Raw genomic sequence first — 56,081 nt, forward strand, 5'->3', positions numbered from 1 at the left:
AGCCAAGGATCAACGGCGTCCAGACCGCCAAAGTGGTGACCAAGGACGACAATTCGAGCGAGGAAATCGACGTCGAGTCGCTCGGCGAAATCTATGTCCGCTTTTTCTGGGATCGCAAGAAGAAGCGGTCGTGCCGGTTGCGCGTGGCGCAGGTTTGGTCCGGCAAGCGCTGGGGCGGTCAGATCATTCCGCGTGTCGGACAGGAAGTCGTTGTCGAGTTCCTGGAAGGGGATCCGGACCGGCCCCTGGTGATTGGCACCGTGTACAATGACGAATACAAGCTGCCTTACGATCTGCCGTCGAAAAAGACGATTGGCGGCTTGAAATCGGACTCCACCAAAGGTGGCGGCGGCTTCAACGAGTGGAGCTTCGAGGACAAGAAGGGATCCGAGAAGATCACAGTGCATGCCGAGAAGGACCATGACGTGACGGTCCGCGACACCGAAACTCGGACCATCGGCGAAGCTGCATTTGGCGGTGACACCCGCAAGACAACGCTCAAGAACGGCAATGACAAGCTCGATATCGAATTGGGCGGTCAGCACATCACGCTGGCCATGGACCAGTCTGTCAATGCAGGCCTCAGCATCACGCTGACGGCGAATGCCAACATCACCCTGCAGGTGGGTCCCAGCCAGATTATCCTGACCCCGGGAGGCATCATCATTAACGCGCCGACGATCGCCATGACGGCGCAGGCCGCCATGGCACTATCCGCCGGCGGTCCGCTGGCCGCCCACGGCACTCCAACCCTTGTCGGCTGATGGTTATGGGTCAGGTTCGGTTCGGTACGGTTCAGGATCTGCTTCAAGCCTTTCCCATGGCGCGCCATGATATTGGCAAGGCCGACGCCGACAAGCCGTCGCTGGATTTCCTCCAGGAGGCCGCCGACGCGCGCAACTGGCACCAGGCCGTATCCTTCTGCGCCTACCTGCTCCCCCGGCGCGTGGCCGTCGCGTGGGGGTGCCGCTCGCTGCGACGGATGTTCGACCATTTCGACGCCAACGACAGCAGGTCGCTGAATTTCGCCGAGACCTGGGTCCACCAATCGGATGAGCAATCCCGGAACAAGGCGCTGGCCGTCGGCAATGCCAACGACCCCGAGCAGCCGGCAACATGGCTCGCGCTGGCGGCCGGCTGGTCTGGAGGAAGCGTGGTTCCCGCGGAATTTGCACCGGTTGAAGCCAAGCCCGATCAAGCAGCGCGGGCGGTGCGGGCTGCCCTGCTGATCGGCCTTTGCCGGCTTCCCCGTGACGCCCGGGACCGAATAATGACGACATGCCTGAAGGATGGTATTCAATTAGCACGCGGCGAACCGCGCCCTCCACGCTGACGAGACGATGCGATGGTGCTTCGCTTTAATATCGAGAACGAACCGAACCTTCCGGATGGCGGACCTGTATCATTTACGGTCACCGGCAGGCGTTCGGTCGATATTGGCCGGGACCGTCACCTCGACTGGACGCTGCCGGATCCGGCGCGGATGATTTCCGGAAAGCATTGCGAGGTGCACTTTCGCGACGGCGGCTATTGGCTGCACGACGTCTCGACGAACGGCACTTTTCTCAATGGCGCCGACCAGCGGCTGCGGGGGCCGCACCGCCTGCGCGACGGTGACCGGCTCACGATCGGCCATTACATCATCGCAGTTTCGCTCGAGGATGAAGCCGGCGGGCGCGCCCCAAACCAGGAGGCGCAGCACCACGAACCTCTCGTCCAGCAATATGCCGATTACGGGGAGCTCTGGACCGCCGATCGGGACGTGCCGCCGCCGATCGACCCGCAGCAGTTGAAGAAGCCGCGTGAGGCTGCGCGGCCCGTGAATCCGGAGTTTCTGGATTGGGCGGCCAGCGTCCCGGCGCCGGGTGTGGATCCTGTTCGACGTTCGTCGCCGATGTCTTCTTACCAGCCCTCCGGGCAGGATGACATGAGTTGGGCAGCCGGTCCGGTCGCCGTCCCGAGCCCCCAAGTCGAGCGTCCGCCCGCCGTGCCGACCCCGCGCCGGCCGTCCGTTTGGACCGATGATGAGCCAGCGGCTGCCCAGCCGCCGCAATCGCGGCCGCGCGCCGAGACGCCCCGCCCGCCGCAGGCGCCAGCGGAGGAACCCGTCACCGCCATGGCAACCGGCGGTGTCGAGTTCACGCGGATGGTCGCGCGCGCTGCCGGATTGCCGGACAATTTCTTTGCGCACCAGACCGATGCTGAGCTCGCCGAACAGCTTGGCATCATCTTGCGCATGACCGTGGATAATCTGATGGCGCTGCTGCAGGCGCGAACCCAGGCCAAGCAGCTGACACGCAGCACCAGTCAGACCACCGTCCAGGCCATCGAGAACAATCCGCTAAAGTTCTCGCCGACCTCGGAAGAGGCGTTGCGCATTCTTTTCGGACCGCGGACGCGCAGTTACCTCGACGCGCAACGCGCCTTGGCGCAGGCCTTCGGCGACCTCAAATCACATCAATTGAGGACGTATATGGCGATGCAGCACGCTGTCCACGAGCTGATCGCCGATATCGATCCCACGCTGATGGCGCGCGAACTCGAGCTTCAGCGCGGTGCAAACTCCTGGTTCGGAACGAACAAGAGCAAGCTCTGGGACGAATTCCTGACGCGCTGGAAGGCGCATCTCGGCCGCGACAGCAGCGCGCCAATCGAGATCTTTATGTTGCATTTCGCCGACTATTACGACCGTGCCGATAAGGCTGATTCAAAGTGAACTACCGGCGGCCGTGCGGTCGCCGACAATTTGTTAAGTGGATGCAGGAATGTCTTGGTACAGCAAGGTTTTCTGGTCGGAAGGTCTGTTTCTGCGACCGCATCATTTGCAGCAGAACGACCGCTACATCGAACATTTGCTGGAAAAGCGCGTTCGCTACACCACGCCGTACCCTTGGGGCTTCGCCCAGCTCGAGATTGACAAGGATCTTACCGAACAGAGCAAGTTCGCGGTGCGCAATGCGTCCGGCGTCATGCCGGACGGAACGCCGTTCGATATTCCCGCCGATAGCCCGATCCCGGAAGCGATCGAAGTGCCGGAAACGGCCGCGGGCCAGATCGTCTGGCTGATGATGCCGGTGGCGGCGCCAAATACCCGCGAGGTCGATGAGGACCGCACCGACAGCGCCAGTCGTTATGTTCGTACGTCGGAGACCTTCATCGACTCGACCTCGGCGCTGCGCATAGAGGAGGAGATCGACATCGCCTATCCGCGGTTGTCGTTCGAGCTGCGCAAGACCAGCAAGCCCGGATACATGGGCCTCGGCATCGCGCGCATTCTGGAAGTGCGCGACAAGAACATCCTGTTCGATGACAAGTTCGTGCCGCCGATGCTGGTCTGCGCCGCACACCCGGTCATCGACGGTTGGCTCAACCGCGTCATTGGCTGGGTCGAGACAAAGCTCGACGAGCTTGCGCGTTACGCGGTCGATCCGTCGTCTGGAGGCGGCTTACAAAGCGTCGACTATCTGGTGCTGCAAGTGCTGAACCGCACCATTCCCGTGCTGACTCATTTCCAGCGTTCCGGCAGCGTGCACCCCGAGCGGCTGTACGAGGAGCTGCTGAGGTTCGCGGGTGAACTTGCAACGTTTGCGACGGCGGAGCGCCGCGCGCGCAACTATCCGGCGTACGATCACGACGATCTCGAAAACGTGTTCACGCCCTTGGTGAGCGACATCCAGGACTTCTTGAGCGCACGGCTCGGCCGGCGGGCGATCCGTCTGGAGATCATCGAACGCGCTCAGAACGCCTTCGTATCGCCGATCCGGGATCGGGCGCTGTTCCGAACTGCGACCCTGGTGCTGGAGGTTGCCGCACGGCGGCCGCTCGTGGAGATCCAGAACGATTTCCCGCACCTGTTCAAGGTCGGGCCGAACACGAAGATGAACGAGATCGTGCACGCAAACCTGCCGGGTCTGACGTTGGTGCATTTGCCGACGCCGCCGCCGCACATCCGTGCCATCACCGATCACGTCTATTTCTATCTCGACCGCAAGTCGCCGTTGTGGCCTGAGTTCAGCACTGCGGCCTCGATTGGAATGCACTTTTCCGGCGACTGGCCGGAGCTCGAGCTTTACCTTTGGGCCATCCTGGAAGACAGGCCATGAGCGACAGGGACAAGCCGGTCAATCCTTTCGGTCGGGGCGAACGGACGATCATCCGTCCCAACCCCGGCGGGAAGTTGCCGCCGGCACCGACCCCTCAGCCTCCGGCGGGCGAGCTACCTGCGGCACGTCCGGCTTATTCGCCATCGCCCGTACCGTCTCGCGACACGCCAGCAGCGCCGCCGTCCTTTTCTCCCGTCCCGCAGGGCTCGGGTTACGCAGCCCCGCCGGTCAGCCATCCGACCGAGGAATGGATCTCGACGCCCGCGCAAAACCAGGCGCCGCAGCCTCTATTGCCGCCCGGACCGCCGCTGCGCGTCGACGATCTGGTCGCGCCAAATGCCAATCCGGTGATGCGCGCTGCGGGCCCGTTGCTCCAATTGCTTGGCCGCTTGCGGGTGGCGCTCATGCGTGCGTCATTCGCGAGCCTGATGGAGCAGGTCGCCGACGCCATCAAGTTCTTCGAAAAGGATATCCGTTCAGCGGGCATTTCCGAGTATCAGGCCAATACCGCGAAATATATCCTATGCGCCACGGCCGACGATATCGTGCAGCATATCCCGACCGAGGAACGCCACGTCTGGACGCAGTATTCGATGCTGAGCCGATTCTTCGGCGAACGGGTCGGTGGCGTCCGCTTCTTCGAGATCCTCGACCATTTGAAAGTTGATCCTTTGATCAACTATCCGGTGCTCGAGCTTCAGCACGCCTGCCTGGCGCTCGGCTTCCAGGGCATTCACCGTACATCGGCAGGCGGGCTTGCGAACCTGCAGCTGATCCAGCGTAACCTCTACGAGTTGCTGCGCCGGGTCCGGCCCAAAACGATGAGTGACCTGTCGCCCAACTGGCGCGGGCAGGCGCTGGCGGGTCGCCGGCAGCGTCTGCGTGTTCCAGTCTGGCTGGTCGCGGCCGTGGTTGCGGCGCTGCTGACCGGGTCCTATTTCGTCCTTCGGACGCTTTTGGCCGGCCGGGCGGAGAATGCTGCCGAGGTCGCGCTCGCGCTGCATCCGGACGGTCCGATCGAGCTCAAGCGCCGGATCGTTGCACCCCCGCCACCGCCGCCACCTCCGCCGCCACCGGACCGCATCACCCAGTTGCAGCGCATCCGAAACGCCCTGGCGAAGGAGAACACCGCCTGCGCCATGACGGCGGACCAGACCGCGAGCTTCATCGTGATCAGGGTCTGCGACCTCGCGTTGTTCGCCTCGGGTCAGGCCACCATCCTCGACGGCTTCAAGCCGGTCGCGCTCCGCGTCGCGGCAACACTCGACAAGGAGCCGGGACGGATCCGCGTCGTCGGCCATACCGACAGTTCGCCGATCCGTACGGTGCGCTTCCCGTCGAACTTCGAGTTGTCGGTCGAGCGCGCCAAGGCGGTTGCCGCCGCACTCAAGCCTGGCATGACCGATGGTTCGCGCGTCGACATCGAGGGCAAGGGAGCCGACGCGCCGATTGCCAGCAATACGACACCTGAGGGGCGCGCCAAGAACCGGCGCGTCGAGATCTTTATCGAGCGCAGTGAATAGGCAGATACCGCGGGCTCACGCGGTTTGCGACAGGTACGGTTAGATGCTTGCCAAGGACATTATCCGCATCATTCTCTACGGGGTTGGGCTCAGCTCGCTCGGCGCGGTGATCTATTTCGCCGGTCCCTTCATCGCGTTCGGCGATTGGCGGCCGCTGGAGAACCATATCGTCCGCCAGATCGCTATTCTGCTGCTGACCGCGGCCGTGGCAGCTGTCGTCGGCCTCAATCTGTTCAGGCGGCGCAAGAATGCCAAGGAGATTGCCGACGGTATCGCCGGTGCGGATCAGCCGGTCAGCGACGAGCCGGTGCTCAAGGAGCGCATGAAGGATGCGCTCGCGACGCTGAAGACCGCCAGTGGCAACAAGTCGGGCTATCTCTACGATATACCCTGGTACGTCATCATCGGCCCGCCCGGCGCCGGCAAGACCACGGCGCTGGTCAATTCCGGCCTCAAATTTCCGCTCGCGCGTGGCGCGACGCCGGCGGCGATCGCCGGGGTCGGCGGTACCCGCTATTGCGATTGGTGGTTTACCGACGAAGCGGTGCTGATCGACACGGCCGGCCGCTACACCACCCAGGATTCCAACAGCAAGGCCGACAAGGACAGCTGGCTGGCGTTCCTGGATATCCTGAAGAAGAGCCGGTCCCGCCAGCCGATCAATGGCGTTCTCGTCGCCATCAGCATCGAAGACGTCTTGACGCTACCGAAGCAGGAGCTCGCGCTCCACGCCGACGCCATCAGGATGCGCCTGCTCGAGCTGCACCAAAGGCTGAAGGTCAGCTTCCCGGTCTATGCGCTCTTTACCAAGGCCGATCTCGTTGCCGGCTTCACCGAATATTTCGCCTATCTCGGCGAGGCTGGCCGCCGTCAGGTCTGGGGTGCCACGTTCCAGACCGCCGACAAGACCCAAAATCTGGTGGGGCAGATCCCGGTCGAGTTCGACCGTCTGCTGGAGCGCCTGAGCGAGGAAACGCTCGATCGTCTGCAGGACGAGCCGACGCCGCAGCATCGTGTGCAATTGTTCGGTTTCCCAGCGCAGATGGCGCGGCTCAAACCCCAGATCCACGACTTCCTCAACCAGATCTTCGAGCCGACGCGCTATCACGTCAATGCGAACCTGCGCGGGTTCTACTTCACTTCGGGCACACAGCAAGGCACGCCGATCGACCAATTGATCGGATCGTTGGCGCGTACGTTCGGCGCGGAGGAGGTTGGTTCCGGATCCTATTCGGGCACGGGCAAGAGCTACTTCCTGGCAGACCTGATTTCCAAAGTCATCATCGGCGAGGCCGATTGGGTCTCGACCGACCGCGCCGCGGTACGCCGTGCACTGATCCTGAAAACCGCAGCGCTGTCGTTGATCGGACTGGTCTCGATCGGGCTGATCGCAGCCTGGCTGACGAGCTACAAGCGCAATTCCGATTTGATCGAGCAGAGCTTGCAGGCGGACGGGGAGTATGCGACCGCCGGAGCGCCACTTATCAAGGAGACGCTGATCGCCGATCGTGACCTCGACAAGGTGCTGCCGCTGCTCTACCGGCTGCGCAATGCACCGGCGGGCTACGGATCGCGCAACGAATCGGTGCCTCTGTCGGCCCGCTATGGGCTCAGTCAGCACGCCCGGCTGCTATCGCCCTCGAAAGCAGCCTATCATACGGCGCTCGAGCGCATGTTCCGGCCGCGCCTTCTCTATCGCCTGGAGGAGCAGCTCAACGCCCGCATCAACGAGCCGGCCTTCGTTTACGAGGCGCTGAAGGTCTACCTGATGCTTGGTGGCCTGCAGTCGCCGGACCGCGAGCTGATCCGCTCCTGGATGCAGCGTGACTGGGCCGACAACCTCTATCCCGGCGCGACCAATGCGGAAGGGCGGCGTCTGCTCGACGACAACCTCGTAGCGATGTTCGACCTCGAGACCGAACAGCCCCCGCTGGTGGAACTCGACGGCCGATTGATCAAGCAGGCCCAGAGCTCCCTCGCGCGCCTGAGCGTCTCGCAACGTGCCTACGAGTTCTTGAAATCGGAGGCGCGTGCGTCGACAGCTGGCGACTGGATCGCCAGCCGGCGCGGTGGTCCGGACATGGCCGTCGTGTTCGAATCCACGACCGCGCAGCCGCTTGATGCCGTGCGGGTGCCGGAGTTCTTCACGTATAACGGCTTCCATCAGAAGTTCGTGGCGCGGCTGCCTGGACTGTCGGAGCGGATGAAGCGGGAACGTTGGGTCTTGGGTGATGCCGGTCAGCAGTCGGCCATCGAGCAGCAATACGACAATTTGGCGAGCGATCTGCTCAGTATCTATTCCAACGATTTCGTGACGACCTGGCGCACGGCACTTGGGAGCCTGCGCCTGAAGAAGCTGCTCGCCGACAAGCCCAAATACGAGGTGCTGCGAGCGCTTTCCGCGCCGACCTCGCCGATGCGGCAGATCCTGGAATCGGTTCGCGACGAAACAATGCTGACAAAGGAACGCCCAAAGACGGCGGCGAACTCCGCGGCACCCGCGGCGGCGGTTGCCGTGCCACCGGCACCAGCACTGTTCACAAATGCGCAGGACGGTCCCCCTGGCGCGACGATCGAGGCACAGTTCAAACCCTACCACGCCGTGCTCGAAGGCGAGAGTACACGCCGGCCGATCGACTCGACCATCGCCAACCTGAACGACATCGCGCAGAGCCTCACGCTGATCATCGAGAATCCGCAACTGACCGCGCAGGCGACTGCCGCGCTTCAGACCCAGGTCGCGGCCCTTCGCAACAATGCCTCGCGGATGCCTCCGCCGTTCTCCGACATGCTGCGAGCGGCGGCTGCCGAGTTCGAAGGGAGCATCGCGGCCTCGACCGCGGGACAGATCCTGCAGACGCTGCGCGATCAGGTCACGCCGGCCTGCCAACAGACGGTGACCAACCGCTATCCGTTCGTCCGGGGCAGCACCCAAGAGGTTCCGCTCGCGGACTTCGCCAAGGTATTCAGCCCGAACGGGATCATGGATAAGTTCTTCGCCCAATACCTCGCCCCTTACGCCGATACGTCTCGGTCGGACTGGGTCTGGCGGAAGGAAAGTCCCGTCGGACGATCGTTTTCTCCGGATACGCTCAAGCAATTCCAGAATGCCGCCTATATCCGCGATGCGTTCTTCCAGACGGGTGGGGCCGTGCCGGCGGTATCGTTCGCAATTCGGCCGCCCGGTTCAGCCGGACCGGGCGTGACCGTCAAGACCGAGATCGGCGGTACCACGATTACGGGCCCGACCAGTCCCGGACCGGCGACGTCATCCTTGTTCGGCGGTCCGCAACCCCCGCCTGCGCCGCAACCACAGAGCAACGCGCCGACGACGGTCTTATGGCCCGGCCCGTCGCCGCGAACGGCAATTTCCGTGAGCAACGACACCGGCCCGCCCTCCGTCCTCGAGCGAACCGGTCCCTGGTCGTTGTTCCGGATGCTGGAAGCCGGTTCATTGGTGGCGAAGGCGGAAACTGCCAGCGCGACCTTCATCGTCGCCGGACGCGAGCTCAACTATCAGATCTCGACCGGATCGTTGCGCAATCCCCTGAACATGTCAGTGCTCCGCGAGTTTCGCTGCCCGACGGGAATATGACCATGCGCTGCGGTTTATTCGGCAAGATCGGTGCAAAACGCGACTTTATCGCAATCGCGACGCCGCGCAGCTTCCTTGAAGCCTGGGAGCCGTGGGTGCAGGCTGCGCTGTCCGCAAGTCGTCACCAGCTGGGCGCAGATTGGCGGCAGGCCTTCGTGACCGCACCGGTTTGGCGATTTTGGCTCGGTGCAACGATCTGCGGTACCACGGTCACAGGAGCGATCATGCCATCGCTCGACGGGGTCGGGCGGTACTATCCATTGACGCTACACGCAATGGCGCGCGAGGGCGGGGGCTTTGCACCACCGAACATCGACCCGCAGGATGAATGGTTTGGGCAAGCGGAGGCGTTCCTGCTTTCGACCTTGGATCAGACCGCGACTTTCGAGCAGATATCCGACGCCCTGGATCGTCTTGAGGTGCCGCGATTGCGGGAGACCGCCGCCGGCGGTCCATCGATCATTTTGTTTGGTACCACCGCAGTAGCAAGGGGGTCGGCGATCGATGCGTTCGCGGGAACGTTTGCCACACTTTGCACCGCCGCCCCCGAGGTCTACGCCGCCGCGAGCTTCTGGTGGACCGCAGGAGGCGAAGGGTTTCCGTCAATGGCGCTGAGTTGCCGCGGGTTGCCGGATCCGTTTCACTATTCGATGCTGTTGACCGGCGATCTCGCAGTTGCGGGACCGGCGGCGGGATGACGCGCGATGATACACGTCCCAACCTTATTCGACGTCGGTAGCGTCACTCACGCTGGACGGGTGCGGGAGCGTAACGAAGATTCATTCCTGGTGCGAACAGACGTCGGCTTGTGGGCTGTGGCCGACGGGATGGGCGGTCACGAGGCCGGCGATCTCGCCAGTCGCATCGTGGTGCAGTCGCTCGACGCGATCGGAACGCTCGAGTCCGCCGCAGACCTGCTGACGGAATGCGAGGTGCGGCTGTTCAGCGCAAACCAGCAGATCCTGGCGCTTAGCCGCGAGCGACAGGGAGCAACCGTCGGGACCACGGCAGCGGTCTTGCTCGTTCGCGACGGCTATTATGCCTGCATATGGGCGGGCGACAGCCGGGTCTATCTGATCAACCGCGGGATCATTAACCAGGTGTCGCATGATCATAGCGAACTCGAGGAACTGATCGCCGAAGGTGCGCTGTCGCGCGAAGACGTGAAGGATTGGCCGAGCAATGCCATTACGCGCGCCGTCGGCATCGCCGATGATCCGGAGTTTGAGGTGGTGACCGGCCCGGCCGTGGAGGAAGACATCTTCGTGATCTGCAGCGATGGCCTGACGAAGCACCTGCAGGACGATGAGATCCTGCACCATGCGGCGACGCGACGGGCACAGGCGGCCTGCGATGACATGCTCGCGCTGGCTCTTGATCGTGGCGGTCTCGACAACGTGACAATCGTGATTGTGCGGCTGCTGGCACCACAATCACAGGAGACAACAAGATCGCCGCTCGATTGGAAGCCGCAATTATGACCCCGAACGATCCGTTCCGATCGTCTTACAGAGGCGTGCCGACCGGCACCCGACTCAATGGCATCTACGAGATCGAAGCGATGATCGGCGCCGGCGGCATGGGTGAAGTCTATAAATGCCGCGAGATCCAGACCGGATCGCCTGTTGCGGTCAAAATGCTGCTGCCCGATATGGTCGAGAACGAAGCCGCTCTGGCGCTGTTCCGTCGAGAGGCCGCAGCGCTCCACAATCTGCCGCACGACGCGATCGTTCGCTACTTCCTGTTCACGGTGGAGCCCGTATTGCAGCGGCCGTATCTCGCGATGGAGTTCGTGAACGGCCGCTCGCTCTCGAACATGCTCGATGACGGCCCGTTGACCCTCGAAGCGCTGATCAAGCTGATGCAGCGCGTCGCATCAGGGCTGCATGCCGCCCATGAGCACGGCATCATCCATCGCGACGTTTCCCCGGACAACATCATTGTGCCGCTCGACGACGTCAGGCGGGCCAAGCTCATCGACTTCGGCATCGCCCGATCGACCCAGCTGGGGGACAAGACCATCATTGGCTCGGGCTTTGCCGGAAAGGACAATTACGCATCGCCGGAACAGGTCGGACTCTACGGCAACGAGGTCACCGCTAAATCCGATGTCTACAGCTTCGGGCTCGTCCTGTTCCACGCGCTGACCGGGCAAAAGCTCGACATGGGCGGCAGTCAATTTCAACTGGTGGAGAAGCGCCGGCGTGTGCCGGATCTCGGAGCGGTGGACATGCGCATCCGGCCTTTGCTGGAGCGGATGCTGCAGCCTGATCCGGCATTGCGTCCGAGCATGGCGGAGGTCGCTAACTGGGCGCCGGTTGGTTCGGCTGAGACACCAGTCGCGCCATTGTACGGGTTCGATCCGCTGCGGCGGCCGGAAGGAGGGGCGCCGGCGCCGCAGGACAGGCCGCCACCGACGGTGTGGAGGCGGGGTCGTCTCTGGTACGGCGCGGGAGTGGTAATGATGTTGCTCCTGTTCGGCGGAGGAGGATATGCCTTCTACAAGCTGATCTGGTCGGGTCCGGGCACTACGGTGTTGCCGCCACCTCCGAAACTTGCCGGGACGATGGCGCCGCCGAAGGCCGAGCCAGCTGTCCCGCAGGGGGGACGCCAGGAGCCGGTCAAGCTGCCGGTGCCGCCGACGGTGACGCCATCTCCAACACCCGATGGGGCCGGGCGAACCGATCGCATCCGCAAATATGTGGCGCAATATTCCGGCGGCGACTGCTTCTTCATCCTGCCGGTCGCCGTAAGCCAGAACGCCGCCGTCATCGAAGGCTTCGGCGCCTCGACCGTCCCGTTCGACGCTTTCGACAAGGCGTTCCGGCGTGAGCAGGGCTTCGAGGCCTCGGTCGGCGTCAGGCAGGTGACCCCAGCTCAATGTCCGGCCGTCAAGTTCTTGAGAGAGGTCGGGAGCGATCAGGCGCGAGCGCCGCGCATCAACCTGTCGGCGACAGAGCTCAAGGGCGGCGAAACCCTCAACGGCACCATTGAGAACTTCGCCAACCGCGTTGTGGAGCTGCTGATGGTGTCGGATCGTGGCGAGGTCCAGAGCCTGAGCTATCTTCTGAAACCGGGTATCGACTCGCTTTCGTTTGCGCTCCCGACACCACGTGGGAGCGGACCGCAGCTGCTGCTGGTCGTAGCGACCCCGCAGGTCCTGGATTCTTTGCGCCAGCCGAAGCCGATCGCTGCCGACACATTCTTCCTGCAGGCGCTCAGCGAATCTCAGCGGAACAAGGTAGCAATCATCGCAGCCGCACGGTACGTGCTGCTCACGAACTGATCGGCACGCTCAGAATGTTCCGATGATCAGGATCTTCAGATCGGCATCCGGCTTGAAGTCGCTTGATGTATATTCAAGCGTGCTGCCGGTGGATGCTTTGAGCCGCCCCGGACAGAAACTCACCAGGCGGTCGCTGCCGCCTGGATCGATCGTCAGCTTGAACGACCGGATCGGACCCGCCCAATTCGCGCCGGTTTTGAGCACGTAGGATATGCGCCGTTCCTGCAGGTTCTTGGTGTTGGCCTGGTTGCTGCCTGCGCGCTTGTCGAGCTCTGCAAGGAACGCGTCCTGAACGCAGTACTCTTTCCGGTAACGCTGGACTTCCTGACTGAGAGCGCTGCTGCGACGCAGGCCGGAGCGTAGGATGGTGTCCGGACTGGAGCCGACGCTCGGCCGATATTGGTGTTCAACGGTGACGGTGTTCGCGGCCGGAAATACCTGCTGACGTACCGCAGAGGTCTTGATAACCCAGCCGGGTGCATATTGCTGGCGACCGTTGTCACTCATCCCGGCAGGCAGCAGAAGTCCCTCGTTCACGAGCCGGGTTCGGGTCGCCTCGGGCAGGTCAGCCACCCGGATCTCGCGGCCGCCGATCGGAAGCAGCGGCAATTTGAGCTCGCGCAGCAAGGCGCTGACATCCTTGTTGCCGACCATGGCCCGCTGATCAATGGTCAGAGGCGTCGGGCTGCCGTCGACCTTGGTCGTGAAGTCGACGAAGTTGACCGGATCATTTGACGGCAGAGCAATGTTCTCGGCCTCCGAGAGGTCGATGTCGGGCAGCGGGAAGGCGACAGTCAATGTGATCGGCTTGGCGGTGACGTTGGCGAACTGGTACCGAACGGTGACGTTGTCGAGCGCGATACGAAGGTTCTCGCTCTCCATGGTCACGTTATTGGTGCGCACGAATTGGAGCCCGCCGATTGATAATTCCGCGGCTGAATCGTTGGCGCGGGCCGGCCACACCGTCGCAACCAAAAACACCAACGTCAAAGCCGGTATTCGGAAGGACGGTTGGGCAGGGGAGCCATTCACCATGGCTGTCTCCATGTGGCAGCGCAGCATATGTTGGTTGCGTCCGGTATGCCTCAATCGATCGGCTGATAGAGATCGCCCCACTCGGATTTCCAGACCCCGTCCGGGTCGCACACCACGACCGCGAGCTTCAGGTCGTTCGCCAGTCGGATCGCGCCACGAAAGGCATCCTGCGCCGGCAAAAGTGCGCTGGTCTGGTCGGTAGCCAGTCGTCCCCCGCTTGCGGCCGCCGGCAGCACGACTGATCCGGAAGCGCCGTCATTGTCGCGCTTCAGCACCAGTGTGATCGCGTCGGGCTGGACTTCATTCACTTGCTCAAATCTGTTCCGGGCCATGGTTTGCACCGCAAGCTGAAGAGGGTTAGGACAATCACCGTCCAGTGATGAATTGAACGAGATTGAGATTGCTCACCACTAATTGAAGCGCCGCGTTACCGGCATCTGGGATTAGTCGATCCGACGCGGCGATTGGTTCGGGATACATCGAGAACATGCTTCGTCTAAAGCGTTGGATCTGGGCCGTCATCGTTGGCGCTGGCATCTTCGGAAACCAGGCGCATGCCGACGATACCGTCGTACGCAGCTTTGGCGACGGTTCGGCTGCTTCTATGGTTGGCATTGTCCCGCCCAGCGAGGACGTGGAACTCGCAGGTCCGCAAGCGATCAGCGCCGACGGGCAGGGCAACCTGTTTGTGCTTGATCAGATTAACGGCCGTATTCTCCAGTTCGATCCCAAGCAGCCGAATTCTGATCCGGACATCCTGAAGATGCCGAAGGACGTTCAGCCGACGGACCTTGTCGTCCGCAACGACGACATCATGGTTTGGGACGGCGGCGTGCGGACGCTGAAGGCGGCGGCCGGACAATCCACGCGCGGACTCGGCGGCGACGTGATCCAGCTCGAGGAGGTCTCGAGCCGTGGGGCGGACGACCAGGTTGCCGTTTCCGCTTTCGCCCAGATGGGTTCGCAGGCGCCCGGCAGCGCGGCCGACTTGCTCGACCAGAACACCCGAGCAGCCATCATCAAGACGACGCGGCAGCCCGACCGGCAATATGTGGCGTCTCGAGGCAAGGGCTCCGTGATCGCCGATATCATTCCGGACAAGGGCAATGCGGGCGTACGAGTCGAGATCCAGACGATGGTCACTAACGAGACGATCGGCCAACTCGCCCTCCGGGTCCGCAACCAGCTCGGCGCGGTGGAATTCCTCGAGATAGACAACAGCGACCGCTTCTACGTGCTGGCGGAAGACATTCCGCCATCGGGAAAGAACGCCTCCACGTTCGTCGCACGCTACGCCGCGAATGGGCGTCTCGAGGGAATTTATGAGCTTCCTCTTGAAAATGCGCCGCTGACGAGGCGATTCGTCACGGTCTCTGGCGACGGTGACGTCTATTTCCTGCGGACCAAGCCCGACGGTATTGAGGTGGTTGGCGTCGGTTTCAGGCCTCTCAACAACGCTTCGATCATCGACGTGCGGCCGTCGCGAACGGCAGCTGCGCCAGCACCGCAATCCGGCGTCACATTCAACGCGTCGGCTGCGGTGAGGCCGTCCAATCGGCAGCAGGCGATCGAGACCGCGTTCGCATTCGAGGGCATCCAGTGGAAGCTGACGCAGGCGAACTACGGCAGCGATCCCGACAGCCAATGCAGCGGCTTCAGCCGTATTCGGCGGCCGTGGTATTTGCAGGGCAAGGTGAACCAGGAGGTGCGCGGCGTACCCTATTGCTGGGGCTGCCACGGTTCGCTCGCAAGCTTCCGGCAGCGGATCGAGAGCGGAACGCTGGCCGGCAATGTGTGCACTCGCAACGCACCGCGACCGGATGTGGCTGGCGTCGACTGTTCGGCATTCGTCAGCGCTGCGTGGGGGCTCTCCGTCCACTATACGACTGCCGCAATTCCTGCGATTGCAGCCCCCGTGACAAATCCATGGGACCTGAAGCCCGGCGATGCGCTGAACAAGCCTGGCTCGCACGTGATGCTGTTCCTGCGATTCACGCCCGATCGCAAGGCCGAGGTGATGGAATCCTCGACTGGCGGCTGCAACGGTCGCGTCTGCCGCAACGTCTATCCGTTGGCGAGCCTGCTCTCGCGCGGCTACGTTCCGGTCCGCTTCAAGGCCTTCGCGGATGATCAGGCGACGGTTTCCGCGAGCGCCTATCAAGAGACCGAACCGCAGGCGGGGCGCAAGACGGCAAGCAAAAGGCGCTGAACCGGCCATGCCGTTCGCGCTACAGAATGGGTAGGCAGGATGTCGAGGTGGCTTACGATGCGGATGCCCAGGCGACTTGATTGGAAGATCGGGCGGCTATGCGCAACCATCGGTCTGGCTGGGTTGATCGGGCTGACGGCCCCGCGCGCGCATGCGGCTGGCGGGTTGTCGATCAGCAATCCGGAGGGAGCGGCGGTGCGCGCTCTCGTCATCGGCATCGATGATTATCAGCACGTACGCAAGTTGAAGGGCGCGGTCGCCGACGCCACCGACATTGTCGCCAGCTTGAAGTCGATGGGGGTCGCCGACGTCGTCGAACTCGCGAATGCACAGGCCGACAGGGCAAGCGTTTTGCGCGAAATCAGTGCGCTGGTGGAGCGGACCGGGAGCAACGACCTCATCTTTCTGTCGATCGCCGGTCATGGCACCCAGGAACCGGAGCGCGTCAAGGGCTCGGAGCCGGACGGGATGGAAAACGTATTCCTGCTGCCGGGCTTCGAAACCACGCCGACCGGTTCTGTCGAGCGCATTCTGGGCAGCGAGTTCAACCATTTCATCCGGCAGTTCGAGTTGCGCGGAGCGAAGGTGATTTTCGTGGCTGATACCTGCCATGGCGGCGGTATGGTGCGCGATATCGATCCGCGTGCCGCTGAAATGAGCTTCCGGCAGGTGCCGCGCTATACATTGCTGGTCGACGAACTGAAGCCGGTCTCTGATAGCAACGATCCGAAGTCGGAGCTCGACCTTGACCGCACGGCGTTCCTGGCCGCGGTGGACCGCTATACGAAGGCGCCGGAAGTCCGCATTCCCGGCGTCGATGGCCTCCGCGGGGCTCTCAGCTATGCAGTCGCGCGTGCGGTCGAAGGTAGTGCGGACATCAATCACGATGGGAAGGTGACGCTCAAGGAGCTCTTCAGCAATGTTCGGCAGGTGGTCTATCAGCTATCGGACCAGCGCCAGAACATCGTGACGATATCATCGCCGGCTCAGACACCGGACACCGAAATTGCCTTCGGATTGACGCGCGGCGTCGTCTTGATTCAGGGGCCGGCCGCAAGGGCAGCCTCTGGTCCGGCCGGGACCGCCGCGCCCGTCGAGGCCCAGGCGCCGCCGCCGGCGGTCACGGCCAAGGCATCCACCGTTCCGACCCTTGCCGCGGTACCGACCAAGGACCTTCCGATCGGCGAAACGCCACCGCTTCGCCTCACTTCGCCGATCCGGCTCGCGGCGCTCGACGGCAAGACGAACTACTTTGCGAGCGTGACGACAAAGGATATTCCCGTCCAGGCCGTTCAGCCGACGGACAATCCGGACCTGATCTGGGATCCGGTGTCGCACGATGTGATCGCATGGGGCGACGTGGTTGCGTATGGGATGGACGTTGCCGGCCTATCAACCGTTGTGGACCGGACCGCGGCAATTCGCGAACTCAAGCGTATGGCGGTTCGGTCGCCGCAGATGATGCGCATATGGCCAGACGACCGCCAGCAGAAGGCTGGCCAAACCGTCGAGGTTGATCTGTCTGATGTGGCGTCGAGGGCGGTGTTGTTGTTCAATGTCTCCGGCGATGGCACCATCCAAATGTTGTATCCGGTGGGTTCTGATCCTGCATTGGCCCGATCGACGAGCTTGCGCCTGCCGCTGAGGGTCGGTGAACCCTTCGGTGCGGAACAGATCGTTGCGGTGACCTCGCAGCAACGCATGGTCGATCTTGAGACGGCCTTGATCCAGCTTAACCGGCGTCGCGCCTCGGGGCAGATGATCAAAAGCCTTGAACGCTACTTGCCCGCGGACGCCCGAATCGCTTCGATCGGCTTCTTCAGTGCTCCCTAGCGGGAGGGGCAGCCGGTGCCGTCATTGCATCTGATCCACCGCGAGCGACCGTGGTTCGCAATCCTTCTGCTGCCGTTATTGGCGGGTGGCGGAGCAGCGTGCGCAGCACCGTTGCCGTCGGCATCGCTTCCTGCCGGCACGCATGCATCTTGGCTTTGGCCCGTGCAGGCGGCGCGTAGCCAAGCCAATACTGCAAGCGTGTCGCTCCAGATCCTGCCAGGCCAGACCGTCAACCTCGGCGGCAAGGTCTCGTTCGGCGTCACCGCCAGGAAGCCTGGATATCTCATTTTGGTGGACATCGATGCGGAAGGACGCATGTCCCAGATCTTTCCGACTCCCGAACTCCTGGCGCAGTCGGACGGCCGCGATATCAATCTCGTCAAGCCCGGCGTCGAATTTGTCGTTCCGAGCCCGGCTGCACGGCAGCGAGGTTTTGAGTACGTCGTCGCACCGCCGGCCGGGTCTGCAGTGATGATCGCCATCCTGAGCGAGCGACGTGTCCAATTGCTCGATCTGCCGGACTTGCCGCGCAAGCTCAAAGATCAAGCCGAGGCCCTTAGCTATCTATCGGCCTGGACCAGTGAGCTGCGCGTGCCGGACAACGCCACCGGGAAGCTCGTGCCGAACAATTGGTCGTTCGACGTCAAATCCTATTCCATCAAGTGAATTCGTGCGGATAGGCCGCCAAGGTCAAAGCTTGCTGAGCCGGCTGAAGAAGCCGCCACGGGCGATCATGTAATGAATGTCGTTAGGGAAGGGAAACGCGCGGCGAACATTGGAAATCGCGTGTTGGAGGAACTCACCACTCGACGGCGCAGCCTTCTGATGCAGCCGTGGTTGGTCGGCGACCTGGGGTATCATGAACCGATCCACGTAAGCTTCGTCCAGATCGGCGACTCTGACCATCTGACCAAATGCCGGGAACAGATCGTAGTGACCTACGCTCACGCGGAGGTTCTTGAGGGCAGGGCGCTGAGGCTGCGCTTGATTGCCGTCGGGGGTCGCCAGCCCGCGTCCTATCAGATCCAACTTCACGGACTGCGGCAGCGTTGATGGACCATACACGATCTCGAGCGCAGAGCCGCTCTGTCCAGACAGCCATTGATACCAGAAGGTGGCATCGTCAGGCCGCGCCTTGGCTCCGTAGAGACAGTCAAATCCCCAACAGGCAGTCAGCTTCGCCTGATACCTTCCGAGGGTCCCGACCAGATTGCGCATGCCGTTACCACCGCCGGAGTGGCATGCGATGATGAGCTTGCCGATCTGGAGCTGAGGAATGGACGTCGACGAGCCTCCCAAGAACCTGGCCAGAGCTCCAAGGATTTCCTCGAGGTAGCGTTCGCCCCAGTTCGGCGCTGCCAGATCGTTGACGCTGTAATTTCCAGCAAAGGTCTCGCCGACGGCATATTCATAGCCCAAAAACGGCGCGATGAGCACGACGTCCTTGCCGGAATCCCGAACTTGTTCGCGGAGCCGCGCAGGATCGTTGCGAAACAGAAATTCATGGTCCTTGACGTAGAAGCCATGCAGCCAGATCACGATGTCGAGCTTGGTGGCAGCGGTTGCGTGCTTTGGCGGAAGATAGACCGCGGTCGGCTTCATGCCGGGCGCCAGCCGCTTCGTAAAGAGCGTCACCCCTGGAAACGACTGGGCATCCTTCTGTTCGAGCTCACACGCCACCACGAGGGTCGCTCCGCATCGGCCGCGTCGGGCACGGACCTGGCCGACCCGATGTTACAATTCCATTGTTCGCCATATCCTCGAAGCGGCTTCCGATGACGGCGTGGCGAACTCGCGCCTTGCTAATTGCAGACCTCGACATTCCCAGTGTTGTTGCCGGGGCCTCCCCCGCCGCGGTAGTCAAGGTGGCAGCCCCGACGGACCTGACGGCACAGATATTGGTCACACACGATCTGGCCGCTGCCGCCGCCGCCACTCGCCTTCGCAGTGGCTTGCCGCCGCGGAACGTCTGCCATGGGCTCCGATCTTTCGCGCGCCGAACGATCCGCACGTGACGAACCTTCGTCCGTGTTGCGCTTGGCAACCGGCTTCTTCCCGCGCCGCTTCTCGCATTCGTTGTCGTCGTTGAGGAACGAGCCCTCGGCACAAGTGATCCTGATGCACTGGTCGCCGCTAGCCCTGTAGCCATGATCACAGATCACGGGACAGACCCGTTCTGGCTTGACCTTGATCGCGTCAAGCGCGTCGAGACTTGCGAGCTTTACGTCGAATTTCGTTCCCGCGTGCCGGTTGAACAGCGCCAACGAGCGCTGTGAAGCCGCATTCCACTGGCCATCGACGGCGCCGGTGAAGCAGCCGACGCGACTCAATTCGCTCTGGACCGACTTGGCGATATCGGCTTTTGCGATATCGGTCTGGCGCGGCTCGGCGCTCAGCGCGGCGAGCTTGGGCGTCTTGTTGTCCTCGGCGGACTTAGCTGCTGCGGGGCTATCCGCAACCGTGCTCTCGACAGCCGGATTATTCTCGGAAAGCGCAGCGACGATTGTGGATTCCGGTGCGGTTCGTTTCCGCTCCGCCTCGGCAGCTTGCTCTTGCGCCGCTTGCTTCGCTTTCTCGGCGACGACGCGGGCCTCTTCCGCAGCCTTCAGGTCCGCAGCGGCCTTCTCCCGGTCGGCACGCTGGGCTCCCTGGGACATCAGGCGCGCTTGCTGCTCCTCGGCCTGCTGCGCCTTCGCTGTCGCCGCGACGCGTGCCTCTTCGGCCTCGAGCTGATTAAGCTGCAGCTTGGCCAGATTTGCATAATATCCATCCGGATGCTGGCTCAGGAATGCGTTCAGGGCGGGCTTATTGCGCAGCTGCAACGCCAATTCGTAGTCGCGGCGAGTTTCCGACTGGGGATTGGCAGCTTGGATCGGCTCCTCTGCCTTGGCAGCCGGAACAAGTGCAACGTCGTCGCCGCCCAGCGAACCGTAGACGTAGGGCTCCTGCCGGTTGCCGGTGGCCTGCAAGACGTCATCGCGGACGAAGCCGAAGGCCCTGCGCAAGTCGAGCCCCGGCTTTGCGATGTACTTCACGAGAGCTGTCGCGTACGGGCTATTCTTGCTGTTGCCGTCCAGTGCGGTAAGGCCGGCCTTGGCGGCAAACGCGATCAGCGTGTTGGAGACGGTGGGCTCGACCCTCGCCAGCCCGCGGCTGATCGACCGCGAGGCAACGGTACGTTTCATCGAGTCGGCAAACGGATTGTTGCGGCACGCGTCGACGATCACAACGCGCAGCTGCCTTGCAGGCTCGATCGCAAGCAGGACACGGTCAAGCGAGAACGCCTCGTCATAGATGTCCGTGTCGCGTTCGAGTCTGGCGTCTATCGGGATCAGATAGTTCGTTCCGTCAATCTCGATACCGTGGCCCGCATAGTACACCAGGGCAATGTCGGCGTCGCGGGCCTGATCGGCGAACTCTCTCAGGGCTCGCCGCATGTCGGTCGCGGCGAGATTGAGCCTCGAGTCAACCACGTCGAAACCTGCGGCCTTCAAGGTCGCAGTGATGGCCGCAGCGTCGTTGGCTGGATTCGGGAGCAGGGGGGCGTTCTGGTAGCCGGAATTGCCGACGACCAAGGCCACGCGCTTTGTTGCCCAAGCTGGTTGAGAGGCGAGGAACAGCGCAGCAGCAAGAAGGAGACAAACTTGGAGGTGTCTGTACAATCTCATGGCGAAACACCCAGCATCTGCCGAATAGGAGTAGCGTTGCTCAGATGGCCGCGTCGAACGTAGATAATGCTCACTGAACCAATCTGTAAGCTAGAGGCGGCCACCGATTTGCGTACAGTAACAATTTCGAGGCTGATCCATTCTCCATGTTGTCGCTGGTCGGAGTGAACGCGTTCAAGTTCGCATCTAAAGTTTTGGCAGGCGATGGCTCAGAAGCCAGGGGCATCCGCCGTCGCGACCGCCGAAATTTTATAAGTCATTGATACAATTGTTGATTTTTGTATCTGGCCTCGTCCCCGTGACAGGGCGTGCGCCGCGTTTGAAGCAACGTTTCAGTGAGCGGCACGTGAGGGCGGGAACCAGCCGCAGGCTCGGTACTGAAGGTCTCTCGGACCCTGCCAGCGATTGGGCGGCGCCCATGCGCCCACGAGGTTCCACCGTCACAGATGGAGAAAATCACCGCAGCTTGATGGTCAGATCGTTGTCCAGCATCATTTGCCGGAGAATAGCACCAAGGCAATGAGGTTCGAAGGCCTCCCCCGGTTGGAGCGAAGTCGGGTGGTCGTCGTTCGATCGAATGAGATCTGGACGCCTTGCCAGGTGGGGGAGGCTCTCCAGCGGAGCGCGAACTCCACCTTTCAGGCATGAATTCTAACATCAACCTTGGAGACTGTCGTGTCCATTCCACTGAAGGTTTACATCACGCCATTTGCCGAAAGGGGTGTTCCGGAGCCGGCAAAATGGGATTGCGATGCAGCCAAAAAAGCTCTGGATGTGGTCAACAAGATCTGGTCGAAGGCCAAGATTGCGTTCGTGATCAATGATTGCCTGATCGACAAGCCGCTCGATATGGCAAAGAGCGCCCGCAACAATGACAAGCAGGTGCTGGATGTCCTTAGCCTCCGCCGTACGAAGGACAATGCGGTTCATATCTTTCTCGTCAATCCGATTCCAAACCTTTCAGCCGGCGGCGGTTCTTACCTTGACAGCGATCCCGAGCCGGCAAGCTTCGTGCAGTGGTATGGCGACGATCATGCCAATGGACGTGCCTGGGCTCACGAGCTCGGCCATCTGATGAGCCTCGATCATGTCGAGATCGACTATTCCAACGAGAAGCAGGCGGCACAGCGCGTCAAGAATCTCATGACGGCGGGATTGAACGCCGGGTCCGACTTGACTGGCCCGCAGATCAATGCAGCCAAAGGCTCAGGGTTGGTCAAGCGATTTGGGGGATAGAACAAGGCGGTTCAATTGTTGAGAACGACCCGAAACTCCTGTTCGAGATATCCGTCGCTCCAGTCCGGAGCTGAGCGCGAAAGTCCAAGATCGCGATCGCTAGAGTGTGTAACTCTCGATTTGATGAACCCTCCCGACGACAACCGCTACTAGGAACGGGCGGGCCGTCCCGTTGATCACCGACGAGTTCCTGCCGTCCTATTGCGGGTAAGAGACATGTTTCACAAAACCGGTCCGGGCAAGGTTGACGTGGGCTTGGATTTTTCCGGAGTGGGAGTTCTGCACGCGCGACTCTGGAATTTCGACTTCGACGACTTTGCCGGTTACCAGTTCCGTGGCTTGAAGACAGAGCATCTCGAATTTCTGAGGAGCAGAGTGGTTCCTCTGCTCGAGGATGACGCAGGTCAGATATGGATGACGGGGGCCGCGAGCCGGATCGGTACGGCCGATTGGAATATGACGACGTCGGCCAACCGCGTGATTACGGTCGCGAAGTGTCTGTCCGAGATGGGCATCCACCCGGAACAAATGCAGACGCATGCCATCGGCAATACGCAGACCAGGAATCACAAGCTCGATGAAGACGCCGATAGATCGGTGGCCCTTTGGGTGCTGCCGAAAGTCTATTTTGAACCAATCATAAAGCCGAACTTGCCGCGGACCGTTCCGCCGAAGCCAAAAGTCAGCCGAAATTTCAAGATTGCCATGCTGCTTGAGGTCGACGGATCGATCTCGTTTACAGCGAGATCGGCCATCAAACGGATCGTTAAGGGGCGGGCTGGAGCCGGGATTGCGTTTGCCAGCGCGTTGTTCTCCATCTGGGATACGGAAAACAATCTGAAGTGCACCTACGTCTATGCGGCGGTCGGTCTGGGCTTTGGATTGACCCTTCCGAAGACCGGCAGCAGATCGGGTACACTGCATGGTCCCTGGAATGCGTTTACAACCGAAAAGCCGATTTCCTGCTCGCAGTTCGGCAAGTCGATGCGCTTCACGACGATCGGCATAGGTGACGTGAGCGAGAACTGGATCCTGCTGGAAACACCGAGGGGAGTGAAGGACGTCTACTTGAACATCAGCACCGGCACGACCATAGGCGGCGGAGCATCGACATATCCGGCCCACTTGAGCGCGTTCGTGCCGCTGGAGAGACCGAAACCGTTTAGCGGGCCGTGAAACGGACTATCATAACTCCTTGCTCGGCGCCTGGTTTGCTTCCGCCGGACTTCGCTAAAGCATGATCCGGAAAAGTGCGTAGCGGTTTTCCGAAAAGATCATGCTTGAACAACAACCTAAAGCGCGATGACGTTTCATCCTAATCGCATCGCGCTTTAGTGCACCCGGAGCAGTTTGGCCTCGAAATCTTGGGTGGCCTTGTTGAGCCGAAGTATCTCCTTTGGATTGTACTATGCGAAAATTGGCGAGCGGGTCGTTGCTCGATTAGAAGTTGTCGCGTAGTGTCCGGGCCTCACTGGCAGCCCGCATGTTCAACCTTAATCCCGCCAAGAACGGAACCTCGATTACGCTAGACGCGCTCCGCGCCATTGCCGCGCAAGCTGTCTGTGTAGGGCACGGAATCTCATTCTTCATGCCCCAGCTACGGGGCGGTCAGTTCGCTCTTCCGCAAAACGTCGGGGTGCTGCTCTTCTTCGTGCTGTCGGGATTCTTGATCAGCTATACCTTGGTCGAGAGATCATCACGGGACCCGCAGTACGGTTTTTCGCAGTTCTTCGTTGAACGTTTCGCCCGCATCTATTCCGGTCTGCTTCCTTGCCTGGTCGCAATCGCCGTGATCGATGCCGCCACACTGCATCTGATCGGAAATGCCGCTTTGGCAGCCAGCTACAATTTCAAGGCGTTCGTCGCAAACATATTCATGATTGAGACCTACCGCGGCCCGCTTGCACATCTAAGCTTCTTGCGGTCGCCGGCATTCGGATCTGGAAGCCAATTGTGGACACTCGTTATCGAATGGCACATCTACCTTTTCGTGGCCGCGCTTTTCTTCCTGGGCGCGCGGCCGGCGGCGGCACTGTTGCTTATCCCGATCGCTCTTGTTTTCGGGCAAATTCCAACGCACTACATCTTCGGCGCCCTTCAGGATGATGGGGTGGGCCAATCACTGTTTCTGTTGTGGCTCGGAGGCGCCTACGTCTACTTTCTGGCAAGACGGGGATGGCTTCCCCCTCGCGGCGTATCGCTGGCGATCGTCGTTGCATCCGCCGCGGCGTATTTCATGGTTGTGCGGCCCTATGCCGAATACCGGCCGAGCACCTATCCTCTGCTGTTGCTGTTCCTGTTCGGGATCGTAGGGGCAACGCAGGCGATGCCTGCCACCTCCTCAGCTGCGATGGCGCGAGTAGTCCGGTTCTTTTCGGGGTACTCCTTCACCCTCTACCTGCTCCACCACACAATCATGTACCCAGCGTTCCTGCTCTGGAAGGACGGCGGCTGGCTCGTTTTTGGATGCACCGTCATCCTCGCCAACGTGATCGCAGCAACTCTCGCCAGCGTCACAGAGATGCGCCACAAGCAGCTTGCCAGCTACTTGTTTGCCGTGCACACAAGATTTCCAATCGCGCCATTCCGCAAGCCACGCTCCTCCGCGGCATCACGACCAAATGCCACGTCGTTAGCGCCGCGAGAACGATTGCCATTGTGAAATCCTCCACGACCGGGAATGCGGGTTCGGGGTGAAAAACGGTGTCCGTCGCTGAGACGGACGTCATCTTCGTGGTGGTGCCAGACTGGCCATCCGTAGCCAGTCGGCGCGCGATGCCGTGCTATGAGGTCGGCAAGGTCGTCTCCGGAGTTCAAGTTCATGTCTGTCGCGTCCACGCCCGCTCAATCTCCCGCCGCCACCTCCACGGACCCGGAAACCCTCGGCTGGATGCGCGGCTTCCCGCCGGCGCCCGATCGCCTCATCACCTTCCACGACGGCTCGTTCCGCAATTTCCCCGAGCTGCGCTGGGCCTGGAGCAACATCCGCCAGCTGGTGCCGACCATGAACGTCTGGCGCGGGGCGGGGCCTGCATCATCTCTGCCACGCGAAGATCACGACATCGGCGCGATCGCTTCGACCACGATGGATGGCCGGCCCATGACGTTCGCAAAGATGCTGGAGGAGACCTATGCCGACGGCATCGCCGTGCTGCATCGGGGCAGGCTGATTTACGAGCGCTACTTTGGTGCGCTGAAGCCGCACAAGCCGCATATCGGGATGTCCGTGACGAAGTCCTTCACCGGCGTGCTCGCCGGCATTCTGGTCGTCGAGGGCAAGATCGATCCGCAGGCGCCCGTCACGGACTATGTGCCGGAGCTGAAGCGGAGCGGGTTTGGCGATGCGCGGGTGCATGAGGTCATGGATATGACCACGGGGCTCGCCTACACCGAAATCTACACCGACAAGAACTCGGACGTCTGGGGCCTTCGGCGCGCCAACGGCATGGCGCCGATTCCGCCGGACTATGACGGCCCGACCAACATCTTCGATTTCCTGATCGCGCAGGCGAAGCAGGGCGAGCACGGCAAGGCCTTCGCCTACAAGACGGTCAACACGGACGTGCTGGCGTGGATCTGCCGGCGCGCCAGCAACATGACGCTGTCCGAACTTCTGTCCGAGCGGATCTGGCAGCCGATGGGCGCGGAGGAGGATGCGTATTATCACGTCGACCGCATCGGCACCGAAAGCGGCGGCGGCGGCCTGTCGACGACGCTGCGCGATCTCGCTCGCTTCGGCGAGACCAAGCGCAATCATGGCCGCTTCAACGGCCGCCAGATCGTGGCGTCGCAGGTGGTCGAGGACATCGCGGGCGGCGGCGATCCCGAGAAGTTCAAGCCGGCCGGATACACCACGCTTCCGGGTGCGTCCTACCGCAATCAATGGTGGGTGACGCACAACGAGCACGGCGCCTACATGGCGCGCGGCGTCTACGGCCAGGGCATCTACGTCGATCCCAAAGCCGAGATGGTGATCGCGCGCTACGCCTCGCACCCCGTCGCGGGCAACGCCGCCAACGACCCCGTGACGCTGCCGGCCTACATGGCGCTGGCAAAGTCGTTGATGGCGGGCGGATAGGGGGCGCTTAACCCACCTCACGCCATCGTACCGGCAGCACGCCGTCCTGCCTGAAGCCGTCGAGGAAGCGGAAGCGCTCGCCTTGGGGATTGGGGCGGGCTTCGATCGTCGTGCCGATGATCTGCACGACGTCGCTCTCGTCATAATGCGGCCACGGCGGCAGACCTGGTCCATTCGGATCGCCATGTGCCGCGAAATTCACCCAATAGTCCATCATGGTCCGCGCCAGCGCGAGGTCCTCCTCCGCCGGCGGCGTCATGCTGCCGATCACCTGCTGCGGCGTCAGCGTGCCGAACACAAAGGGGATCTCGGTGACGTGCGAGGCGATCGGCGTGTAGGGCGAGGTGTAGCTGAAGAGATAGCCGTAGACCGGTGCGTGCTGCGTTCGCCGATGCAGGCGCAGCCACTGCCAGCACTGTTCGCCGATCACAATGTCACCCGTGAGCGCGGCCGCGGAGATCGTTGCCTCAGCGTCGGTCGCGGCGGGATAGAGCTTGCGGAAATCGACCATGCGCTCCCGGCCGAACATCGCGTCGGCTGCGGCGAGAAAGGCATCCGCCGATGGGTGGGGCAGGGCCTGCGCCATGAACGGGAATTCCTCGGCGGCATTCCAGCCCGTCAGCAGCGGGATGCGCATCTGCTCGCCACGCAGGAAGCGCCGCGCGGGCACGTCAGGCACCACGTGATGATCGATGCTCGGCGAGAACGCGCCGACAACGGGGCTGGTCTTGAAGCTCCACGGCGCGGCGGCGTTCAACCGGTCCGCCGGCAGGTCGCGCAACGCCGCGATCGACCCATCGCCCTGTTGCCGGGCAAAGGCGACACCCCGCGCGCGGGCTTCGTCAAAACTCTGCAGCGGCCCGTGCCGGCCGTCCCAGAATGCGCCGCTCTGGCCGATCGCCTTGTGAAACAGCCCGTGCGCGAGAGGCGAAGCCATCAAGATGCCGACAGCCATGGCGCCGGCGGATTCGCCGAACAGGGTGATATTGTCTGGATCGCCGCCGAAGTCGGCGATATTGGTCCTCACCCAGCGCAGCGCCGCCAGCTGGTCCTGCAGGCCGTAATTGCCCGAGGGCGCCTCCGCGTCGAGATCGGGATGTGCCAGAAAGCCGAAGATACCGAGGCGATAGTTGAAGCTGACGACGACGACGCCGTTGGCGGCCAGCGTGCCGCCGTCGGTCGCGGGGTTGGCGGAGGAGCCGAACTGAAAGCCGCCGCCGTGGATCCACACCATCACGGGGTGCTTCTCGTCCGCATATCGCGCTGCAGTCCAGACATTGAGGTAGAGGCAATCCTCATGGCGCGGCCCAGGTCGATGGTCGTTCTCCAGCGAGGACAGGCAACCCGCGCCGAAGACAAGCGCATCGCGCACGCCAGCCCAGCGCGCCGGCGGCTGCGGGGAGTGCCAGCGCAGAGGCCCGAGCGGCGGGGCGGCGTAGGGAATGCCCTTGAAGGCCAGCACGCCGCTTGCGTCCCGTAAGGTGCCGCGCACGCGACCTGCTTGCGTGCGAACCTCGCGTCCGAGCTCGGCTTTCGAGGTCATCATGCCATGCATGGCTCTCTCTCCCGTGAGTGCCCAGCCATCGGGCGGGCGAGTAGGTCAGCAATCTATGGACTTACCGCCTTGCTGAATTTAGATACTTGGCCAATCAATTTCTAAAAACAGTCAAGCATGCGGCGGCCCCTTCGCTTTCCCTGGTTGGACCTCGACGTCGACGATCGCTCGGCGCCCGTCATCGTCGTACGCGTCGACGTCAGCGGGACGAAAGAGGAGGTGCCCGATCACAGCCACCGCAAGGGGCAATTGGTTTTCGCCCTGGCCGGCGGCGTCACATGTCGCGTGCCCACGGGTCTATGGATGGTGCCGCCGCATTGCGCGGTGTGGATTCCCGGCGGCATGCAGCACAGCAACCGCGCGACGGCAAATGCCCGGCTGTTCTTCGTCTATATCGAGCCCGACATCGTCGATCTGCCGAACCGGTGCTGCACGCTCTCGATCTCGCCGCTGCTGCGTGAGTTGATCGTCGAACTGTCGGCTGCGGCCTCTGGCGACGAGGCGAGGGAAAAGCTGCTGGCACAGGTGCTCCTGCGTGAGCTTCCGCGCATGCCGGTTCAAGAGCTGCATCTGCCGCTGTCGTCGGAGCCGCGCTTGAAGCGGATCGCGGCGGTCCTGGCGAAGGACCCGTCCGATCGCAGCACGCTCGCCGAATGGGCCGGCCGGGTCGCGCTCAGCGAGAGCAGCCTCGCACGCCTCGTCGTCAGGGAGACCGGCCTCAGCTTTGGACGCTGGCGCCAGCAATTGCACCTGATCGTCGCCTTGCGGGAGCTCACCTCGGGCGCCAGCGTGCAGCAGGTCTCGGCCGATCTCGGCTATGATTCCGTCGCGGCCTTCATCACCATGTTCAAGAAGGCGCTCGGCAAGCCGCCGGCGAGATATCTCGCCCATGTGCTGCAGGACTCCGGGGAAGGCAGCCATGGTCCGGTTCGCCCGCGGTCGGCCCAGAACGCGAGGCCGCCACGGCGGCGCCTGCCGAAATATAAGAATTGACTTATATTAGTTTGGATTGATATTAAGACCTCGCAACAACGAGGAGGAGCGCAATGCAGATCGACGTCGCCAGGGTGTTGGGGCTTGTCACGCGTTCGGTGACGAGCCTTGAGAAAGACGGAAGACCCGCCAGCACGGTGACCCTGACGCGGCTCTACGACACCAGCGTCGACGATCTCTGGGACGCCGTGACCAGCAGGGAGCGCATTCCGCGCTGGTTCTTGCCGGTCGAGGGTGACCTTGAACTCGGTGGACGGTACCAGCTCAAGGGCAATGCGGGCGGCACCATCACGGCATGTACGCCGCCGACCCATTTTGCGGCAACGTGGGAGTTTGCAGGGGCGGTGAGCTGGATCGACGTCAAGCTGGCAGCCGAACGAAGTCAGTCGCGTTTGACGCTTGAGCACACTGCGATCATCGAGGATCATTGGAATCAGTTCGGCCCGGGTGCGGTGGGCATCGGTTGGGACCTCGCGCTTGCGGGACTCGAGCGATATGTTGCGACCGGCGCATCGGTCGACCACGAGACGGCCGAAGCCTGGATGGGCTCGCTGGAGGGCAAGGAATTCATGACGACCAGCGGCGAGTTTTGGCGCGCGGCGCATGTCGCAAGCGGGGTCGACCCTGCCGAGGCGAAGCAGCGCTCGGACCGCACCATCGCGTTCTATCGCGGCGAGATGCCGTCCGACATCGCTCATCCCGGCACAGGAAGCTGATGCACGTCTTCGAGGTCCTCGCTGATCCTGTTCGCCGCCGCATCCTCGAACAGCTGGCGCACGGCGAAATGGCGTCCGGTGAGGTCGTCGAATTGATCGGCGCCGAGTTCGGAATCACCCAGGCCGCCGTCTCGCAGCACCTCAAGGTGCTGCGAGAGAGCGGCTTTGCGACGGTTCGGGCGGAGGCGCAAAGACGGCTCTATTCAGTCGACGTCGCCGGGCTTCGCGCGGTGGATGCCTGGATCGGTCAGTTCCGCAATTTCTGGGAGCCGAAACTGGACGCGCTGGCGACCGAAATCGCGCGCGGCAAACGGGAACGTCGCAACGCGCCGATGACCAAACGGAGCGGGAAGAGGGCGTGAACACATTGACCGGGGGCATCACGGGCCACTCCGTATCGCGCCTTGTCGATAGAGGGCGGATTACGCTTCGCTGATCCGCCTGACGGAACCTATCGCGATCCCGAATGCCATTCCGGAAGCTTTGGGACCTCGGGATCAAGGCGATCCCAGGCATATCCGCGCGAGCAGTACAGCACGACGGACGGCTTGAATGTGCTGGCATCGTCCAGAGTGCCGACATAGATGCCGATGTAGTCCGGCTTTTCCTCCGGCTTGTTGTAGATGGGCGAGCCGCAATTCGGACAAAAGCCTTTTCGCTTGATGGCGCCGCTGTCGGCGGAGCGCGCGATCTCGCGCACCTCGCCGGTCACGGAGACCGCGCTGCGCGCGAACACGAAGACGGAGCTGTGGCCGCTTCCGGTGTCGCGCTGGCAATCTGTGGACCGCAGGTCACCCCCGCGCCATCTTCTCGTACTTCTTCACCAGCCGCTCCCGCTTCAGCCGCGACAATCGCTGGATCCAGAAGATGCCGTCGAGCTGGTCGATCTCGTGCTGGTGACATACGGCGCATAAGCCCTCCGATTCCTCGCTCTGCATGTTGCCGTCGAGATCGGAGTAGCTGATCCGCACGCGCGCGTGCCGCTGGACCTGGTCGTTGACTCCTGGCATCGAGACGCTGCCTTCACGGTGCAGGATCATCTCGGGTGAGGCCCATTCAATCACCGGATTGACGTAGGTGAGGGGGCCGTCCTTGGCGTCGAGCTCGAGCACGACGACGCGCAAGGGCACGCCGATATGCGGCGCGGTAATGCCGATCCCCGGCGCGGCCCGCATCGTCTCCAGCAAATCCGCCGCGAGCTCGCGCAAGCCGTGGTCGAACGCGGTGACGGGGTGGGCAGGGCTCGCGAGGCGGCGGTCGGGATAGCGCAGGATAGGGCGGATGGCCATATGGCTCCCCTAGGGCGTGATGAGATCAGGTTTGACTACAAGCCAAGTGCACTCCCTCTCCCGCTTGCGGGAGAGGGCAATCGCATATGACTTCAGAGCGGCAATTGAGCAAGCGCGTCGTCCTTCGAGACGACCGCTTCGCGGTCTCCTCAGGATGAGGCTCAGCAGCATTGGTGCTCGCTGAAACTGGCGCCGCGCGCCCGGTCCTCATCCTGAGGGCCCGCCAACGGCGGGCGTCTCGAAGGATGGCCACGGGCGAGATCGCTCCCTAAAGCCATTCCCCTAGCACTCACCGATCATTGAATCACATCCTTCCTGCGGCTTCCCTGTCATTTCAGGCCGCGATGGTTGCGGTTCCTGTTTGCAAGCTGGACAGGGTGGCTACACTCATCCGGTCCTGGGCGCTATGCTGAAAGCTCAAAGCCTGTCGTGGAATGCTGCGGTGCTCTCGGACGTTCTCAAGCGCAAATCGATCTACACTTACTTCAGCCGATCGGCGATGGAGAAGGCGGTCTCCTATCAGGCATAGGCCCGCGTCTCGAATCTGAAGGTCAGCGATGACCTGAAGCAAGTCACCGCGGAGGTGCGCGGCGTCGAAAGGGTTCGAGATTCTGTTCGACGACGATTTTCCGTTCCGGCTCGCGGACTCCTCGGGCGATTTCGACGCGGCGCTGGAATCGAGCGGTATCGACTGGTTCGAGCTCGCGCTCGGCATCGACATCGACGGCGAGCGCCACGACCTTGCCCCGCACGTCGCCGCGCTGGTCTCGGCGCCCGGCTTCACGACGCCGACGGCCTGCGTTACAGCCTGCTGACCGGCGACACCAAGGATCGCAAAGCGGCGATCGAGGCTTTCCAGAACGGAGCGGCGGAGGTGTTCCTCGTCAGCCTGAAGGCGGGTGGGGTGGGCCTCAATCTCCACCGCCGCCGACACCGTGATCATCTTCGATCCCTGGTGGAATCCCGCCGTTGAGGAACAGGCGATCGATCGTGCCTACCGGATCGGGCAGGACAAAGCGGTGTTCGTTTACAGACTGGTCGCTGCCGGCACGATCGAGGAGAAGATGGACGAGCTCAAGGCCCGAAAGCGGGCCCTGGCCGACAGCCTGTTCGAGCGAGATGGACAGATCGCTTCGGCGCTCACTGAGAACGATGTGAAAGCTCTGTTCGAAGTTTGACCGAACCCGATGGCCGTCGTGCGCACGAGGCCGTGAACCATGGCCTCTTGCGCGCGATACCGGCGGGATGATGCCGCGACGCCGGGGTTTTGCCCGACGAGTCAAATCGCGGCCGGCCGTCGCAAGCCGCCGATGGCTCATCTTGCCTGCTCGCTAAGTCCTTGATCTCGCAGAGGCCGGCTACTGTGCATGGGGTTGTTTTCGCGTTTTGTGTCGGCAGGTCCGCAAAAACTTGCTCGATCCTGTCGGCTGGCGTGGTTCCCATTCGTCTTCCACTCAGACAAGATCATCTCGGGAGACCAATATGACCCAATCCCCCTATCGCTGGGTGATGGTCGCCGCCGGCGGCCTGCTCGGCTGCGTCGCGATCGGTGGCATGTTTTCGCTGCCGGTGTTCCTGCAGCCGATCGTCAAGGACACCGGCTGGTCGGTGACCGGCATTTCCAGCGCGATGACGATCGGCTTTCTGGCGATGGCATTCACCAGCATGGCCTGGGGCACACTGACCGACAGGTTCGGGCCACGGCCGGTGGTGCTGACGGGATCGACCGTGCTGGCGCTCAGCCTGTTCGCCGCGAGCCATGCGGCCTCGCTGCTTGCGTTCCAGTTCGTGTTCGGCCTTCTGGTCGGCGCGTCCTGCGCCGCGATCTTCGCGCCGATGATGGCGACCGTCACCGGCTGGTTCGAGACCCATCGCAGCCTCGCCGTGTCGCTGGTGTCGGCCGGCATGGGCATCGCGCCGATGACGATGGCGCCGTTCGCGGCTTGGCTGGTCTCCGGCCACGACTGGCGCACCTCGATGCAGATCGTGGCGCTGGTGGTCGGCGCCATCATGATCCCGGTCTCGTTGCTGGTGCGCCGTCCGCCCGCGCTCGCGCAGGCCGAGGCCGCCCCAAAGGGCGAGGGCGCCGCGCAGAGCGAGATGTCGATGAGCGAGGCGCTGCGCTCGCCGCAATTCCTGGTCCTGCTCGCGACCAATTTCTTCTGCTGCGCCACCCATTCCGGCCCGATCATCCATACCGTCAGCTATGCCGTGAGCTGCGGCATCCCGCTGATCGCGGCGGTGACGATCTACAGCATCGAGGGGTTTGCGGGCCTCGGCGGCCGCATCGCCTTCGGCCTGATGGGCGATAAGTTCGGCGCCAAGCGGGTGCTGGTTTCGGGCCTGTTGTTGCAGGCGTTCGGCGCGCTGGCTTACGTCTTTGCCCATCAGCTTGCGACCTTCTATGCGGTCGGCGCCGTCTTCGGCTTCATCTATGCCGGCACCATGCCGCTCTACGCGGTGATCATCCGCGAGAACTTCCCGCTCAAGATGATGGGCACGGTGATCGGCGGCACGGCGATGGCCGGCAGCCTCGGCATGGCCACCGGCCCGCTCGCCGGCGGCCTGATCTACGACGCCTTCTCCAGCTACGCTTGGCTTTACATCGCCTCCTGGGCGATGGGCTTGGGCGCCTTCCTGATGGCGATGACGTTCCGCCCCTTCGCAAAGCCGCAAGGCGAGGCGGCACCGGTGCCGGCGTAAGTTCGAGATCGAGGCGCAGCGTCAGAGCTGCGCCTCGATCGCCGTCTTGTCGATCAGCGACCAGACCTGCCGGATCCTTCCATTGTGGAACGCATAGAAGACGTGCTCGCAAAAGGACACGCGCCTGCCGTTCACGTCGAGGCCCAGGAATTTTCCGGCCGGCGTGCAGTCGAATGTCAGCCGGCAGGCGATGGTGGGCGGATCTAAGATCAGCAGCGCGATGTTGAAGCGTAGATCCGGAATCTCGCGGAAATCCTGCTCCAGCATCGCGCGATATCCGGACAGGCCGAGCGGCCGGCCGTTGTGAACGACATCGTCATGCACGAACCGGCCGAGGGCCGGCCAGTCCTGCCGGTTCAGGCAGGCGATGTAGCTGCGATAGGTCTCGTCGAGATCGGCGGCGTTCATGGTGAAGCTCCCATGCCGCAAGGACAACGCAGCAGAGGCGAATTCGCCTCGCGGCGTCACAGCTGCTTTTCGAAGAACAGGTCGGGATAGGGATCGTCGTTGTAGCGCGGGATCGCGCGCCAGCCCGTGCTGCGGTAGAGCTGGCCGGCCTCGGGCAGCGCGCTGTTGGTGTCGAGCCGCAGCAGCGAGATGCCGAGCTCGCGCGCGGCGCTCTCGGTCGCATCCATCAGCCGCCGGCCGAGCCGCAATCCGCGTGCGGAGGGAGCGACCCACAGACGCTTGACCTCGGCGTAGCCGCTCTCCGTTCCCTTCAAGCCGACGCAGCCGATCGGCAGCGTGTCCGACATCGCGACGATGAAGGTGCCGCGCGGGCGGCGCATGTCCTTGGCGTCGGGGTCGCGCGACAGCGAGACGTCGAAGCCTTGGCTGAAGCGGCGGCCGAGCTCGGCATAATATTCGCCGAGGCAGTGGCGCGCTTCTTCGCTTCGAGGATCCATCTCGTCCAGCGCAACTCGCTCGCGCGTCAGGGTGGAGGCGATCAGGTCCATCGCCGCCAGCAGCGCCTCGCGTTGTGAATGCTGCGCGAGAAAGCCCTCGGCCTGCGCGTTCGACAGCGCCTCATAAGCGGCGAACTCGCGCCGACCCGCACGCGTCAAGGTCGCGACACGGCAGCGCGCATCGTCTTCACGCGCGGCGGTCTCGATCAGCCCCTCGTCCTCGAGGCTGCGGAGCAGCCGGCTCATCAGCCCGGAATCGAGACCGAGATAGTCGCGGATCTCCGCCACGTCCGAGCGTCCATGTCCGATCGCATTGAGCACGCGCGCCGCGCCCAGCGGCCGGCCGCGGCCCAGAAAGGAGGTGTCGAGCGCGCCGACCGCCGAGGTGACGGCGCGGTTGAAGCGGCGAACGCGCGAGATCGGGTCCAGCATGATGTCTGACTTTAGTCAGATATGCCGTTCTGTCAACGCGCGTGGCCGCGGCGTCGATTGGGGGAACCCGCTAGAAATGATGCACACCGAGCGCCGAGAACGCGCCATCGTGAAGTTCGTGGCCGTCGCTGGGTTGGCCGAGAAAGCCGAGATGCAGCGTCAGCGGCGGTAGCGCCGCCATCGGCACTGCGCCGGCGGTGTCGAGGCCGCCGATATCGACGGCGTGCGTCGTCGCGGCATCATGCGGCGTGGCGATCGGCGTGCTCACGATATCCGTGACCAGTGCACTGAACAGGTCGGGGGAGGCCGCATCATGGGCGCTGCCATCGACGGAATGCAGCAAGCCGCCGACAAGGCCGGTGACGCTGTCGGTGACTTGTCCGATCGTTTCGGTGATGGTGGATGTTAACTGACTGACAGTGGTGCTCAGGCTGTCGAGCGTATGCGAGATCGCCGACAGCGAGGTGTCGACGAGGTTCGTGATCGTGCTGCCGAGCTCATGCAGGGACGAGGCTGGATCAATGGGCGTGGATGTCGCGAGATCGGTGTGAGTGGCGTTGGCGCCGGCTCCCGAAAGATGATCGGAGGCAACGGCGGTGGGCGTCACGATGTGACTGGCAGGTGAAACGGACGCGCTGACCGGGCTGTCCGTCATCGCGGCGAGGCCGGTGTTTTCGTCGGCGTGCGCGAGGTCGCCACTCGTCCGATCCGCGTGAAGCGCCGTCGCGGTCTCCTCCGTCGGGGCCGCGCCGGCATCGGCGTGCCGATCGTCGGGGGCGGTCTGATGCTCAGCAGGCATCGCTTCCGCAGGCGTCGGATCAGCGGCGTGTACCGGCATGGACGGCAAATCCGCGGGTGCCGGCTGCGCATCGCCGCCATGATGCCCGGCGCCTTCGGCCTCCTTCAGGAAGGCGACCAGGGCGGTCATGAACGCAACCGTCTCTTCCGTCGTGATGTTGCGGGCCGTCTCCGCCTTCTCGGCGCGACGGCTGTTCCGCTCGGATGCAGACATCGGCCTTGCTCCTCGTCAGCGTTCGCGGAAGGCACGGGTCAGCTCGTCACGGAGCGGACCAAACAGATATTCGAACAGCGTGCGCGGGCGTGTCGGTACGATCACCTCGGCCGGCATGCCCGACTGCAATTCGATGCGAGACTTCTTCACGTCCTCCGGCTCAAGCGAGACCTCGACGGCGTAATAGCCGGGGCCGCTGGTCTTTTCGTTGGTGACGCGGTCGGCCGACACCGTCCGCACGGTGCCGTAGAGGCGGGGACGTTCGACATAGTTGACGCCGGTCAGCCGGATCTCGGCGCGGCGGCCGACCGTGACATCGTTGATGTCGGACAGTTTCAATTGGGCATCCACGATTAGCGGATTGTCCGACGGCACGATGTCCATGAGTTTTGCGCCGGGCTGAATCACCCCGCCTTCGGTGAAGACGTCGAGCCCGACCACCGAGCCGGTGGCGGGCGCGCGGATCTGGGTGCGGGTCACCACGTCGGTTGCGGCGTCGACTTTTGGGGCGAGTTCTGCGAGCTTGTTCTCGGTGGAACGGAGCTGGTCGGTGATCTCGCTCATGCGGGCGCGCTCGGCCTTGGCGATCTCGGACTCGTTCTGCGCGATCTGCTGCTGCATGCCGGCGATGGTGGCACGCTGCGCGCCGATGTCGGCCTGCAGCTTGGCATCCTCGCGCTGCAAGGCCAGGATCCGGGTCTTGGGCGTGTAGCCCTGTTCGTAGAGGTGCTGCGCACCGTTCATCTCGTCCGACAGCAATTCGCGCTGCTTTTCGGTGCCGGTCAGCTGTGCCTGGGTGCCGCCGATCTGGGCGGTCAGCTCGGCAATCTTGCCCTTGAGCACGGCGGTCTCGGCCTCGAACTGATGCTTGCGCGCGGCCATCATCGCGATCTCGTTCGCCATCGCCTGACGCAGCGCGGGCTTGGCGTCGTTCGGATCGACGCCGAAGTCGGGTGCTGCGCGGCCGTCACGCTCGGCCATCAGCCGCGCTTGCGCGGCGCGCGATGCATCGCGGTCGGCAACCAGCACGTCCAGCTTGGCGCGGGGGTCGCTATCGTCGAGTACGAGCAGAAGTTGTCCCTTCTCGACGTGCGCGCCGTCGCGGATCAGAAGCTGGCGGATCACCCCGCCATAGGGATGCTGCACGTTTTGGCGCCGCCCCTCGACCTGGAGATTGCCGCTGGCGATCGCCGCGCCCGAGATCGGAGCGAGTGTGCCCCACAGCGTCATGGCCGAAGCAAATGCTCCGACCACGATCGCGCCCACCAGGGCGGGCCGCCCCGGCCGCGCGTAATAGGCGCGTTCGCGATCGGCGATATAAGTTGCGGTGCTCATGACGCAGCCGTCCGAGCGGCCGCCTGCTGCTGCAGGGCCTGATAGACTTCGCCGGGCGGTCCGAGCATGTCGAGCATGCCGCTGCGCAGCACCATCATGATGTCGACGATGTCGAGGATCGTGGTGCGGTGGGTGATGACGATGACGGCCGCGCCGTCGGCCTTGGCCTGGAGCAGGGCGTCCTTCAGCGCCTCCTCGCCGGGACCATCGAGATTGGCATTGGGCTCGTCCAGCACCAGCAGCGGAGGACGGCCGAGCAGGGCGCGCGCGAGGCCGAGCCGCTGGCGCTGACCGCCGGATAGTCCAACGCCGCCGACGCCGAGCCGTGTGTCGTACTGTCGGGGCAGGTCGAGCACCATGTCGTGAATGCCGGCGCGGATCGCAGCATCGATGATCTCGTCGGTCGAGGCGTCCCCGAACCGCGCGATGTTCTCGCGTACGGTGCCGGCGAACAGGCCGACGTCCTGCGGCAGATAGCCGACATGGCGGCCGAATTCGAGGGGATCCCAGTGATTGTAGTCGAGCCCGCCGAAGCGCAGCCGCCCCGCGGCGGGTGCCATCGCGCCGACCAGCAGGCGCGCCAGCGTGCTCTTTCCGGACCCGCTGGGGCCGACGATGCCGAGTGCTTGTCCGCCGGCGAGTTCGAAGGACAGACCTTTCAGCACCGGCTCTTGCCGCGACGGCAGTTCGCAGACGAGATCCCGCACCTCGACGGTGTTGCGCTGCTTCGGCACGATGGTCTGCGGCGTGGTGAGATCAATGGTGGCGAGGAGGTCGCGCACCTGCGTGTAGGCATCGCGCGCGCCGATGAACTGCTTCCAGGTGCCGACCGCCTGCTCGACCGGGACCAGCGCGCGGCCCATGACGATGCTCGCGGCGAATATGGTTGCAGGCGTAATGGCATGGTCGATGGCGAGCCAGGCACCTGCACCGAGCATGAGCGACTGCAGCAGCAGGCGAAAGAAACGGATCGACGAGGTCATCACCGCATTCTTGTCGCTGGCGATGGCCTGCTGCACCAGCATCGCGGAGCGCTGGCTCTGCCAGTTGCGTTCGACCGCCGGCTGCATGCCCATGGCGCGGATCACGTCGGCGTGGCGCAGCACATTCTCGGTGAAGACGTAGGACTGGTTGCCAGATGCCTCGGCCTGCTTCATCGGATTGCGGGTCAGGACCTCGTTCACGCCGGCGAGCCCCAGCAGCAACAGCGCGCCGATGCCGGCGACGAGGCCGAGCAGGGGATGGATGAAGAACAGCAGCAGCAGGTAGATCGGAATCCAGGGAAGATCGAACGCGAAATAGATGCCGGGGCCGGTTATGAAGGTGCGGAACTGGTCGAGATCGCGCAGTTGCTGGGCGCCCCGCGAGGCACCGCGCTCAGCCGAGCGCACCACCAGCGCTTCGAACACGCGCGTCGACAGCTCCATGTCCAGCCGGATGCCGCAGCGGATCAGGATCCAGGCGCGTACGGCGTCGAGCCCGGCCATGGTTAGAAGCGCGATGGCGAGGATCAGTGTGAGAAGGACGAGTGTGGAGATGTTCTCGTTGAGCAGGACGCGGTTGTAGACCTGCATCAGATAGAGCGGCGAAGAGAGATAGAGCAGATTGATCACGCTCGAGAACAATCCGGCCCAGAGAAAGTGCGGCCAGAGGTTTTGGAGCGCCTCGCGCAAATCGTCGCCGCGACGATACGACGGCTCTGCCGCCTCGCCCGCGACCGTCGAAAGCGCTGCCGCCATCTTAGATGTCCTTAAAGGGTGAAACGTATCTGTGTCCGGACGCTGGCGGCTCACGCGCAGCTTGGCGTGGGGCCGAAGCCCCACGCCGTCTATCGTTCGTCAGGGAACTGCGATCAAACGAGTCCGTGGAGGAGGCCACCGACGTCGAGGTGTCCGACGTCTGCGCTGAGTCCGATCGCGGTCGGTGCGGAGACCGAGGCGTCGATGCCACCGGTTCCCGCAAGGCCTGACGCGGAGACGTCGATGCTGGGATTGGTCTCGATCAATGCCCCGACATCGAGCGTGTGCGACAGGTCGACCGAGCCGCTGGCGCCGGCCGTTGCACTTCCACCTGCATCGGCGACGCCTGACAGCGTACCCGTTGCTGTTCCAAGCAGGCCATCGACCGTGCCGAGCAGGTTTCCGAGAAGAGCCATGTGAACTCCTTTGGTTGGCAGTTGAGATCGCGACAGAATAGCCGCTGCCCATGAATCCCCTGCGGCGCGGAAGGTTGCGGACTCATATGCGGCCATTTGGTGCTGATTTGTTGGGCGAGGAACTTGATGCGGGAAGGGCAGCGGGCCTGAATCGCATGGGCGTGTGCTTCAGACGCTGTCGCGAACACCGTCACCCTGAGGTGCTCGTCTGGCGGCGCAAACGCGCCGCGAGGCGGGCCTCGAAGGGGGCGGCGGCCCGGCTCTGTCTCCGGCCGTTCATCCTTCGAGCCTCTGGACGCGATGCATTCGCATCGCATCCCTCGCGCCTCAGGATGACGGACAGAAGATTGCGCCCGGACCACGCTGCATTGTGAGTTGTGCCGGGTCGATGGACGGCTACGATGCGGCGGCTCCCGGCGTGCGGGATGCGCAACGGGCGGGAGATGACATGAGCGGGCAGGAGCGCAAGGTGAAGGGATCGGATCTGTTTGTCGCCGCGCTTGAGAATGAGGGTGTCGATCGCATCTTCGGCGTCCCCGGCGAGGAAAATCTCGATGTGGTGGAATCGCTCCGCACGTCCAAGATCGAGTTGGTCCTGACCCGCCACGAGCAGGCCGCCGCCTTCATGGCCGCCACCCATGGCCGGCTGACCGGCAAGCCCGGTGTTTGCCTGTCGACGCTCGGCCCCGGTGCGCTCAACCTGTCCACCGGTGCGGCCTATGCGCATCTAGGCGCGATGCCGATGATCCTGATCACTGGCCAGAAGCCGATCATGAGCAGCCGGCAAGCGCGCTTTCAGATCGTCGACGTGGTCGCGACCATGAAGCCGCTGACGAAGCTGTCGCGGCAGATCGTCAGCGCCTCCAGCATTCCGACCGTGGTGCGCGACGCTTTTCGCGTGGCGATGGAGGAGCGGCCCGGACCGGTACATCTCGAGCTGCCCGAGGACATCGCCGGCGACGAGGTGCCTGCCGTCCCCGTGATCCCCGTCCATCCGATCGAGATTCCCGTCGCCCATCGCGCCGCGCTCGACCGTGCGGCCGAGATGATTTTAGCCGCCAAGCGCCCGCTGGTGATGATGGGCGCGGCAACCAGCCGGCCGCGATCGACCCACGGCATCGCCAGCTTCGTGCGGCGCACCGGCATTCCCTTCTTCACGACGCAAATGGGCAAGGGCACCGTGCCCGGCGGCACCAATCTCTACATGGGCACCGCCGCGCTGTCCGAGCGCGACTATGTCCACGACGCCATCGACGCCGCCGACCTGATCGTCGCGATCGGTCACGACCCGATCGAGAAGCCGCCCTTCATCATGGGTCCGTCGGGGCCGAAGGTGATTCACGTCAGCTACACGTCGGCCAGCGTCGAGCAGGTCTACTTTCCGGACGCCGAGGTGGTCGGCGATGTCGGCCCGAGCCTGGAGCTGCTCGCCGGCCGGCTCGAAGGCAAGCTGCCGCAGGCTGCGGCGCTGCTGCCGCTACGCGAGGAAATCCTAGGGCGCATCGCCGACCGCGCCACCGAGGCGCGCTGGCCGCCGACGCCGCAGCGGATCGTGCACGACATCCGCCAGGTAATCCCCGAGAACGGTATCGTCGCGCTCGACAACGGCATGTACAAGATCTGGTTTGCGCGCAACTACCGGACCCGCGTTGCCAATACTCTCTTGCTCGACAATGCGCTGGCGACCATGGGCGCCGGCCTGCCGTCGGCGATGATGGCCGCGATGCTCTATCCCGACCGCCGCGTGCTCGCGGTCGCCGGCGACGGTGGCTTCATGATGAACAGCCAGGAGATGGAGACCGCCGTCCGCCTCAAGCTCAATCTGGTCGTGCTGGTGCTGGAGGACAACGCCTACGGCATGATCCGCTGGAAGCAGGCCGTCGATCATTTTGCCGATTACGGCATGACCTTCGGCAACCCGGACTTTGCACTTTACGCCAAGGCTTACGGTGCCAAGGGCCATCGGATCGAGAGCATCGATAGTTTTGGTCCGACGCTCGACGCTGCTTTCAAGGAAGGCGGCGTGCATCTGGTCTCGATCCCGATCGATTATTCGGAGAATGTGCGGGTGCTCGTGGACGAGTTGCGGGCGCATGAGAAGGCGAAGGCGTGAGTTTGTTCGATGCTCTCACCACATCCGTCGTTGCGAGGAGCCCTTGCGACGAAGCAATCCAGACTGCTTCCGCGGAAAGATCCTGGATTGCTTCGCTGCGCTCACAATGACGGAGCCTGCGGCGGACCTCTCGGTCCAATATGCCAACCGCACTTGTTTCGCGCGCGCTGATCGCCGACACTCCCTCATCTAACAACAAACAGGAATGAAAACTATGACCCGCGTTCGTTGTGTCACCGAGATGGGCATGGGCGTCGACGTCCACGGCAGGGATGCGACCAAGGCGGCGAAGCGGGCGGTGTCGGATGCGATCCGGCATTCCAGCCTCGGCTTCTTCCGGATGATCGGCAAGACCGCGAACGACATGTTCGTCGACGTCACGATCGGCGTGCCCAACCCCGAGGCGGTGGACAAGGAAGCCGTCGCCAAGGAGCTGCCTTACGGCACCGTGACCGTCACCGCGGTCAAGGGCGGGCTGGAGATTCCCTCGGCCACGGAAGTGGCCAATGACCCCATCCTCATTGCCAACGCTGCCGTCATCGTCAGCTTCGACAAGGACTAGACCGGTGTCCGACAACAATGAGGCGCTGCTGGATCGTCCGATCTGGAGCGCGCTGACGACCAGCCAGAAGCATCTGGCCGAAGGCGGTCCGCGGGCACTGCGCTATCCCATCGACATGACGCCGTTTGCCGACATGGTCGACATGTCCGCGGCGAGCTTTGCTGCGCTCCGCGATCTCCTGTCGGGGTCGCAGGTCGCCGCGCTGTTCACGCCGGAGCCGGTCGACATGCCCACCGGCTTCAAGGTCGTGCTGGCCGAGACAGGTGAGCAGATGATCGGCTCGCCCGCCGATAGTCCGCTGCGCGACGCCGAGATCGTCACGCTCGGTGCCGCCGACGTTCCCGCGATGATGGCGCTGACGGAGCTGACCAAGCCCGGGCCGTTCGCGCTGCGTACGCACGAGCTCGGCACGTTCCTCGGCATCCGCGCCAATGGCGAACTGGTCGCGATGACGGGCGAGCGGATGAAGCCGGGAAAGTTTGTCGAGATGACGGCGGTCTGCGTGCATCCCGACTATCGCGGGCGCGGCTATGCGCAGGCGCTGCTCGCGGCGGTCGCGCGACGGATCGAGGCCCGCGGCGAAATCCCGTTCCTGCACGTGTTTTCGAACAACACCTCTGCGATCGCGCTTTACGAGCGGCAGGGCATGCGGATCCGGCGTCGGCTGTACGTGACGGCGTTCATGAGGGAAGGATAGGCGCGCTCCGGAGCGCCCTTCATTTCCTATGAGATTCCGCTATATCCGTCCCAACCATAATTGGGGAAGCACATGGACGCCAGAACGACAGATTTTTCCGCCGCGCGGACGGCGATGCAGCGCTACGTCGATCAGGAGATCATTCCGGGCGCATCCTGGGCCGTGCTGCGCGGGCGCGAGGTGGTCGACCAGCAATGCGTCGGCTTCGCCGACCGCGAAGCGAACACCGCGCTGCGGCCTGACCATATCTTCCGCGCGTTCTCCAACACCAAGATCGTCGTCACCTGCGCGATCATGCTGCTCGTCGAGGAAGGCCGCATCGGGCTCGACGAAGCGATCGAGACATTCCTGCCGCAGCTCGGCCATCGCAAGGTGCTCAAGCAGGGCGCTTCGAGCCTTGCCGATGTCGAGCCAGCGAAGAGCCCGATCACGATCCGCCGGCTCCTGACCCACACTTCAGGTCTCAGCTACGGCATCTTCGATCCCGGAACGGTGCTGTTCAAAGGATACAACGAGGCGGGCGTGCTCAATCCGCTGACGCCGCTCTCCGATATGATCGACAAGCTTGCCGATCTGCCGCTGTCCTATCATCCCGGCACGGCCTGGGAATATTCCGTTGCCACCGACGTGCTCGGCCGCGTGGTGGAGGTCGTCTCGGGTAAATCCCTCGATGCCTTCCTCAAGGCGCGCATTTTCGATTCCCTGGGCATGACCGACACCGGTTTCTACGTTCCCGAGGCACAGCAGGGCAGGCTGGTCGCGCTCTACAATGGCGCCGACGTGCTCGATCCCATGAAGCCGGGTCTCACACGCGCCGATGATCTGCCGTTTCCGCAGGCCTATCGCCGGCCTTTCCCGCGGCTCTCGGGCGGTGGCGGTCTGGTCTCGACCTTGCCCGACATGCTCGCGCTGGTCCGCGCGCTGCTGCCGGGTTCGGACGCGCTGCTCAAGCCGGAAACATTGCGGCAGATGATGACGAACCAGCTGCCCGCGGGGCAGACCATCCGCTTTGCCAATCTCGGCCCGATTCCCGGCAAGGGTTTTGGCCTCGGCGGCGCCGTCACCTTTGCGCCGACGCCGTTCGACCCGCCGAACTCCACCGGCGAATTCCAATGGGGCGGGCTGGCCGGCACCCATTGGTGGATCTGCCCTGACGCCAATACCGCCGGCGTGCTGATGGCCCAGCGCTACATGGGCTTCTGGAATCCGTTCTTCTTCGAGTTCAAGCGCCTGGCCTATCAGGCCGTCGGAGGCTGACGGCAAGTCCGTTCGGCGCGTCATGCGAGCCTATCTCGGCCTCGACGGATTTCGTTTCGGCTGGGTCGCAGCCTGGATCGACGAGCGCGGCGATCACGGCTTCGACTATTCGCCGGGCCTGACGCGTTTGCTCGCGCTGCCGCATGCGCGCGCGATGATCGACATGCCGATCGGATTGAATCCGAGCGGCTATCGCGCTTGCGATCTGCGCGCCCGCGAGCTGGTTGGCCCATCCGTGTTTCTCGGCGCACGTCGCGACCTCTGGACATTCCCGGACATGGCCACGGCCAATCGCCATTACTGGGAGCGCGAAGGCAAGGGCAGGGGCGTGTCGGCGCAGCTCTGGAATATCAGGGACAAGCTCAAGGAGGTCGACGACGTCATGACGCCGTCGCTGCAGGCTTCGATCGGCGAAGCGCATCCTGAATTGGTGTTCTGGAATCTGGCAGAGCGCGTGCGGCTTGACCCGAAGGCGTCGTCGCGGGGCCGCGAGCAGCGCGTTGCGCTGCTGAGAGACCGTGGCTTCACGAAGGTCGAAAGATGGTTGGCGCTGCGCCACGGCACCGGCATCGGCCGCGACGATCTCATCGATGCCTGTACCTGCGCGGTCGCCGCGCGCGACAGCACGCGGCGCGTTGGTGGGGATGAGCTCGATCCGCGCGGACTGCGGATGGAGATCAATTATTGAATCGCTCAATTCTGCCGATCGCTTGCACCGGCAAGATGGCCGTGGCCGTGATGGCCCGGCGTCGAGGAGCCGGCCTCGTCGTCGTCCAGTCGTGCTGCTCTCGCTTCGTACACGTCGGCCATCGCCCGTAGCCGTCGTGCGGCTTCGCGATGGGCGAGATCGTCCGCGACGCGGCGACAGCGCTGAGCGTGATCGAGCAGGGCGCACTTCTCAATGTTCATCTCCTCACAACGCGCAAGACGCTCGATGGTCCCTCGAAACAACCTGTTTAAGGAGCGGGAAAAACCGGCAAAATTTTCATACAAGGTAGGAACACCGGCAGGCGAGCGGGCGTTTAGGCCAAAGGAGTTGAGGGACAGATGCCATGTACGATGTTTGCCAATGGGCGACCGCGACGCTTGCGATTGCCTTCACGGCCGCGCTGCTGATCACAGGTCAATGGTTCATCCAGTATCGACTGCAGCATGAAACCATGACCCCGATCGTGAAGGTCGCGACGCTGCCGCCCTAGTCGCTTCATGGGCATTGTGGCCCATCACCCACTTCCCTGCGATCTTCCAGACGATTTGTCGGCCTTGCGCCGTTCGCTTGCCCGCCTAGATTAGGCGGCACCTCACGAACCGCCGGAGCGCCGATGTCTGATCTGTCCGCCTTTGCCATTACCAAACGTTGGCCGGCCAAGCATCCCGAGTTGCTCCAGCTCTACTCCCTGCCGACGCCGAACGGCGTCAAGGTCTCGATCATGCTGGAGGAGATCGGATTGCCTTACGAAGTCCATCTGGTCGATTTCGGCAAGGACGACCAGAAGACGGCTGAATTCCTCTCGCTCAATCCGAACGGCAAGATCCCGGCGATCCTCGACCCCAACGGCCCTGGCGGCAGGCCGCTGCCGCTGTTCGAGTCCGGGGCGATCCTGCAATACCTCGCGGAGAAGACCGGCAAGCTCTTGCCCGAAGATGCCGCGCGGCGCTACCAGACCATCCAGTGGCTGCATTTCCAGATGGGCGGCGTCGGGCCGATGTTCGGCCAGGTCGGCTTCTTCCACAAATTCGCGGGCAAGGATTTCGAGGACAAGCGGCCCCGTGACCGCTACGTCGCCGAAGCCAGGCGCCTGCTCGGTGTGATGGAGACGCATCTTGCGGGGCGGCAATGGTTCATGGATGACGACTACACCATCGCCGACATCTCCATGCTCGGCTGGGTGCGCAATCTCATCGGCTTCTATGGCGCCGGCGATCTCGTCGAATTCACCCAGTTCAAATCGGTCGGTGCCTGGCTTGAGCGGGGGCTCGCGCGTCCGGCGGTGCAGCGCGGGTTGAACATTCCACCGCGGCCGCAAGGCTAGCTCAGCGCCTTGTACGTCATATAGAGCGCCATCAGCGAAACAAGGGCGATCATGGCCCGGCGGAGCGCGGAGCGGCTGACACCGTTGGCCAAGCGTGCGCCGAGATCGGTGCCAATCCAGAGACCGGCGAGAATGCCGATGATGGCCGGCCAGCCGACCATGAGCCCCTTGCTCCAGTAGATCCAGGCTGCCGGAAGGTTGGTCGGGATCACCGAGAAGACGAGGCTGACGAGCTGCGCCTGATGTTGTGGCACGCGAAATCCGGCGGCGAGGCCGACGGTGATCGCGAGGCCGCCGCCGATGCCCATGAAGCCGGAGGAAAAGCCTGCAAGCGTGCCGATCAGGAGCAGGGGCAGCCAGTGAAGTTCATCGCGCTTGCCGACTTCGTGGCTACCCTCCTTGCTTTCGCGGCGCACGATCAACAGGGCGATCAGCGCGACGAGATAGACGACGTAAGTCCATTGCAGGACGGAGTCGGAAACCAATGTTGCGGCATAGCCGCCGCCGGCGCCACCGATCAGAAATCCGAAGCCGATCCAGATGATCCACGGCAAGGGGCTGCGATTGCCGTTTTGCCAGTAGCGCCGTATGCCGGCGAGACCCGTCGGCGGAATTTGGGTGATCAGCGAGGTGCCCTGGGCAACGTGTTGCTCGGCCCCGAGCAGCAGCACGGAGAAGATCACGAGGCCGCCGCCCGGGCTCGTCCCCGTGAAGCCCGATGCCAGGCCTGCGACCAGACCGACGCCACCACCGGCGAGGAGGTCGTGAATCCCCGACATCCCTCAGGTCCTGGCTCGCCGCCTGACGTCGGGCTTCGTCGTGCGAAACCCTTCGATCACGGCGGCCACAGCCGCCATGCAGGCCTCGATGTCGACATCCTCGCCCCAGCATCTTTGCAGCACGAAACCCTGGAAGATCGCGATCAGCACCCGCGCGATCGCGTCCGCGCCGAGATCGCGTTTGATGAGGCCGTCGTGCTGGCCGCGCTCGACCAGCGCGACGATCAGAGCGCGCGGCATGTCGATGCCTTCGACGACGCTGGCGCGGACGCGACGGTTGCGCAGGGCTTCGGCCCAGCCGTGGATGCCGACACGGCGGCGGGCTTCGCCGGCGGGATCGGTCAGCCATTGCGCGTAGACGCGGATCAACGCGTGAAGGCCTTCGATCGGGTCGCCGGATCCCTGCGCGACCGAATTGAGCACGGCTTCGCGGCGATGCCGGTCGTCGGCGAGCGCCTCGATCAGATCGTCCTTGCTCTGGAAGTAGAGATAGACCGCGCCGTGGCTCAGGCCGGATCGCTTCACGATGTCGGCCATGCCGGTCTGGTGAAAACCGTCTTCGGCGAAGCAGGCGAGGGCCGCCTCGAGAATCTGCTGCCGCCGGCTTTCGCGTTGCTTATCGCTGATCTTGGGCATTCGGCTGCCTCAAATAACTGACAGGTCGATCGTTTTCTTGTGGGCGACGGTTTGGCCTAAGACAGGCCGATCTAAATAAAAAAATGATCAGTCAGTCATTTTTATGATGGAAAATGGATCTGGTCAAGTTCTGACCAGCCGAAGGCGGAAAATGGGGGGATTCGTTGCGAATGCGCCGGCAGAGGCTGCGCGCAGCACCGGATCGCGCGGCTAGAACAGCCGGCCGCCGTTCGGAACGGGCTTGCTCGGCTGCACCAGCACGACCTTGCCCTCGGCGTCGGGCAAACCGAGCGTCAGCACCTCCGAGACGACCGGCCCGATCTGGCGTGGTGGGAAATTGACGACGGCCGCGACCTGTTGTCCCACCAACGTCTCGAGCGGATGGTTTTCGGTGATCTGGGCCGAGCTCTTGCGCACGCCGATCGCAGGTCCGAAGTCGATCCACAGCCGAAAGGCAGGCTTGCGTGCTTCGGGAAACGGCCTGGCGTCGACGATGGTGCCGACGCGGATATCGACAGCGAGGAAGCTGTTGAAGTCGATGGTCGGCGCGGTGGCGGCTGCGGGATCGTGGGTAACGTGCATGGGATGTCCGTTCGGCGAGTTGGCGTCGTTCGCAATATTGTCGAGCGAACCGGAGTTTCGTACAACGCCACGTCCATCATGATCCGTCATGCGCGAGGAACGTCTTGTCCAACATCATCTACGGCATCAAGAACTGCGACACCATGAAGAAGGCGCGCGCCTGGCTCGACACAAATGGTGTGTCTTACGCGTTTTACGACTACAAGGCGGCGGGCGTGGAGAAGGACAAGCTCAAGCAGTGGAGCGACAAGGTCGGCTGGGAGACGCTGCTCAATCGCGCCGGGACGACGTTCAAGAAGCTCCCCGATTCCGACAAGGAAGGCCTCTCCGAGAAGAAGGCGCTGGCGTTGATGCTAGCGCAACCATCGATGATCAAGCGGCCGGTGCTGGAAATCGGCGGCAAGCTGCTTGTCGGATTCAAGCCGGATATCTATGCCAAGGAAGTCGGCGCCAAATCGCGCTGACTGCTAGTTCAGCTCGATGATCTCGTTGCTGACGCCGGGGCCCGGCTGGTCCGCGAACTCGACCACATCGGCCGTCGCGATGCGGCCAGGCGCGCGATGGAAGAGCTCGCGATCGATCACGGCGCGCAGTTTTGGGCGCGGCGGCGCGTCATTTCCGCGCATCAGATTCTTGATCTCGAAGCCGCCGTCCTCGCAGAAGATTTTGACCGACGCGATGATGTGACAGACCTTGCCGTCGGTCTGGAAAGGCAGCAGCAGCCGTTCATAGGCGACGATGCGCCCGTAGATGTCGTCGACGTCGGCAACGCTGTAGACGGGCAGCCCGCGCGCCACGCATTCGTGGTAGATCGGCATCACGAACGGCGCGAGTCGCGGCCCGAGATACTCGTCGAGCAGAACGCCCTTGCCGGTATGTCCATAGGCGCGCGAGATGCGCGTGTTTTCGCTCTGGATGGTCAGGCGCGGCGCCGGCGTCGAAGCGTCCACCGTATAATAGATGAGATCGGACAGCTCTTCCTCGAGCCGTGCAGGCTGATACTCCCAGACCGCCGGCGTGATCTGCTGGCGCGCATAAAGTCGCAGCCACGTGTTGAGGAGATCACGCTGCCTGATCGACTTGACGACGGACGGAGCGGCGCTTGCGAAATCCAAGACAATATTCCCGGAGCGTCGAGACCCGCACAAGATGCCAGGTGCGGGAAAATTTTTGATGAAGGCTGGCGCACCGAACGAAAGACCGTTAACGACGGCTTGACGACCGGTGCCTTGCGAACCGGGAGGCCGGGCAGGCACGACGTCACGCACCTCCGACTAAGGGAGCATTTGGATCCCAGCCGGAGACCTGATCTGCTCAGCTTTCCGCCTTGCCTAACCCCCGTCACCTCCGGCATATTCCGCGCCCGGAGGCGGCGTTCCGGATGGGCTCCAAGGAGTGGCTCCAAGGCCTCCGGAAAGCCGAAGCAACAAGGATAGCCACGCGCGAGGCGCGGGCAGGGGGAAATCTGTTTGGCCGATGAGTTTATTCTCGAAACGGAAGGCTTGACCAAGGAGTTCGCGGGCTTCTTCGCCGTCCGCGACGTTGCGCTCAAGGTTCGCCGTGGGAGCATTCATGCGTTGATCGGCCCGAACGGGGCCGGCAAGACGACCTGCTTCAATCTTCTGACCAAGTTCCTCAAACCGTCCGCCGGAAAAATCCTGTACAAGGGGCAGGACATCACGGCGATGGCGCCGGCGGACGTGGCCCGCCTGGGGCTTGTTCGCTCATTCCAGATTTCGGCGGTATTTCCGCATCTCACCGCGCTGGAGAACGTCCGTGTCGCGCTCCAGCGCCAGCACGGCTCTTCGTTCGATTTCTGGCGCTCCAAGTCGGTCCTCAACCGCTTCAACGATCGCGCGCGGGAGTTGCTCAACGACGTCGGCCTCAACGAGTTTGCCAACACGCCCGCGGTCGAGATGCCGTATGGGCGCAAGCGTGCACTCGAAATTGCAACCACGCTCGCGCTCGACCCGGAGATGATGCTGCTGGACGAGCCAATGGCCGGCATGGGCCACGAGGACATCGACAAGATCGCGGCGCTGATCAAGCGCATCTCCGCGAAATATACCATCCTGATGGTCGAGCATAACTTAAGTGTCGTGGCCAACCTCTCCGACATCATCACCGTGCTGACGCGCGGCCAGGTGCTCGCGCAAGGTCATTACAGCGAGCTCACCAAGGACGAGCGCGTCAAGGAAGCCTATCTGGGAGCCGGTCATGCCTGACACTGCGATTGCCGAGGCTCCGGCCAAGGCTGCGACCGGCGGAAACATCCTTCAAGTCCGCAACCTCGAAGCCTGGTACGGCGAGTCCCACATCCTGCACGGGATCAGCTTCGACGTGAAAGCGGGCGAGGTCGTCACCCTGCTCGGGCGTAACGGCGCCGGCAAGACGACCACGCTGAAGTCGATCATGGGCATCATCGGCAAGCGTACCGGCTCGGTGAAGTTCAACAACCAGGAGATCATCCGCGCGACCTCCGACAAGATCGCGCGCATGGGCATCGCGTTTTGCCCGGAAGAGCGGGGCATATTCTCCAGTCTCGACGTGCGCGAGAATCTGATGCTGCCGCCGGTGGTCCGCGAGGGCGGACTGCCGCTCGATCAGATCTTCGAGCTGTTCCCGAATCTGAAGGAACGCCTCAATAGCCAGGGCACCAAGCTGTCCGGAGGCGAGCAGCAGATGCTCGCGATTGCGCGCATCCTGCGCACCGGCGCGAGCTTCCTGATGCTGGACGAGCCGACCGAGGGTCTCGCGCCCGTCATCATCCAGCAGATCGGCCACACCATTGCGCGGCTCAAGAAGGAGGGTTTCACGATCCTCCTGGTCGAGCAGAATTTCCGCTTCGCGTCCACCGTCGCCGACCGCTACTACGTGGTCGAGCACGGCAAGATCATTGACGGATTTTCCAATGCCGAGCTTGCCGCCAACATGGACAAGCTGCACACCTATCTTGGTGTCTAGCGCATGATCCGGACCCGGAGGGCCGCGTTAGCGCAAAGAGTGTAGCGGTTTTCCGAAAGATCATGCTCAAGACGAACTGCCAACGAGAAGAATTCAAAAAAGGAAAGTTGCATGAAGACCAAGTCGATTGCGTCATTGCTGCTGACCACCGCGCTGACATTCGCTGCGGCAGGCGTCGCGTCTGCGCAGGACAAGACCGTCAAGATCGGTGCACTGTCCGATCAGTCCGGCCTCTATGCCGACCTCGGCGGTCCCGGCTCGACGCTCGCGGCGCAGATGGCCGTTGAGGATTCCGGCCTCGCTGCGAAGGGCTGGAAGATCGACATCATCTCCGGCGATCACCAGAACAAGCCCGACATCGGCACCGCGATCGCGCGGCAATGGTTCGACGTCGACAAGGTCGACATCATCGTCGACGTGCCGAATTCCGGCGTGGCGCTCGCCGTCAACAACGTCATCAAGGAAAAGAACGGCGTTTACATCAATTCGGGTGCGGCGACCTCCGACCTCAGCAACGCGCAGTGCTCGCCCAACACCGTGCACTGGACTTACGACACCTACATGCTGGCCCACACCACCGGCCAGGCGCTGGTCAAGGCGGGGGGCGACAGCTGGTTCTTCCTGACCGCCGATTATGCCTTCGGTGCTGCTCTCGAGCGCGACACCACGGCGGTCGTCACCGCCAACGGCGGCAAGGTGATCGGTGGCGTCAAGCATCCGCTGAATACGCCGGACTTCTCGTCCTTCCTGCTTCAGGCGCAGTCGTCCAAGGCGAAGATCATCGGTCTTGCCAATGCCGGCGGTGACACCACCAATACCATCAAGCAGGCTGCAGAGTTCGGCATCGGCAGAGGCGGTCAGAAGCTCGCGGCGCTGCTGCTCTTCCTCACCGACGTCAAGGCAATCGGCCTGGAGACCGCGCAGGGCCTCAACTTCACCGAGACGTTCTACTGGGACATGAACGACCAGACCCGGGCGTTCTCGAAGCGCTTCGCCGAGAAGATGAAGAACAACGCGCCGCCCACCATGGTGCAGGCCGGCGTCTATGCGGGCGTGCGCCACTATCTCAAGGCGCTGGACGCGCTCGGCGGCAATCCCCATGACGGGGTCAAGGTCGTCGAGAAGATGAAGTCGATGCCGACGGAGGACGATCTGTTCGGTAAGGGCGAGATCCAGCCCAACGGCCGCACCATCCACAACGCCTATCTGTTCGAAGTGAAGAAGCCCTCGGAATCCAAGGGTCCGTGGGACTTCTACAAGCTGGTCGGCACGGTGCCGGGCGATCAGGCCTTTACGCCACTGTCCGAAAGCAAGTGCGCGCTGCTTAAGAAGTAAGATAACCGCCCGCAGGCCTTAAAGGCTTGCGGGCGACTTTCAGGGAACGCCGAAGGACCGGGTGCGGGATCGATGCAGGCTCTATACGCTCAGCTACTGGTGGGACTGATCAACGGCTCGTTCTACGCGCTGCTCAGTCTCGGGCTTGCCGTGATTTTCGGCATGCTCAACATCATCAATTTCGCCCATGGCGCGCTCTACATGATGGGCGCCTTTGTCGCCTATTTCCTGCTGAACCTCGGTGGCATCAACTATTGGTGGGCGCTGTTGCTGGCCCCCATCATCGTCGGCATCTTCGGCATGATCCTCGAACGGACCATGCTGCAATGGCTGACCGGCCTCGACCATCTCTACGGCCTGCTCTTGACCTTCGGCATCGCGCTGATCGTGCAGGGCGTGTTCCAGAACTATTTCGGCTCGTCCGGTCTGCCTTACGCCATCCCGGACGAGCTCAAGGGCGGCATGAATCTCGGCTTCATGTTCCTGCCCATCTATCGCGGCTGGGTGGTCGTGTTCTCGCTGGTGGTTTGTCTCGCCACCTGGTTCCTGATCGAGAAGACCCGACTCGGCGCTTACCTGCGCGCCGCCACCGAAAACCCGACGCTGGTCCGCGCATTCGGCGTCAACGTGCCGCGCATGATCACGCTGACTTACGGTCTCGGCGTCGGCCTTGCCGCGCTCGCCGGCGTGCTGTCGGCGCCGATCAACCAAGTGCGGCCGCTGATGGGCGCGGATCTCATCATCGTCGTGTTCGCCGTGGTCGTGATCGGCGGCATGGGTTCGATCATGGGCTCCATCATCACCGGCTTCGCACTCGGCGTGATCGAGGGGCTGACCAAATATTTCTACCCCGAGGCCTCCAACACCGTCGTGTTCGTGCTGATGGTGCTGGTGCTCTTGGTGAAGCCAACGGGATTGACGGGAAGGGCGGCCTGATATGACAACCCTGACGGACGACACGCTGCCGGCAACCCCGCGCGCGATGCGCGACGAGATGATCGCTTTCGCCCTGATGGCGCTGCTCCTGGCATCGGTGCCATTCACGGGCGTCTACCCGTTCTTCGTGATGCAGGCGCTGTGCTTTGCGCTGCTCGCCTGCGCCTTCAACCTCTTGATCGGCTACGGCGGCCTGCTGTCGTTCGGCCACGCGATGTTCCTGGGCACCGCCGGCTATTGCAGCGCGCATGCGCTGAAGGTGTGGGCCTTGCCGCCCGAGCTCGGCATCCTCGTCGGCATCGCCGCGGCCTTCGTGCTCTCGCTCATCACGGGCTACATCTCGATCCGGCGCCAGGGCATCTACTTCTCGATGATCACGCTGGCGCTGTCGCAGCTCTTGTACTTCATCTACCTCCAGGCCCCGTTCACCCACGGTGAGGACGGCATCCAGGGCATCCCGCAGGGACACATGTTCGGCCTCTTCGATCTGTCCAAGCCGACGGTGCTCTATTACGTCGTGCTGGCCGGGTTCCTCGCCGGCTTCCTCTTGATCTTCCGCATCATCAACTCGCCGTTCGGCGAGGTTCTGAAGGCGATCCGCGAGAACGAGCCGCGGGCGATCTCGCTCGGCTACCGGACCGACCAGTACAAGTTCCTGGCCTTCGTGCTGTCAGGTACGCTGGCCGGTTTTGCCGGTGCGCTGAAAGTGTTCGTGGCGCAGAACGCCTCGCTCACCGACGTCCATTGGTCGATGTCCGGTGAGGTCGTGCTGATGACGCTGGTTGGCGGCCTCGGCACCATCTTCGGCCCCGTCGTCGGCGCCTTCGTGATCATCGCCATGCAGCAATATCTGGCGGGTTTCGGCCAATGGGTGACGGTGATCCAGGGCTCGATCTTCGTGATCTGCGTGCTCACCTTCCGCCGCGGCGTCATCGGTGAAATCGCGCATTACTTCCGGAGATCGCTCTAAGTAGTTGATTTAAAGTCAATTTACTTAGCGCGCGAAAGCGGTGGATGATCCGGCTCCGCGGGCGTGAGATGACACGCGCGCGGATCGAAAATGGTCTATGACAGTTTCATGACGGCCCCCTCGGGCCGCGCCATTTCCAACCGGTAGCCTATCCCCATGATGCGATGGTTTCGCGCTTTCCTGCCCAAGGAAGAACGGTTCTTCGACTTGTTCGACCGGCATGCCCAGACGGTGATCCAGGGTTCGATCGCGCTGCAGGGCATGCTCAACGGGGGCGAGGAGACGCCGGTCTACTGCCAGCGCGTCAACCAGTTCGAGAACGACGCTGACAACATCACCCGCGAGGTGTTGACGGCGGTGCGCCGCACCTTCATCACCCCGTTCGACCGCGGCGACATCAAGAACCTGATTACCTCGCTGGACGACGCCATCGACCAGATGCAGCAGACGGCCAAGGCCGTGATGCTGTTCGAGGTCCGCAGCTTCGAGCCGCCGATGCGCGAGATCGGCGGGCTTCTGATCGAATGCGCCAATCTGGTCGGCCGTGCGCTGCCGCTGATGCAATCGATCGGCCCCAACGTGGCCATGCTGACCGCGATCACGGAAGAGCTGGGCAAGCTGGAAGGCCGCGTCGACGATCTTCACGACATCGGGCTGAAGGAGCTGTTTCTCAAGCATCGCGACGGCAATGCGATGGACTTCATCGTCGGCGTCGAGATCTACGACCATCTGGAGAAGGTGGCCGATCGCTTCGACGACGTCGCGAACGAGATCAACAGCATCGTCATCGAGCAAGTGTAGGGCAGGGTTGCCGTGGATGCTGCGTTGGGTCTTCCCGTCCTGGTCGGACTGATCGCCGTCGCGCTGCTGTTCGATTTCCTGAACGGCCTGCACGATGCCGCCAATTCGATCGCGACCATCGTCTCGACCCGGGTGCTGCGGCCTCAATTCGCGGTGTTCTGGGCCGCGTTCTTCAATTTCGTCGCCTTCATGGTGTTCGGGCTGCACGTCGCTCAGACCATCGGAACCGGTATCATCGATCCCTCGATCGTCGACGCCCAGGTGATCTTCGCGGCCCTGGTCGGCGCCATCGTCTGGAACCTCGTGACCTGGGCGCTCGGCATCCCGTCCTCCTCGTCGCACGCGCTGATCGGCGGGTTATTCGGTGCGGGCGTGGCCAAAGCCGGGATCTCGGCGGCGGTCTGGAGCGGATTGTCCAAGACGGTGATTGCAATCGTGCTGTCTCCGCTGGTCGGCTTCCTGCTCGCGATGGTGCTGGTTGCGATCGTGTCCTGGGCCTCGGTGCGCTCCACACCCTTTGCGGTGGATCGCGCCTTCCGCATCCTGCAATTCGCCTCCGCCTCGCTCTATTCGCTCGGCCATGGCGGCAACGACGCGCAGAAGACCATGGGCATCATCGCCGTGCTGCTCTATTCGCAGGGCCATCTCGGCGGCGAATTCTTCGTGCCATTCTGGGTGGTGCTGTCCTGCCAGGCGGCGATGGCGATGGGCACGCTGATGGGCGGCTGGCGCATCGTCCGCACCATGGGCCTGCG

The 56,081-nt window shown here is 63.1% G+C and carries 54 protein-coding genes and 1 pseudogene (2 of these 55 running past the window's edge); 37 read left to right on the forward strand and 18 right to left on the reverse strand.

What is annotated here, in order from left to right:
- The 9 genes in view from XH84_RS02235 to XH84_RS02275 are tightly spaced (at most 49 nt apart) and all read left to right on the forward strand, a layout consistent with a single transcriptional unit that may run on beyond the window.
- Positions 1 to 764, forward strand: the 3' end of a protein-coding gene (locus XH84_RS02235) for a type VI secretion system Vgr family protein (protein WP_128917635.1). The gene continues 1,105 nt to the left of window position 1, outside the view; 764 of the gene's 1,869 nt are visible here — the last part of the coding sequence; its start codon lies off the left edge, out of view; the stop codon is at positions 762 to 764.
- Positions 765 to 769: 5 nt separating this feature from the next.
- Positions 770 to 1,333 carry a DUF6931 family protein gene (locus tag XH84_RS02240; protein WP_128917634.1) on the forward strand — a complete coding sequence of 188 codons (564 nt, stop codon included), beginning with the start codon at positions 770 to 772 and terminating at the stop codon, positions 1,331 to 1,333.
- Positions 1,334 to 1,345: 12 nt separating this feature from the next.
- Positions 1,346 to 2,716 (forward strand): type VI secretion system-associated FHA domain protein TagH, encoded by a 1,371-nt coding sequence (gene tagH, locus XH84_RS02245; protein WP_128917633.1) that lies wholly within the window; start codon positions 1,346 to 1,348, stop codon positions 2,714 to 2,716.
- Between the two features lie 49 nt (positions 2,717 to 2,765).
- Positions 2,766 to 4,103 (forward strand): type VI secretion system baseplate subunit TssK, encoded by a 1,338-nt coding sequence (gene tssK / locus XH84_RS02250; RefSeq protein WP_164936004.1) that lies wholly within the window; start codon positions 2,766 to 2,768, stop codon positions 4,101 to 4,103.
- Positions 4,100 to 5,626, forward strand: a complete 1,527-nt coding sequence (tssL, locus tag XH84_RS02255) for a type VI secretion system protein TssL, long form (protein ID WP_128917631.1) — start codon at positions 4,100 to 4,102, stop codon at positions 5,624 to 5,626. The genes tssK and tssL overlap by 4 nt, the downstream gene beginning before the upstream one ends.
- A 43-nt stretch (positions 5,627 to 5,669) precedes the next feature.
- Entirely contained in the window at positions 5,670 to 9,221 is a 3,552-nt protein-coding gene (gene tssM / locus XH84_RS02260; protein ID WP_128917630.1) for a type VI secretion system membrane subunit TssM, read from the forward strand.
- On the forward strand, positions 9,218 to 9,919 hold the full coding sequence (gene tagF / locus XH84_RS02265; protein ID WP_128917629.1) for a type VI secretion system-associated protein TagF: 702 nt from the start codon (positions 9,218 to 9,220) through the stop codon (positions 9,917 to 9,919). The genes tssM and tagF overlap by 4 nt, the downstream gene beginning before the upstream one ends.
- A gap of 6 nt (positions 9,920 to 9,925) precedes the next feature.
- Positions 9,926 to 10,702: a PP2C family protein-serine/threonine phosphatase gene (locus XH84_RS02270; RefSeq protein WP_128917628.1), complete on the forward strand. Its 777-nt coding sequence runs from the start codon at positions 9,926 to 9,928 to the stop codon at positions 10,700 to 10,702.
- Positions 10,699 to 12,507, forward strand: coding sequence for a serine/threonine-protein kinase (locus tag XH84_RS02275; protein ID WP_128917627.1), 1,809 nt, complete (start codon positions 10,699 to 10,701; stop codon positions 12,505 to 12,507). Before XH84_RS02270 ends, XH84_RS02275 begins: the two co-directional genes overlap by 4 nt.
- A 9-nt stretch (positions 12,508 to 12,516) precedes the next feature.
- Here the strand turns inward: XH84_RS02275 and XH84_RS02280 are convergent, their stop codons facing one another.
- Both XH84_RS02280 and XH84_RS02285 read right to left on the reverse strand, forming a co-directional pair.
- The gene (locus XH84_RS02280) at positions 12,517 to 13,542 is read right to left on the reverse strand and encodes a DUF4424 domain-containing protein (RefSeq protein ID WP_245471583.1); all 1,026 of its coding nucleotides are present in this window, start codon (positions 13,540 to 13,542) and stop codon (positions 12,517 to 12,519) included.
- Positions 13,543 to 13,592: 50 nt separating this feature from the next.
- Complete coding sequence (locus XH84_RS02285; protein ID WP_245471584.1) at positions 13,593 to 13,850, reverse strand: hypothetical protein; 258 nt, start codon at positions 13,848 to 13,850, stop codon at positions 13,593 to 13,595.
- Positions 13,851 to 14,029: 179 nt separating this feature from the next.
- Here XH84_RS02285 and XH84_RS02290 point away from each other — a divergent pair, with 179 nt between their 5' ends.
- The 3 genes from XH84_RS02290 (at position 14,030) to XH84_RS02300 (ending at position 18,250) form a co-directional block, all read left to right on the forward strand.
- On the forward strand, positions 14,030 to 15,751 hold the full coding sequence (locus XH84_RS02290; RefSeq protein ID WP_128917624.1) for a hypothetical protein: 1,722 nt from the start codon (positions 14,030 to 14,032) through the stop codon (positions 15,749 to 15,751).
- A gap of 57 nt (positions 15,752 to 15,808) precedes the next feature.
- The gene (locus tag XH84_RS02295) at positions 15,809 to 17,584 is read left to right on the forward strand and encodes a caspase family protein (RefSeq protein WP_164936001.1); all 1,776 of its coding nucleotides are present in this window, start codon (positions 15,809 to 15,811) and stop codon (positions 17,582 to 17,584) included.
- A gap of 198 nt (positions 17,585 to 17,782) precedes the next feature.
- Positions 17,783 to 18,250, forward strand: coding sequence for a DUF4384 domain-containing protein (locus tag XH84_RS02300; RefSeq protein WP_245471585.1), 468 nt, complete (start codon positions 17,783 to 17,785; stop codon positions 18,248 to 18,250).
- Positions 18,251 to 18,274: 24 nt separating this feature from the next.
- Here XH84_RS02300 and XH84_RS02305 read toward each other — a convergent pair whose 3' ends face one another.
- Positions 18,275 to 19,267 carry a hypothetical protein gene (locus XH84_RS02305; protein ID WP_128917621.1) on the reverse strand — a complete coding sequence of 331 codons (993 nt, stop codon included), beginning with the start codon at positions 19,265 to 19,267 and terminating at the stop codon, positions 18,275 to 18,277.
- Positions 19,268 to 19,386: 119 nt separating this feature from the next.
- On the reverse strand, positions 19,387 to 21,252 hold the full coding sequence (locus XH84_RS02310) for a caspase family protein (protein ID WP_128917620.1): 1,866 nt from the start codon (positions 21,250 to 21,252) through the stop codon (positions 19,387 to 19,389).
- Between the two features lie 675 nt (positions 21,253 to 21,927).
- On the opposite strand from XH84_RS02310, the gene XH84_RS02315 reads away from it, so the two are divergent.
- The 4 genes from XH84_RS02315 to XH84_RS02330 all read left to right on the forward strand — a co-directional run bounded on the left by XH84_RS02315 (position 21,928) and on the right by XH84_RS02330 (position 26,566).
- Positions 21,928 to 22,488, forward strand: coding sequence for a zinc metalloprotease (locus tag XH84_RS02315; RefSeq protein WP_128917619.1), 561 nt, complete (start codon positions 21,928 to 21,930; stop codon positions 22,486 to 22,488).
- A gap of 216 nt (positions 22,489 to 22,704) precedes the next feature.
- Complete coding sequence (locus tag XH84_RS02320) at positions 22,705 to 23,664, forward strand: OmpA family protein (RefSeq protein WP_128917618.1); 960 nt, start codon at positions 22,705 to 22,707, stop codon at positions 23,662 to 23,664.
- Positions 23,665 to 23,971: 307 nt separating this feature from the next.
- Positions 23,972 to 25,150: an acyltransferase family protein gene (locus tag XH84_RS02325; protein ID WP_128917617.1), complete on the forward strand. Its 1,179-nt coding sequence runs from the start codon at positions 23,972 to 23,974 to the stop codon at positions 25,148 to 25,150.
- 159 nt (positions 25,151 to 25,309) lie between these two features.
- Positions 25,310 to 26,566, forward strand: coding sequence for a serine hydrolase domain-containing protein (locus tag XH84_RS02330; protein WP_128917616.1), 1,257 nt, complete (start codon positions 25,310 to 25,312; stop codon positions 26,564 to 26,566).
- Positions 26,567 to 26,573: 7 nt separating this feature from the next.
- Here the strand turns inward: XH84_RS02330 and XH84_RS02335 are convergent, their stop codons facing one another.
- The gene (locus tag XH84_RS02335; RefSeq protein ID WP_128917615.1) at positions 26,574 to 28,121 is read right to left on the reverse strand and encodes a carboxylesterase/lipase family protein; all 1,548 of its coding nucleotides are present in this window, start codon (positions 28,119 to 28,121) and stop codon (positions 26,574 to 26,576) included.
- 117 nt (positions 28,122 to 28,238) lie between these two features.
- Between XH84_RS02335 and XH84_RS02340 the strand changes: the two genes are divergently transcribed.
- From XH84_RS02340 to XH84_RS02350, 3 genes are read left to right on the forward strand one after another with little or no spacing between them, the layout of a single operon-like run.
- Positions 28,239 to 29,114 carry an AraC family transcriptional regulator gene (locus tag XH84_RS02340; protein ID WP_128917614.1) on the forward strand — a complete coding sequence of 292 codons (876 nt, stop codon included), beginning with the start codon at positions 28,239 to 28,241 and terminating at the stop codon, positions 29,112 to 29,114.
- 53 nt (positions 29,115 to 29,167) lie between these two features.
- Positions 29,168 to 29,830 (forward strand): SRPBCC family protein, encoded by a 663-nt coding sequence (locus XH84_RS02345; RefSeq protein WP_128917613.1) that lies wholly within the window; start codon positions 29,168 to 29,170, stop codon positions 29,828 to 29,830.
- Entirely contained in the window at positions 29,830 to 30,192 is a 363-nt protein-coding gene (locus tag XH84_RS02350; protein WP_128917612.1) for an ArsR/SmtB family transcription factor, read from the forward strand. Before XH84_RS02345 ends, XH84_RS02350 begins: the two co-directional genes overlap by 1 nt.
- 89 nt (positions 30,193 to 30,281) lie before the next feature.
- Here the strand turns inward: XH84_RS02350 and XH84_RS02355 are convergent, their stop codons facing one another.
- Together XH84_RS02355 and XH84_RS02360 are read right to left on the reverse strand one after the other, a co-directional pair.
- Entirely contained in the window at positions 30,282 to 30,620 is a 339-nt protein-coding gene (locus tag XH84_RS02355) for a GFA family protein (protein WP_128917611.1), read from the reverse strand.
- A gap of 1 nt (position 30,621) precedes the next feature.
- Entirely contained in the window at positions 30,622 to 31,119 is a 498-nt protein-coding gene (locus XH84_RS02360) for a peptide deformylase (protein ID WP_128917610.1), read from the reverse strand.
- A 406-nt stretch (positions 31,120 to 31,525) separates the two neighbouring features.
- On the opposite strand from XH84_RS02360, the gene XH84_RS41335 reads away from it, so the two are divergent.
- The 3 genes and pseudogenes from XH84_RS41335 to XH84_RS02370 all read left to right on the forward strand — a co-directional run bounded on the left by XH84_RS41335 (position 31,526) and on the right by XH84_RS02370 (position 33,822).
- On the forward strand, positions 31,526 to 31,648 hold the full coding sequence (locus XH84_RS41335) for a hypothetical protein (protein ID WP_283810246.1): 123 nt from the start codon (positions 31,526 to 31,528) through the stop codon (positions 31,646 to 31,648).
- Between the two features lie 255 nt (positions 31,649 to 31,903).
- Positions 31,904 to 32,297, forward strand: a pseudogene (locus tag XH84_RS02365) (helicase-related protein); the annotation flags it as partial.
- 304 nt (positions 32,298 to 32,601) lie between these two features.
- Positions 32,602 to 33,822 (forward strand): MFS transporter, encoded by a 1,221-nt coding sequence (locus XH84_RS02370; RefSeq protein ID WP_128917609.1) that lies wholly within the window; start codon positions 32,602 to 32,604, stop codon positions 33,820 to 33,822.
- A 21-nt stretch (positions 33,823 to 33,843) separates the two neighbouring features.
- Here XH84_RS02370 and XH84_RS02375 read toward each other — a convergent pair whose 3' ends face one another.
- From XH84_RS02375 to XH84_RS02400, 6 genes are all read right to left on the reverse strand, one after another.
- Positions 33,844 to 34,230, reverse strand: coding sequence for an ester cyclase (locus tag XH84_RS02375; protein WP_128917608.1), 387 nt, complete (start codon positions 34,228 to 34,230; stop codon positions 33,844 to 33,846).
- 56 nt (positions 34,231 to 34,286) lie between these two features.
- Complete coding sequence (locus tag XH84_RS02380) at positions 34,287 to 35,159, reverse strand: bifunctional helix-turn-helix transcriptional regulator/GNAT family N-acetyltransferase (protein ID WP_128917607.1); 873 nt, start codon at positions 35,157 to 35,159, stop codon at positions 34,287 to 34,289.
- Positions 35,160 to 35,229: 70 nt separating this feature from the next.
- A complete protein-coding gene (locus XH84_RS02385) occupies positions 35,230 to 36,171 on the reverse strand; it encodes a hypothetical protein (RefSeq protein WP_128917606.1) in 942 nt (313 codons plus the stop codon).
- Between the two features lie 15 nt (positions 36,172 to 36,186).
- Positions 36,187 to 37,506 carry an HlyD family type I secretion periplasmic adaptor subunit gene (locus tag XH84_RS02390; protein ID WP_128917605.1) on the reverse strand — a complete coding sequence of 440 codons (1,320 nt, stop codon included), beginning with the start codon at positions 37,504 to 37,506 and terminating at the stop codon, positions 36,187 to 36,189.
- Positions 37,503 to 39,245, reverse strand: a complete 1,743-nt coding sequence (locus XH84_RS02395; RefSeq protein ID WP_128917604.1) for a type I secretion system permease/ATPase — start codon at positions 39,243 to 39,245, stop codon at positions 37,503 to 37,505. Before XH84_RS02395 ends, XH84_RS02390 begins: the two co-directional genes overlap by 4 nt.
- Positions 39,246 to 39,358: 113 nt before the next feature.
- Positions 39,359 to 39,661 carry a hypothetical protein gene (locus XH84_RS02400; RefSeq protein ID WP_128917603.1) on the reverse strand — a complete coding sequence of 101 codons (303 nt, stop codon included), beginning with the start codon at positions 39,659 to 39,661 and terminating at the stop codon, positions 39,359 to 39,361.
- Between the two features lie 448 nt (positions 39,662 to 40,109).
- On the opposite strand from XH84_RS02400, the gene XH84_RS02405 reads away from it, so the two are divergent.
- The 5 genes from XH84_RS02405 (at position 40,110) to XH84_RS02425 (ending at position 44,978) form a co-directional block, all read left to right on the forward strand.
- Positions 40,110 to 41,774 (forward strand): acetolactate synthase large subunit, encoded by a 1,665-nt coding sequence (locus tag XH84_RS02405; RefSeq protein WP_128917602.1) that lies wholly within the window; start codon positions 40,110 to 40,112, stop codon positions 41,772 to 41,774.
- A gap of 214 nt (positions 41,775 to 41,988) precedes the next feature.
- Positions 41,989 to 42,336, forward strand: a complete 348-nt coding sequence (locus XH84_RS02410) for a Lin0512 family protein (RefSeq protein ID WP_018646107.1) — start codon at positions 41,989 to 41,991, stop codon at positions 42,334 to 42,336.
- Positions 42,337 to 42,340: 4 nt separating this feature from the next.
- Positions 42,341 to 43,033, forward strand: a complete 693-nt coding sequence (locus tag XH84_RS02415; protein ID WP_164935999.1) for a GNAT family N-acetyltransferase — start codon at positions 42,341 to 42,343, stop codon at positions 43,031 to 43,033.
- A 72-nt stretch (positions 43,034 to 43,105) separates the two neighbouring features.
- Positions 43,106 to 44,290, forward strand: coding sequence for a serine hydrolase domain-containing protein (locus tag XH84_RS02420; protein ID WP_128917600.1), 1,185 nt, complete (start codon positions 43,106 to 43,108; stop codon positions 44,288 to 44,290).
- A 22-nt stretch (positions 44,291 to 44,312) separates the two neighbouring features.
- The gene (locus tag XH84_RS02425; RefSeq protein WP_128917599.1) at positions 44,313 to 44,978 is read left to right on the forward strand and encodes a DUF429 domain-containing protein; all 666 of its coding nucleotides are present in this window, start codon (positions 44,313 to 44,315) and stop codon (positions 44,976 to 44,978) included.
- 5 nt (positions 44,979 to 44,983) lie between these two features.
- Here the strand turns inward: XH84_RS02425 and XH84_RS02430 are convergent, their stop codons facing one another.
- Positions 44,984 to 45,199 carry a hypothetical protein gene (locus XH84_RS02430; RefSeq protein WP_128917598.1) on the reverse strand — a complete coding sequence of 72 codons (216 nt, stop codon included), beginning with the start codon at positions 45,197 to 45,199 and terminating at the stop codon, positions 44,984 to 44,986.
- A 143-nt stretch (positions 45,200 to 45,342) separates the two neighbouring features.
- Between XH84_RS02430 and XH84_RS39510 the strand changes: the two genes are divergently transcribed.
- Complete coding sequence (locus XH84_RS39510) at positions 45,343 to 45,489, forward strand: hypothetical protein (RefSeq protein WP_164935998.1); 147 nt, start codon at positions 45,343 to 45,345, stop codon at positions 45,487 to 45,489.
- Between the two features lie 123 nt (positions 45,490 to 45,612).
- On the forward strand, positions 45,613 to 46,323 hold the full coding sequence (locus XH84_RS02435; RefSeq protein ID WP_128917597.1) for a glutathione S-transferase family protein: 711 nt from the start codon (positions 45,613 to 45,615) through the stop codon (positions 46,321 to 46,323).
- On the opposite strand, the gene XH84_RS02440 is transcribed toward XH84_RS02435, so the two are convergent.
- The 3 genes from XH84_RS02440 to XH84_RS02450 all read right to left on the reverse strand — a co-directional run bounded on the left by XH84_RS02440 (position 46,320) and on the right by XH84_RS02450 (position 48,320).
- Positions 46,320 to 47,102, reverse strand: coding sequence for a sulfite exporter TauE/SafE family protein (locus XH84_RS02440; RefSeq protein WP_128917596.1), 783 nt, complete (start codon positions 47,100 to 47,102; stop codon positions 46,320 to 46,322). The two genes, XH84_RS02435 and XH84_RS02440, sit on opposite strands and share 4 nt — an antisense overlap.
- Before the next feature lie 3 nt (positions 47,103 to 47,105).
- Positions 47,106 to 47,738, reverse strand: coding sequence for a TetR/AcrR family transcriptional regulator (locus XH84_RS02445; protein WP_128917595.1), 633 nt, complete (start codon positions 47,736 to 47,738; stop codon positions 47,106 to 47,108).
- A gap of 210 nt (positions 47,739 to 47,948) precedes the next feature.
- Positions 47,949 to 48,320, reverse strand: a complete 372-nt coding sequence (locus XH84_RS02450) for a tRNA-binding protein (protein WP_128917594.1) — start codon at positions 48,318 to 48,320, stop codon at positions 47,949 to 47,951.
- Between the two features lie 104 nt (positions 48,321 to 48,424).
- Here XH84_RS02450 and XH84_RS02455 point away from each other — a divergent pair, with 104 nt between their 5' ends.
- Entirely contained in the window at positions 48,425 to 48,784 is a 360-nt protein-coding gene (locus XH84_RS02455) for an ArsC family reductase (protein ID WP_128917593.1), read from the forward strand.
- 3 nt (positions 48,785 to 48,787) lie between these two features.
- On the opposite strand, the gene XH84_RS02460 is transcribed toward XH84_RS02455, so the two are convergent.
- Positions 48,788 to 49,435 carry a hypothetical protein gene (locus XH84_RS02460; RefSeq protein ID WP_164935997.1) on the reverse strand — a complete coding sequence of 216 codons (648 nt, stop codon included), beginning with the start codon at positions 49,433 to 49,435 and terminating at the stop codon, positions 48,788 to 48,790.
- Positions 49,436 to 49,789: 354 nt separating this feature from the next.
- On the opposite strand from XH84_RS02460, the gene XH84_RS02465 reads away from it, so the two are divergent.
- The 7 genes from XH84_RS02465 to XH84_RS02495 form a co-directional block, all read left to right on the forward strand.
- Entirely contained in the window at positions 49,790 to 50,545 is a 756-nt protein-coding gene (locus tag XH84_RS02465) for an ABC transporter ATP-binding protein (protein ID WP_036034135.1), read from the forward strand.
- Entirely contained in the window at positions 50,538 to 51,284 is a 747-nt protein-coding gene (locus tag XH84_RS02470; RefSeq protein ID WP_128917591.1) for an ABC transporter ATP-binding protein, read from the forward strand. Before XH84_RS02465 ends, XH84_RS02470 begins: the two co-directional genes overlap by 8 nt.
- A gap of 111 nt (positions 51,285 to 51,395) precedes the next feature.
- On the forward strand, positions 51,396 to 52,619 hold the full coding sequence (locus tag XH84_RS02475) for an ABC transporter substrate-binding protein (RefSeq protein ID WP_128917590.1): 1,224 nt from the start codon (positions 51,396 to 51,398) through the stop codon (positions 52,617 to 52,619).
- Positions 52,620 to 52,691: 72 nt separating this feature from the next.
- Positions 52,692 to 53,555, forward strand: coding sequence for a branched-chain amino acid ABC transporter permease (locus XH84_RS02480; RefSeq protein WP_128917589.1), 864 nt, complete (start codon positions 52,692 to 52,694; stop codon positions 53,553 to 53,555).
- Between the two features lies 1 nt (position 53,556).
- Positions 53,557 to 54,525 (forward strand): branched-chain amino acid ABC transporter permease, encoded by a 969-nt coding sequence (locus XH84_RS02485; protein ID WP_128917588.1) that lies wholly within the window; start codon positions 53,557 to 53,559, stop codon positions 54,523 to 54,525.
- 156 nt (positions 54,526 to 54,681) lie between these two features.
- On the forward strand, positions 54,682 to 55,326 hold the full coding sequence (locus XH84_RS02490; protein ID WP_128917587.1) for a DUF47 domain-containing protein: 645 nt from the start codon (positions 54,682 to 54,684) through the stop codon (positions 55,324 to 55,326).
- A gap of 12 nt (positions 55,327 to 55,338) precedes the next feature.
- A protein-coding gene (locus XH84_RS02495; protein WP_128917586.1) for an inorganic phosphate transporter crosses the window boundary here: on the forward strand, positions 55,339 to 56,081 show its 5' portion. The gene runs 265 nt beyond the window's last position; only the first 743 of its 1,008 coding nucleotides appear in the window; it begins with the start codon at positions 55,339 to 55,341; its stop codon lies off the right edge, out of view.

The organism is Bradyrhizobium nanningense, assembly GCF_004114535.1.
Lineage (GTDB): Bacteria > Pseudomonadota > Alphaproteobacteria > Rhizobiales > Xanthobacteraceae > Bradyrhizobium > Bradyrhizobium nanningense.

What these genes read in the sequence shown, in the direction of transcription:
- XH84_RS02475 (WP_128917590.1), top strand. Translation starts at nt 51,396, where the DNA reads ATGAAGACCAAGTCGATTGCGTCATTGCTGCTGACCACCGCGCTGACA.
- XH84_RS02345 (WP_128917613.1), top strand. Translation starts at nt 29,168, where the DNA reads ATGCAGATCGACGTCGCCAGGGTGTTGGGGCTTGTCACGCGTTCGGTG.
- XH84_RS02370 (WP_128917609.1), top strand. Translation starts at nt 32,602, where the DNA reads ATGACCCAATCCCCCTATCGCTGGGTGATGGTCGCCGCCGGCGGCCTG.
- XH84_RS02375 (WP_128917608.1), bottom strand. Translation starts at nt 34,230, where the DNA reads ATGAACGCCGCCGATCTCGACGAGACCTATCGCAGCTACATCGCCTGC.
- XH84_RS02320 (WP_128917618.1), top strand. Translation starts at nt 22,705, where the DNA reads ATGTTTCACAAAACCGGTCCGGGCAAGGTTGACGTGGGCTTGGATTTT.
- XH84_RS02440 (WP_128917596.1), bottom strand. Translation starts at nt 47,102, where the DNA reads ATGTCGGGGATTCACGACCTCCTCGCCGGTGGTGGCGTCGGTCTGGTC.
- XH84_RS41335 (WP_283810246.1), top strand. Translation starts at nt 31,526, where the DNA reads ATGCTGAAAGCTCAAAGCCTGTCGTGGAATGCTGCGGTGCTCTCGGAC.
- XH84_RS02485 (WP_128917588.1), top strand. Translation starts at nt 53,557, where the DNA reads ATGACAACCCTGACGGACGACACGCTGCCGGCAACCCCGCGCGCGATG.
- tssL (WP_128917631.1), top strand. Translation starts at nt 4,100, where the DNA reads ATGAGCGACAGGGACAAGCCGGTCAATCCTTTCGGTCGGGGCGAACGG.
- XH84_RS02270 (WP_128917628.1), top strand. Translation starts at nt 9,926, where the DNA reads ATGATACACGTCCCAACCTTATTCGACGTCGGTAGCGTCACTCACGCT.
- XH84_RS02275 (WP_128917627.1), top strand. Translation starts at nt 10,699, where the DNA reads ATGACCCCGAACGATCCGTTCCGATCGTCTTACAGAGGCGTGCCGACC.
- XH84_RS02310 (WP_128917620.1), bottom strand. Translation starts at nt 21,252, where the DNA reads ATGAGATTGTACAGACACCTCCAAGTTTGTCTCCTTCTTGCTGCTGCG.
- XH84_RS39510 (WP_164935998.1), top strand. Translation starts at nt 45,343, where the DNA reads ATGTACGATGTTTGCCAATGGGCGACCGCGACGCTTGCGATTGCCTTC.
- XH84_RS02490 (WP_128917587.1), top strand. Translation starts at nt 54,682, where the DNA reads ATGATGCGATGGTTTCGCGCTTTCCTGCCCAAGGAAGAACGGTTCTTC.
- XH84_RS02450 (WP_128917594.1), bottom strand. Translation starts at nt 48,320, where the DNA reads ATGCACGTTACCCACGATCCCGCAGCCGCCACCGCGCCGACCATCGAC.
- XH84_RS02350 (WP_128917612.1), top strand. Translation starts at nt 29,830, where the DNA reads ATGCACGTCTTCGAGGTCCTCGCTGATCCTGTTCGCCGCCGCATCCTC.
- XH84_RS02380 (WP_128917607.1), bottom strand. Translation starts at nt 35,159, where the DNA reads ATGCTGGACCCGATCTCGCGCGTTCGCCGCTTCAACCGCGCCGTCACC.
- XH84_RS02290 (WP_128917624.1), top strand. Translation starts at nt 14,030, where the DNA reads ATGCTTCGTCTAAAGCGTTGGATCTGGGCCGTCATCGTTGGCGCTGGC.
- XH84_RS02360 (WP_128917610.1), bottom strand. Translation starts at nt 31,119, where the DNA reads ATGGCCATCCGCCCTATCCTGCGCTATCCCGACCGCCGCCTCGCGAGC.
- XH84_RS02400 (WP_128917603.1), bottom strand. Translation starts at nt 39,661, where the DNA reads ATGGCTCTTCTCGGAAACCTGCTCGGCACGGTCGATGGCCTGCTTGGA.
- XH84_RS02295 (WP_164936001.1), top strand. Translation starts at nt 15,809, where the DNA reads ATGCGGATGCCCAGGCGACTTGATTGGAAGATCGGGCGGCTATGCGCA.
- XH84_RS02390 (WP_128917605.1), bottom strand. Translation starts at nt 37,506, where the DNA reads ATGAGCACCGCAACTTATATCGCCGATCGCGAACGCGCCTATTACGCG.
- XH84_RS02405 (WP_128917602.1), top strand. Translation starts at nt 40,110, where the DNA reads ATGAGCGGGCAGGAGCGCAAGGTGAAGGGATCGGATCTGTTTGTCGCC.
- XH84_RS02330 (WP_128917616.1), top strand. Translation starts at nt 25,310, where the DNA reads ATGTCTGTCGCGTCCACGCCCGCTCAATCTCCCGCCGCCACCTCCACG.
- XH84_RS02435 (WP_128917597.1), top strand. Translation starts at nt 45,613, where the DNA reads ATGTCTGATCTGTCCGCCTTTGCCATTACCAAACGTTGGCCGGCCAAG.
- XH84_RS02395 (WP_128917604.1), bottom strand. Translation starts at nt 39,245, where the DNA reads ATGGCGGCAGCGCTTTCGACGGTCGCGGGCGAGGCGGCAGAGCCGTCG.
- tagF (WP_128917629.1), top strand. Translation starts at nt 9,218, where the DNA reads ATGACCATGCGCTGCGGTTTATTCGGCAAGATCGGTGCAAAACGCGAC.
- XH84_RS02240 (WP_128917634.1), top strand. Translation starts at nt 770, where the DNA reads ATGGGTCAGGTTCGGTTCGGTACGGTTCAGGATCTGCTTCAAGCCTTT.
- XH84_RS02425 (WP_128917599.1), top strand. Translation starts at nt 44,313, where the DNA reads ATGCGAGCCTATCTCGGCCTCGACGGATTTCGTTTCGGCTGGGTCGCA.
- tssM (WP_128917630.1), top strand. Translation starts at nt 5,670, where the DNA reads ATGCTTGCCAAGGACATTATCCGCATCATTCTCTACGGGGTTGGGCTC.
- XH84_RS02385 (WP_128917606.1), bottom strand. Translation starts at nt 36,171, where the DNA reads ATGTCTGCATCCGAGCGGAACAGCCGTCGCGCCGAGAAGGCGGAGACG.
- XH84_RS02340 (WP_128917614.1), top strand. Translation starts at nt 28,239, where the DNA reads ATGCGGCGGCCCCTTCGCTTTCCCTGGTTGGACCTCGACGTCGACGAT.
- tssK (WP_164936004.1), top strand. Translation starts at nt 2,766, where the DNA reads ATGTCTTGGTACAGCAAGGTTTTCTGGTCGGAAGGTCTGTTTCTGCGA.
- XH84_RS02280 (WP_245471583.1), bottom strand. Translation starts at nt 13,542, where the DNA reads ATGGTGAATGGCTCCCCTGCCCAACCGTCCTTCCGAATACCGGCTTTG.
- XH84_RS02430 (WP_128917598.1), bottom strand. Translation starts at nt 45,199, where the DNA reads ATGAACATTGAGAAGTGCGCCCTGCTCGATCACGCTCAGCGCTGTCGC.
- XH84_RS02325 (WP_128917617.1), top strand. Translation starts at nt 23,972, where the DNA reads ATGTTCAACCTTAATCCCGCCAAGAACGGAACCTCGATTACGCTAGAC.
- XH84_RS02410 (WP_018646107.1), top strand. Translation starts at nt 41,989, where the DNA reads ATGACCCGCGTTCGTTGTGTCACCGAGATGGGCATGGGCGTCGACGTC.
- tagH (WP_128917633.1), top strand. Translation starts at nt 1,346, where the DNA reads ATGGTGCTTCGCTTTAATATCGAGAACGAACCGAACCTTCCGGATGGC.
- XH84_RS02420 (WP_128917600.1), top strand. Translation starts at nt 43,106, where the DNA reads ATGGACGCCAGAACGACAGATTTTTCCGCCGCGCGGACGGCGATGCAG.
- XH84_RS02335 (WP_128917615.1), bottom strand. Translation starts at nt 28,121, where the DNA reads ATGCATGGCATGATGACCTCGAAAGCCGAGCTCGGACGCGAGGTTCGC.
- XH84_RS02445 (WP_128917595.1), bottom strand. Translation starts at nt 47,738, where the DNA reads ATGCCCAAGATCAGCGATAAGCAACGCGAAAGCCGGCGGCAGCAGATT.
- XH84_RS02480 (WP_128917589.1), top strand. Translation starts at nt 52,692, where the DNA reads ATGCAGGCTCTATACGCTCAGCTACTGGTGGGACTGATCAACGGCTCG.
- XH84_RS02470 (WP_128917591.1), top strand. Translation starts at nt 50,538, where the DNA reads ATGCCTGACACTGCGATTGCCGAGGCTCCGGCCAAGGCTGCGACCGGC.